The 55,227-nt window shown below is 63.2% G+C and carries 55 protein-coding genes (2 of these 55 cut by a window edge); 27 read left to right on the top strand and 28 right to left on the bottom strand.

The genetic code is table 11. The annotated features are described in order from the left end of the window. The 4 genes from SJ05684_RS11660 to SJ05684_RS11645 all read left to right on the top strand — a co-directional run. On the top strand, positions 1-391 hold the 3' portion of the coding sequence (locus SJ05684_RS11660; protein WP_034851562.1) for an AAA family ATPase. Its footprint begins 1,526 nt before the window's first position; 391 of the gene's 1,917 nt are visible here — the last part of the coding sequence; its start codon lies off the left edge, out of view; its stop codon occupies positions 389-391. 190 nt (positions 392-581) lie between these two features. Next, the gene (locus SJ05684_RS11655) at positions 582-1,871 is read left to right on the top strand and encodes a DUF6638 family protein (RefSeq protein WP_034851560.1); all 1,290 of its coding nucleotides are present in this window, start codon (positions 582-584) and stop codon (positions 1,869-1,871) included. A gap of 3 nt (positions 1,872-1,874) precedes the next feature. Next, positions 1,875-3,092, top strand: coding sequence for a DUF2333 family protein (locus tag SJ05684_RS11650; RefSeq protein WP_034851558.1), 1,218 nt, complete (start codon positions 1,875-1,877; stop codon positions 3,090-3,092). Between the two features lie 91 nt (positions 3,093-3,183). Then, positions 3,184-4,863, top strand: coding sequence for a formate--tetrahydrofolate ligase (locus SJ05684_RS11645; protein ID WP_034851557.1), 1,680 nt, complete (start codon positions 3,184-3,186; stop codon positions 4,861-4,863). 94 nt (positions 4,864-4,957) lie between these two features. Here the strand turns inward: SJ05684_RS11645 and SJ05684_RS11640 are convergent, their stop codons facing one another. Continuing rightward, the gene (locus SJ05684_RS11640; protein ID WP_034851555.1) at positions 4,958-5,467 is read right to left on the bottom strand and encodes a DUF1993 domain-containing protein; all 510 of its coding nucleotides are present in this window, start codon (positions 5,465-5,467) and stop codon (positions 4,958-4,960) included. A 113-nt stretch (positions 5,468-5,580) separates the two neighbouring features. Between SJ05684_RS11640 and SJ05684_RS29630 the strand changes: the two genes are divergently transcribed. Next, complete coding sequence (locus SJ05684_RS29630) at positions 5,581-5,727, top strand: hotdog family protein (RefSeq protein WP_157211946.1); 147 nt, start codon at positions 5,581-5,583, stop codon at positions 5,725-5,727. A gap of 28 nt (positions 5,728-5,755) precedes the next feature. Here the strand turns inward: SJ05684_RS29630 and SJ05684_RS11635 are convergent, their stop codons facing one another. Beyond that, entirely contained in the window at positions 5,756-6,568 is an 813-nt protein-coding gene (locus SJ05684_RS11635; RefSeq protein ID WP_034851552.1) for an extensin-like domain-containing protein, read from the bottom strand. Between the two features lie 469 nt (positions 6,569-7,037). Between SJ05684_RS11635 and trpLE the strand changes: the two genes are divergently transcribed. The 4 genes from trpLE (at position 7,038) to queF (ending at position 11,080) form a co-directional block, all read left to right on the top strand. After that, complete coding sequence (gene trpLE / locus SJ05684_RS30220) at positions 7,038-7,082, top strand: trpE operon leader peptide TrpLE (protein ID WP_178385069.1); 45 nt, start codon at positions 7,038-7,040, stop codon at positions 7,080-7,082. Positions 7,083-7,196: 114 nt separating this feature from the next. After that, positions 7,197-9,386 (top strand): anthranilate synthase, encoded by a 2,190-nt coding sequence (locus SJ05684_RS11625; RefSeq protein WP_034851549.1) that lies wholly within the window; start codon positions 7,197-7,199, stop codon positions 9,384-9,386. Between the two features lie 181 nt (positions 9,387-9,567). Further along, complete coding sequence (locus SJ05684_RS11620) at positions 9,568-10,485, top strand: cation diffusion facilitator family transporter (protein ID WP_034851645.1); 918 nt, start codon at positions 9,568-9,570, stop codon at positions 10,483-10,485. Between the two features lie 130 nt (positions 10,486-10,615). After that, positions 10,616-11,080, top strand: coding sequence for a preQ(1) synthase (queF, locus tag SJ05684_RS11615; RefSeq protein WP_034851644.1), 465 nt, complete (start codon positions 10,616-10,618; stop codon positions 11,078-11,080). Between the two features lie 87 nt (positions 11,081-11,167). Here the strand turns inward: queF and SJ05684_RS11610 are convergent, their stop codons facing one another. Both SJ05684_RS11610 and SJ05684_RS11605 read right to left on the bottom strand, forming a co-directional pair. Continuing rightward, positions 11,168-11,644 carry a GNAT family N-acetyltransferase gene (locus tag SJ05684_RS11610; protein WP_034851547.1) on the bottom strand — a complete coding sequence of 159 codons (477 nt, stop codon included), beginning with the start codon at positions 11,642-11,644 and terminating at the stop codon, positions 11,168-11,170. Positions 11,645-11,699: 55 nt separating this feature from the next. Further along, the gene (locus tag SJ05684_RS11605; protein WP_034851540.1) at positions 11,700-12,278 is read right to left on the bottom strand and encodes a HupE/UreJ family protein; all 579 of its coding nucleotides are present in this window, start codon (positions 12,276-12,278) and stop codon (positions 11,700-11,702) included. A gap of 335 nt (positions 12,279-12,613) precedes the next feature. On the opposite strand from SJ05684_RS11605, the gene SJ05684_RS11600 reads away from it, so the two are divergent. Then, the gene (locus SJ05684_RS11600) at positions 12,614-13,198 is read left to right on the top strand and encodes an ATP-dependent Clp protease proteolytic subunit (RefSeq protein WP_034851538.1); all 585 of its coding nucleotides are present in this window, start codon (positions 12,614-12,616) and stop codon (positions 13,196-13,198) included. A 497-nt stretch (positions 13,199-13,695) separates the two neighbouring features. Beyond that, on the top strand, positions 13,696-15,405 hold the full coding sequence (gene leuA, locus SJ05684_RS11590) for a 2-isopropylmalate synthase (RefSeq protein WP_034851536.1): 1,710 nt from the start codon (positions 13,696-13,698) through the stop codon (positions 15,403-15,405). 151 nt (positions 15,406-15,556) lie between these two features. Here the strand turns inward: leuA and SJ05684_RS11585 are convergent, their stop codons facing one another. From SJ05684_RS11585 to SJ05684_RS11570, 4 genes are all read right to left on the bottom strand, one after another. Continuing rightward, a complete protein-coding gene (locus SJ05684_RS11585) occupies positions 15,557-16,384 on the bottom strand; it encodes an anti-sigma factor family protein (protein ID WP_034851535.1) in 828 nt (275 codons plus the stop codon). A gap of 3 nt (positions 16,385-16,387) precedes the next feature. Continuing rightward, on the bottom strand, positions 16,388-16,906 hold the full coding sequence (locus tag SJ05684_RS11580; RefSeq protein WP_034851534.1) for an RNA polymerase sigma factor: 519 nt from the start codon (positions 16,904-16,906) through the stop codon (positions 16,388-16,390). Positions 16,907-17,115: 209 nt separating this feature from the next. Beyond that, entirely contained in the window at positions 17,116-17,664 is a 549-nt protein-coding gene (locus SJ05684_RS11575) for a tetratricopeptide repeat protein (RefSeq protein ID WP_050979919.1), read from the bottom strand. A 121-nt stretch (positions 17,665-17,785) separates the two neighbouring features. After that, positions 17,786-18,694, bottom strand: a complete 909-nt coding sequence (locus SJ05684_RS11570; RefSeq protein ID WP_034851533.1) for a metallophosphoesterase family protein — start codon at positions 18,692-18,694, stop codon at positions 17,786-17,788. 109 nt (positions 18,695-18,803) lie between these two features. On the opposite strand from SJ05684_RS11570, the gene SJ05684_RS11565 reads away from it, so the two are divergent. Then, complete coding sequence (locus tag SJ05684_RS11565; RefSeq protein WP_034851532.1) at positions 18,804-19,271, top strand: NUDIX domain-containing protein; 468 nt, start codon at positions 18,804-18,806, stop codon at positions 19,269-19,271. A 72-nt stretch (positions 19,272-19,343) separates the two neighbouring features. On the opposite strand, the gene SJ05684_RS11560 is transcribed toward SJ05684_RS11565, so the two are convergent. Next, positions 19,344-20,321, bottom strand: a complete 978-nt coding sequence (locus SJ05684_RS11560) for a glutathione S-transferase family protein (RefSeq protein ID WP_034851531.1) — start codon at positions 20,319-20,321, stop codon at positions 19,344-19,346. 262 nt (positions 20,322-20,583) lie between these two features. On the opposite strand from SJ05684_RS11560, the gene SJ05684_RS11555 reads away from it, so the two are divergent. After that, on the top strand, positions 20,584-21,135 hold the full coding sequence (locus tag SJ05684_RS11555; protein WP_034851530.1) for a GNAT family N-acetyltransferase: 552 nt from the start codon (positions 20,584-20,586) through the stop codon (positions 21,133-21,135). An 80-nt stretch (positions 21,136-21,215) separates the two neighbouring features. Here SJ05684_RS11555 and SJ05684_RS11550 read toward each other — a convergent pair whose 3' ends face one another. From SJ05684_RS11550 to SJ05684_RS11535, 4 genes are read right to left on the bottom strand one after another with little or no spacing between them, the layout of a single operon-like run. Continuing rightward, positions 21,216-23,285 (bottom strand): membrane protein, encoded by a 2,070-nt coding sequence (locus tag SJ05684_RS11550; RefSeq protein ID WP_034851642.1) that lies wholly within the window; start codon positions 23,283-23,285, stop codon positions 21,216-21,218. 7 nt (positions 23,286-23,292) lie between these two features. Beyond that, positions 23,293-26,106, bottom strand: coding sequence for a DUF4159 domain-containing protein (locus SJ05684_RS11545; RefSeq protein WP_095694256.1), 2,814 nt, complete (start codon positions 26,104-26,106; stop codon positions 23,293-23,295). Beyond that, positions 26,103-27,023 carry a DUF58 domain-containing protein gene (locus SJ05684_RS11540; RefSeq protein ID WP_034851497.1) on the bottom strand — a complete coding sequence of 307 codons (921 nt, stop codon included), beginning with the start codon at positions 27,021-27,023 and terminating at the stop codon, positions 26,103-26,105. Before SJ05684_RS11540 ends, SJ05684_RS11545 begins: the two co-directional genes overlap by 4 nt. A gap of 3 nt (positions 27,024-27,026) precedes the next feature. Next, positions 27,027-28,040: an AAA family ATPase gene (locus SJ05684_RS11535; RefSeq protein ID WP_034851495.1), complete on the bottom strand. Its 1,014-nt coding sequence runs from the start codon at positions 28,038-28,040 to the stop codon at positions 27,027-27,029. 204 nt (positions 28,041-28,244) lie between these two features. Here SJ05684_RS11535 and SJ05684_RS11530 point away from each other — a divergent pair, with 204 nt between their 5' ends. The 3 genes from SJ05684_RS11530 to SJ05684_RS11520 are packed head-to-tail and all read left to right on the top strand — an operon-like array spanning position 28,245 to position 30,753. After that, the gene (locus SJ05684_RS11530) at positions 28,245-28,868 is read left to right on the top strand and encodes a DUF1285 domain-containing protein (RefSeq protein WP_034851526.1); all 624 of its coding nucleotides are present in this window, start codon (positions 28,245-28,247) and stop codon (positions 28,866-28,868) included. Continuing rightward, positions 28,865-29,497 carry a CoA pyrophosphatase gene (locus SJ05684_RS11525; protein WP_034851493.1) on the top strand — a complete coding sequence of 211 codons (633 nt, stop codon included), beginning with the start codon at positions 28,865-28,867 and terminating at the stop codon, positions 29,495-29,497. The genes SJ05684_RS11530 and SJ05684_RS11525 overlap by 4 nt, the downstream gene beginning before the upstream one ends. Beyond that, positions 29,494-30,753, top strand: coding sequence for a CCA tRNA nucleotidyltransferase (locus SJ05684_RS11520; RefSeq protein ID WP_034851491.1), 1,260 nt, complete (start codon positions 29,494-29,496; stop codon positions 30,751-30,753). The genes SJ05684_RS11525 and SJ05684_RS11520 overlap by 4 nt, the downstream gene beginning before the upstream one ends. A gap of 120 nt (positions 30,754-30,873) precedes the next feature. Here SJ05684_RS11520 and SJ05684_RS11515 read toward each other — a convergent pair whose 3' ends face one another. Then, the gene (locus tag SJ05684_RS11515) at positions 30,874-31,059 is read right to left on the bottom strand and encodes a DUF1059 domain-containing protein (RefSeq protein ID WP_034851489.1); all 186 of its coding nucleotides are present in this window, start codon (positions 31,057-31,059) and stop codon (positions 30,874-30,876) included. Positions 31,060-31,473: 414 nt separating this feature from the next. Between SJ05684_RS11515 and SJ05684_RS11510 the strand changes: the two genes are divergently transcribed. Further along, complete coding sequence (locus SJ05684_RS11510; RefSeq protein WP_034851487.1) at positions 31,474-32,016, top strand: adenine phosphoribosyltransferase; 543 nt, start codon at positions 31,474-31,476, stop codon at positions 32,014-32,016. Between the two features lie 15 nt (positions 32,017-32,031). On the opposite strand, the gene SJ05684_RS11505 is transcribed toward SJ05684_RS11510, so the two are convergent. The 3 genes from SJ05684_RS11505 to ychF are packed head-to-tail and all read right to left on the bottom strand — an operon-like array spanning position 32,032 to position 34,091. Then, positions 32,032-32,511, bottom strand: a complete 480-nt coding sequence (locus SJ05684_RS11505) for a MaoC family dehydratase (RefSeq protein ID WP_034851485.1) — start codon at positions 32,509-32,511, stop codon at positions 32,032-32,034. Continuing rightward, a complete protein-coding gene (locus SJ05684_RS11500; RefSeq protein WP_034851524.1) occupies positions 32,508-32,963 on the bottom strand; it encodes a MaoC family dehydratase in 456 nt (151 codons plus the stop codon). The genes SJ05684_RS11505 and SJ05684_RS11500 overlap by 4 nt, the downstream gene beginning before the upstream one ends. Before the next feature lie 24 nt (positions 32,964-32,987). Next, positions 32,988-34,091, bottom strand: a complete 1,104-nt coding sequence (ychF, locus tag SJ05684_RS11495; protein ID WP_034851483.1) for a redox-regulated ATPase YchF — start codon at positions 34,089-34,091, stop codon at positions 32,988-32,990. 270 nt (positions 34,092-34,361) lie between these two features. On the opposite strand from ychF, the gene clpS reads away from it, so the two are divergent. Further along, positions 34,362-34,673, top strand: a complete 312-nt coding sequence (gene clpS / locus SJ05684_RS11490) for an ATP-dependent Clp protease adapter ClpS (protein ID WP_034851481.1) — start codon at positions 34,362-34,364, stop codon at positions 34,671-34,673. 180 nt (positions 34,674-34,853) lie between these two features. Here clpS and pth read toward each other — a convergent pair whose 3' ends face one another. The 5 genes from pth to SJ05684_RS11465 all read right to left on the bottom strand — a co-directional run bounded on the left by pth (position 34,854) and on the right by SJ05684_RS11465 (position 41,243). Further along, positions 34,854-35,573: an aminoacyl-tRNA hydrolase gene (gene pth / locus SJ05684_RS11485; protein ID WP_034851479.1), complete on the bottom strand. Its 720-nt coding sequence runs from the start codon at positions 35,571-35,573 to the stop codon at positions 34,854-34,856. 216 nt (positions 35,574-35,789) lie between these two features. Next, positions 35,790-36,524 (bottom strand): substrate-binding periplasmic protein, encoded by a 735-nt coding sequence (locus SJ05684_RS11480; protein WP_034851477.1) that lies wholly within the window; start codon positions 36,522-36,524, stop codon positions 35,790-35,792. Between the two features lie 97 nt (positions 36,525-36,621). Further along, entirely contained in the window at positions 36,622-38,988 is a 2,367-nt protein-coding gene (locus tag SJ05684_RS11475; protein ID WP_034851475.1) for a bifunctional diguanylate cyclase/phosphodiesterase, read from the bottom strand. 295 nt (positions 38,989-39,283) lie between these two features. Beyond that, a complete protein-coding gene (locus SJ05684_RS11470; protein WP_034851473.1) occupies positions 39,284-39,892 on the bottom strand; it encodes a 50S ribosomal protein L25/general stress protein Ctc in 609 nt (202 codons plus the stop codon). A gap of 169 nt (positions 39,893-40,061) precedes the next feature. Next, positions 40,062-41,243 carry a benzoate/H(+) symporter BenE family transporter gene (locus tag SJ05684_RS11465; protein ID WP_034851522.1) on the bottom strand — a complete coding sequence of 394 codons (1,182 nt, stop codon included), beginning with the start codon at positions 41,241-41,243 and terminating at the stop codon, positions 40,062-40,064. Between the two features lie 224 nt (positions 41,244-41,467). Between SJ05684_RS11465 and SJ05684_RS11460 the strand changes: the two genes are divergently transcribed. The 9 genes from SJ05684_RS11460 to SJ05684_RS11415 all read left to right on the top strand — a co-directional run bounded on the left by SJ05684_RS11460 (position 41,468) and on the right by SJ05684_RS11415 (position 48,851). Continuing rightward, positions 41,468-42,424: a helix-turn-helix domain-containing protein gene (locus tag SJ05684_RS11460; RefSeq protein WP_034851471.1), complete on the top strand. Its 957-nt coding sequence runs from the start codon at positions 41,468-41,470 to the stop codon at positions 42,422-42,424. A gap of 160 nt (positions 42,425-42,584) precedes the next feature. Next, positions 42,585-44,093 (top strand): aldehyde dehydrogenase, encoded by a 1,509-nt coding sequence (gene adh, locus SJ05684_RS11455; protein ID WP_034851468.1) that lies wholly within the window; start codon positions 42,585-42,587, stop codon positions 44,091-44,093. A 194-nt stretch (positions 44,094-44,287) separates the two neighbouring features. Continuing rightward, positions 44,288-44,683: a DUF779 domain-containing protein gene (locus SJ05684_RS11450; protein WP_034851520.1), complete on the top strand. Its 396-nt coding sequence runs from the start codon at positions 44,288-44,290 to the stop codon at positions 44,681-44,683. An 88-nt stretch (positions 44,684-44,771) separates the two neighbouring features. After that, positions 44,772-45,065 carry an RNA polymerase sigma factor gene (locus SJ05684_RS30010; RefSeq protein ID WP_050979917.1) on the top strand — a complete coding sequence of 98 codons (294 nt, stop codon included), beginning with the start codon at positions 44,772-44,774 and terminating at the stop codon, positions 45,063-45,065. A 366-nt stretch (positions 45,066-45,431) separates the two neighbouring features. Beyond that, entirely contained in the window at positions 45,432-45,836 is a 405-nt protein-coding gene (locus SJ05684_RS11430) for a tetratricopeptide repeat protein (protein ID WP_157211944.1), read from the top strand. Between the two features lie 156 nt (positions 45,837-45,992). Beyond that, positions 45,993-46,379: a DUF302 domain-containing protein gene (locus tag SJ05684_RS11425; RefSeq protein ID WP_034851459.1), complete on the top strand. Its 387-nt coding sequence runs from the start codon at positions 45,993-45,995 to the stop codon at positions 46,377-46,379. A 48-nt stretch (positions 46,380-46,427) separates the two neighbouring features. Continuing rightward, positions 46,428-46,781 carry an SHOCT domain-containing protein gene (locus SJ05684_RS11420; RefSeq protein WP_050979916.1) on the top strand — a complete coding sequence of 118 codons (354 nt, stop codon included), beginning with the start codon at positions 46,428-46,430 and terminating at the stop codon, positions 46,779-46,781. A gap of 277 nt (positions 46,782-47,058) precedes the next feature. Then, positions 47,059-47,202 (top strand): hypothetical protein, encoded by a 144-nt coding sequence (locus SJ05684_RS29620; RefSeq protein ID WP_157211943.1) that lies wholly within the window; start codon positions 47,059-47,061, stop codon positions 47,200-47,202. 470 nt (positions 47,203-47,672) lie between these two features. Then, positions 47,673-48,851 carry a PQQ-dependent sugar dehydrogenase gene (locus tag SJ05684_RS11415; protein WP_034851455.1) on the top strand — a complete coding sequence of 393 codons (1,179 nt, stop codon included), beginning with the start codon at positions 47,673-47,675 and terminating at the stop codon, positions 48,849-48,851. 230 nt (positions 48,852-49,081) lie between these two features. Here SJ05684_RS11415 and SJ05684_RS11410 read toward each other — a convergent pair whose 3' ends face one another. From SJ05684_RS11410 to lgt, 6 genes are all read right to left on the bottom strand, one after another. After that, positions 49,082-50,014 carry a ribose-phosphate pyrophosphokinase gene (locus SJ05684_RS11410; protein WP_034851454.1) on the bottom strand — a complete coding sequence of 311 codons (933 nt, stop codon included), beginning with the start codon at positions 50,012-50,014 and terminating at the stop codon, positions 49,082-49,084. Positions 50,015-50,319: 305 nt separating this feature from the next. Next, the gene (locus tag SJ05684_RS11405) at positions 50,320-51,162 is read right to left on the bottom strand and encodes a hypothetical protein (protein ID WP_034851514.1); all 843 of its coding nucleotides are present in this window, start codon (positions 51,160-51,162) and stop codon (positions 50,320-50,322) included. A 103-nt stretch (positions 51,163-51,265) separates the two neighbouring features. Beyond that, entirely contained in the window at positions 51,266-52,417 is a 1,152-nt protein-coding gene (locus SJ05684_RS11400) for a M24 family metallopeptidase (RefSeq protein ID WP_034851452.1), read from the bottom strand. A gap of 1 nt (position 52,418) precedes the next feature. After that, complete coding sequence (pgeF, locus tag SJ05684_RS11395; protein WP_034851450.1) at positions 52,419-53,213, bottom strand: peptidoglycan editing factor PgeF; 795 nt, start codon at positions 53,211-53,213, stop codon at positions 52,419-52,421. 159 nt (positions 53,214-53,372) lie between these two features. Continuing rightward, the gene (locus SJ05684_RS11390; RefSeq protein ID WP_034851448.1) at positions 53,373-54,476 is read right to left on the bottom strand and encodes a class I SAM-dependent methyltransferase; all 1,104 of its coding nucleotides are present in this window, start codon (positions 54,474-54,476) and stop codon (positions 53,373-53,375) included. 12 nt (positions 54,477-54,488) lie between these two features. After that, positions 54,489-55,227 carry the 3' portion of a prolipoprotein diacylglyceryl transferase gene (lgt, locus tag SJ05684_RS11385; protein WP_034851512.1) on the bottom strand. 107 nt of this gene lie beyond the right edge of the window, so 739 of the gene's 846 nt are visible here — the last part of the coding sequence; its start codon lies off the right edge, out of view — the gene reads right to left on this strand; it ends in the stop codon at positions 54,489-54,491.

Raw genomic sequence — 55,227 nt, 5'->3', positions numbered from 1 at the left:
CAAGGTCGCCACGCTCGCCGATGTCGGGGCCTATCTGCACAGGATTAAGGAGGCGGAGCCGCGCTTCACCGGCCGCGCCATCAGGAACATCACCGATGCGATCAAGATGCGGGCGATGGACGTCGAACTGCCGGACGACTGGTTCAGGGATGCGGCCTCCTTCATGCACAAATCCTACGACGAGAAGAAGGCGATGATCGAGGAACTGCGTGGCCCGATCACCATCGACATGGTGCTGCAGGAAATCAACCGCTACGCCGATAGCGAATTCCGCTACACCGACACGTCGGACGACGCGGCAGTCGCCGACATCATCCGCCGCGAACGCCAGCGCGAAAAGGCGATCCGCGAGATCGAGGCAATGAAGCGCGGCGGCAGATGGCAGAGTTGATTGAAGTGTCCGACAGATTCGCCCCTCATCCTAGCCCTCTCCCCGCGCGCGGGGAGAGGGGACACAGGTCCCCCATGGTCCCGATTGAACGCGACGGCATCCCCTCTCCCCGCCTGCGGGGAGAGGGCCAGGGTGAGGGGCTAGGCAATAACGGGCGAGAGGGCCTCCACGTGGGGCGGAGCGTTCCCCAATGAAGCGCCTTCTCGAAGCCGAACTCATCTATGGGCGGCTGCTCGACATTTCCGAGCCGCACCTCATTGCGCGCTACAACAAGGCGCTCGAAGGTTTCGGGTTGAGGCCGACGGGGCTTCAGCGTTTCAGCATCGACATGACCGGCTTCTCGCCGGAGATCGCCTATGAATTGGGGGACCACGATTACCTCGATCCCAATCGGGTGAACCGGCGTTTCATCATCTTGACGCCGGCGCAGGCGGAGCTGCCGGTCGTGCATACGAGCTTTTCCAACACCGCAGCGCTGATGCACGAATTCTTCAATGCCAACAGCCGCGCGATCCATGCGGTGACGATCAAGGATGCACTCTACGGCGAGATCGAGGATACGGTCTCCGTCGTCAAAGACATCGACGATCTGCTGTCGATCAACGAAGTGCGGTTCCGGGTTCTCTCGGCCGAAGGCATGCTTGGCAAGGCGACGGAACTTCGCGAACTCATTGACCGCTTGAAGAAGGTTCCGAACGCCTGGGCGGACGATGCCACGCTTGATCGAATGGTGGAACTGGCGCGACTGACGGGTGACATCCGGCAGAACGCGCTGGTGCCCGACGAACTCGTCTTCCGCCACCAGGCCTTCTGGGCCAACCACTTCGGCGGCGTCTATGTCTTTCTCGACGAGAAGACCACGACGGTGATCTGCGATCCGTCGGCGCCGGGATTCCGGCGGTCGCGGCCCTGGCAGGTGAGCTATATCGCACTCACCGATCATGCGCGCATCTACGATTTCCTGGCTGCGACGAAGCGGCTGCAATTGCCGCAGGCCTCTTGGGTGGAGGAATCCGGCCTGTTCCAGCACCGGGCAGACATGGCCGTCCGCGGGCTGATCAACGAGGCCGATCCGGACGCCGACCTCGTCAATGCCGACCGGATCTGGCTGCAGACCTGGATCCACCGCAATGCCGCTCTGGTCTCACGCGACGGCATCTATCCTTTCCTGCAGGAAATGGCGCGGGCGATCGCCGCCACCGGCACGGTCAAGATGCAGGAAATCGCCCCTGAACAGCGATTCCTCCTGGTGAGGGCCGCTCCAGATCACCCGGACCAGTGGCTCGTGAACCGCCTCATTTCGCAACTCGTCCCGCGCGATTTCGTCTCGCGCTTCGTTTTCGACAAGCAGGGTTTCTACAGCGCCTATGAGGGTTTCAGTGAAACGTTTCGGGACTATGTTGTTGCGACATTGACGGGCACATATCTCAAGGACAAGGCCGCCTTCCGCCACAAGCTCTACGGCCTCAAAGGGGAATAGAAGATGTTCGATCCGATCGTTGCGTTCTTTCAGCGTGTCTTCACGGCGATCGGCCGTGGTATCGGCCTGGTGGTAGCGTGGCTCCTCTGGCCTTTCGTTGCGCTGGGCAAATGGTACCGCGCGAGAAGCTGGGTCATTAAGGGGCCGATCGCGCTCATCCTGCTCGCCCTTGTCCTCTTCTACGGCTATTTCGTCTGGCAGACGCAGGCCTGGACCAATTTCGATCCGGATTATGTCGACCGCTATAATCTCGCCGAGCGCAAGACGCCAGCCGGCTCGCCCGTCAGCGGTCCCGGGGCCACGACGACTGGGCAAACGGCTGAGCTGACCCCCGCCAACCAGGCCGCGATGGATGCAGGGACCTCGACCACCGAAGCGCTTGCCGTGGCGCAACTGCCTGCAGGAACCGCCTGCCAGCCCTCGGCGATCGTCGATGTCGCGGCCGACCTCATCGACTTCAACGTCGACCAGAACGCTTGGATATCATCGATGCTCGCCTACAAGCTCGGCTTTTTCGGGCTCGACTGGGACGACACGCCCTGGCTCGACAACAAGGCATCGTTCCAGCGCGGCATCAATCAGGCGGTGCGGCGCACGGCCGTGGAATTGGTCGACTCGCTCGGCCGCGTCCGCGGCACGTCCGGAATCAACAACGACCTGCAGAGCGCGCGCGGCAATATCCAGTTCGACGAGGAGACCTGGTATTTCGGCATCAGCCCGTTCGGTCCCAAGACCCCGACACCGAGCTTCTATCGCGCCGCCATGCGCGACCTCAGGAAATTCAATGTATCCCTTGGCAACTGCGATGCGGTTTTCGATGGGCGCTCGGACAACATGGTCGAGTTCCTGGATCGCATCGCGAGCGATCTCGGCAATACCTCGGCAATCATTCGCGAGCGCTCGGAACTGCACAATGGCGGCTGGTTCGACACGCGGGCGGACGACCGCTTCTGGTTCTCCTATGGCCAGCTCTACGGCTATTACGGCATCCTGTCGGCGGCCGGTGCCGATTTCGACAATGTCGTCACGCAGCGAGGGCTGACGCCGATCTACACGGAGACGATGAAACAGCTTCGTGCGGCACTGCGCATCCAGCCGCTGATCATCTCGAACGGCCGCGAGGACGGCTGGATCATGCCGACGCATCTCGCAACCATGGGCTTTTATATACTTCGCGTCCGGTCCAATCTCGTCGAGATGCGCGACATCCTTGCCCGCTGACTGGCGGTATGCGAGCGTAAGCACAAGCAAACGGACGCGCGTTCGGCGGAGGAGGCTGGATGCGCGGCCGCGATGAAGTGAGGGGGGAGACATGGTGGACGTCAAATCCGACATTGAGATTGCGCGCGCCGCGAGGAAGAGGCCGATCATGGAGATCGGTGCGAAGCTCGGCATTCCGCCGGAGCACCTCCTTCCCTATGGGCACGACAAGGCGAAAGTGAGCGCCGAATTCATCGCCGCCCAAAAGGAAAAGAAGAACGGCCGGCTGATCCTGGTGACGGCGATCAATCCGACGCCGGCGGGCGAGGGCAAGACGACGACCACCGTCGGGCTTGGCGACGGTCTCAACCGCATTGGTAAGAAGGCGATCGTCTGCATCCGGGAAGCATCGCTCGGCCCCTGCTTCGGCATCAAGGGCGGTGCTGCCGGCGGGGGTTATGCCCAGGTGGTGCCGATGGAGGACATCAACCTTCATTTCACGGGCGATTTCCACGCCATCACCTCGGCGCACAACCTGCTTGCCGCGCTGATCGACAATCATATCTATTGGGGCAACGAACAGGCGATCGACACCCGCCGCATCGCCTGGCGGCGGGTGATGGACATGAACGATCGGGCGCTGCGCCAGATCGTCGGCGCGCTTGGCGGTGTCGCCAACGGCTATCCGCGCGAGACGGGTTTCGACATCACCGTCGCCTCCGAGGCCATGGCCATCCTTTGCCTTGCGACCGATATCAAGGACCTCGAAAATCGACTCGGCAACATCATCATCGGCTACCGGCGCGACAAGAGCCCGGTTTTTGCGCGAGACATCAAGGCGGACGGCGCCATGGCCGTGCTGCTCAAGGACGCCATGCAGCCGAACCTCGTGCAGACGCTCGAGAACAATCCGGCCTTCGTCCATGGCGGCCCCTTTGCCAATATCGCCCATGGCTGCAACTCCGTGGTGGCGACCGCAACGGCGCTAAAGCTTGCCGATTATGTCGTGACGGAGGCCGGTTTCGGAGCCGATCTCGGAGCGGAGAAATTCTTCGACATCAAGTGCCGCAAGGCCGGCCTCAAGCCCGATGCCGCCGTGATCGTCGCCACCGTCAGGGCGATCAAGATGAATGGCGGTGTGAAGAGGGAGGATCTCGGCAAAGAGAATATCGAGGCGTTGCGGAGGGGGTGCGCCAATCTCGGGCGGCACGTGCAGAACGTCAAGAAATTCGGCGTGCCGGCCCTGGTTGCGATCAACCATTTCACCACCGACACGGAAGCCGAGATCCAGGCGATCAAGGACTATGTAAGGACGCTCGGGTCCGAGGCGGTGCTCTGCAAACACTGGGCTGAAGGCTCGGCCGGCATCGAGGATCTGGCATTGAAGGTCGTCGAGCTCGCCAATGCCGGCCATTCGCAGTTCTCGCCGCTCTATCCCGACGAAATGCCGCTCTTCCAGAAGATCGAGACGATTGCCAAGGACATCTATCATGCGAGCGAGGTCATCGCCGACAAGCTGGTGCGCGAGCAGCTCCGGACCTGGGAAGACCAGGGCTATGGCCATCTGCCGATCTGCATGGCCAAGACGCAATATTCCTTCTCCACCGACCCAAACCTGCGCGGCGCGCCGAGCGGTCATGCGGTGCCGATCCGCGAAGTCCGGCTTGCGGCCGGCGCCGGCTTCGTCGTCGTCATCACCGGCGAGATCATGACGATGCCGGGCCTGCCGAAGTTGCCGTCGTCGGAGAGGATCCGGCTCAACGAGGCGGGCTATATCGAGGGACTGTTCTAAAGCGCGCTGCATTCCGACGGCTCAGCGCGCTTTAGGTCCTTGTCCCTACCATGCCGTTTGCCCAAAACCGCTGCACACTTTTGGGCGACATGCATTAGCCGAGCCGGCCGATGAAGTCCGCCTTGCCGATCGGCACGCCCTTGTGGCGCAGGATATCGTAGGCGGTGGTGACGTGGAAATAGAAGTTCGGCAGCACGAACTGCAGGAGGTAGTCGGCGCCGTTGAACGTCACCTTGAGATTGGGGAAGCTGAGCGTTACGTCGCGGGTCTCGCTGCCGTCGAGGTCATCGGGTTTCACCGTCTCGATAAAGGCCACTGTCCTGGCGATCCGCTCGTGCAAAGCTGCGAAGTCCTGCTCGTCATCGGGAAGGCGCGGCGCTTCAAGCGACGTCAACCGACCGATCGCGTTCTTCGCCGTATCGCTTGCCCGCTGGATCTGACCGGAGAGTGGCAGCATGTCCGGCGCGAGCCGCGCGTCGAAAAGCTCCGCGAGGGACGTGCCCCTATCGGCGGCGAACGCCTCGGCCTTGTCCAGAAGTCCGTTCAGGGCGGTAAAGCCACGAGTGAAGGCGGGGACGGTGAGCGCATACATGGTGAGTTGCATGGGTGTTCCTCGATTGAGTTGTACTTGCAGGCAAATGCCTCGCCGTCCATAGATTGTAGCGGTCCGAAGAGGTTTCAATCGGCGCGGCGACCTTCGTGCGGTGAGAGACAGCATTGCCATGGCTCGGTTTGATGGGCCTGCTGGGGCGGCACGGCCGGGCGCGACTCGCGGTCACGGCCGAGCTCAGGGGCGAGGGTGAGTTGGCCGGTTTCTTCTCGGGCGAATTCGTTGCGCTCGGGTACGAGAGCCAGGGCGGCTGAGGAGGGACCTGTCGCTGATACGGTATCGTCAACGGCAATACCGGTAGCCGTTCTTCCGATCGATGACGTCGAAATGCAGATGCGTCTCGTGCGCCGCGTCGCTGCCAGGGTCGAGCACGGTGGTGAAATAGAGGCAGGCGGTGGCGGTGATCGCGCGCTGGAAGGCGCCGTTCAGCGTGCCGTCCTCGTCGCGCGGCTGAATGTCGATCGTCTTGCCGTCCTTGAGCCCGAAGGAGGCGATATCGATGGCGTTGCCGCGGGCGTGTTCGGATATCTTGCCGGTCGTGCCGTTGTTCCTCAGGCGGCAGACATAGGAGGAGGCCTGATTGAGGGTCGCGATGGCCGTGTCGGGCCCGAAGGCGGCCTTCGCGGCCGGAGCCGCGGTCTCCCTGATCCAGCGGGCGAGCGCCAGCGCCGTTTCGCAACGCATCGTCCCCTGCGGTTTCAGCGACACGCCCGGCAGGATTTCGGTCACTTCGATCGGCTTGTCGATGCCGCAACCCTGGCCGTCATCGATGCGCGCGGCCTCTGTGAATGAGGCGCCGAGGGTCCGAAGCGCGTCGAGGCAGGACGCGTAGGCCGTCGGGTCTTCCTTCTCGATTTCGACAATCGCCGGCGGCATGGCGTCAAGCGCATCGTCCTTCCAGCCGGGAGGCAAGTCGCGGCCGGACTCCATCTTCCCCGTTGCGGAACTGCCATTGTCGGTCGGCCCGTCGGGTTTCGGAGCCGGTATCGGTTCGCTGCTGTTTTCGGGTTTCTCGACCGGTACAGGTCCATGACGCGGCAGAGTCGCGCCGGAAGCGAGCAAGGAGCAGAGCAGGATAATGCCGGCTTGGCGCATGCGGATCCCTCCCGTTCGCGTCGCGGCCGAATCCGCGAGCGCACGGGGAGCAATCCTCTGCCAAAATGTGCTGAAACTGAGGTGAGGGGCGTGCGTCAAATTCCCTGATTTATATTGGCAATTGCACTCATGTTTTTGTCTTGCAGAAACAAGGCGGTACATTCGTCATGCCTCGATTCCGACCCGCGCAGCCAGCCCTTGAGTTGCTCAAGGGTGTGCTTGGCCTTGGCTCTGCCGCAGAGACTTGGGGAGCCGACGTCATCCTGACCGCATCGAAGGCCCGTCTCCGACAAGTCGACGAACAGCTTCAAGGCGCCTGGCTACGGCATTACCTTCAGGGTCTCGCTGGTCCAGCACTTCCGAGGTCCGGAAAGGTAGACGATTGGAAGACGGTCATCCGTGGTCGCTTTTTTCAACTGATGCTTTTCCCGCTTGCACGCCATCTAAAGGCAGGCTAACACTTTCGCCCATGGCAAATGCACGCAACATTTCGATCTGGTGGTGGGCTCGCTAAGGCGGCCTTGACCAGTCACGCGTGATTGAGACATGAAGCCGCCCGGAGATTTCGAGGCGGCTTTTTTCGTATTCGGGCCGCGTGGAAAGACCGGGCTTTGACGGAGCGAGACGAATGGCAACGGTAATTCTGGATAACGGCGCGGAAAGCTACACCACCAAAGGCGGGATCGTGGTCACCCGCAGGCGGCGCGAAGCCTCCTACACGGACGCGATAGCCGGCTATGTCGCAAGGCTTGACGAGCGCCGCGGCGCGGTCTTCTCCTCCAACTACGAATATCCCGGCCGCTACACCCGCTGGGACACCGCCGTCGTCGATCCGCCACTTGCCATCTCTTCCTTCGGCCGCTCGCTCTGGATCGAAGCCTATAACGAACGCGGCGAGGTGCTGCTGGCACTGATCGCCGAGCACCTCAACACCGTTGCCGACATCACGCTCGGAGCGCTGACCGCTCGCCGACTCGACGTCACCATCAACGAGCCCGACCGCGTCTTCACAGAGGAAGAACGCTCGAAGATGCCGACCGTCTTCACGGTGCTCCGCGCAGTGACGGACCTCTTCCATTCGGAAGAGGATTCGAGCCTCGGTCTCTATGGTGCCTTCGGCTACGACCTTGCCTTCCAGTTCGACGCGATCGAGCTCAAGCTCGAGCGCCCGGACGACCAGCGAGACATGGTGCTCTTCCTGCCCGACGAGATCCTCGTCGTCGACCACTATGCGGCAAAAGCCTGGATCGACCGGTACGACTTTGCCAGGGACGGGCTTTCAACCGAGAGCAAGGCGGCGGAGATTGCGCCGGAACCGTTCCAGATGGTCGACAGCATCCCGCCGCACGGGGACCATCGCCCCGGCGAATATGCCGAGCTTGTCGTTAAGGCGAAGGAGAGCTTCCGCCGCGGCGACCTTTTCGAAGTGGTGCCGGGGCAGAAGTTCTACGAACGCTGCGAAAGCCGGCCGTCGGAGATTTCCAATCGGCTGAAGGCGATCAACCCGTCGCCCTATTCCTTTTTCATCAACCTCGGAAACCAGGAATATCTCGTCGGCGCCTCGCCGGAGATGTTCGTGCGCGTATCGGGCCGGCGCATCGAAACCTGCCCGATTTCCGGGACGATCAAGCGCGGCGACGATCCGATCGCCGATAGCGAGCAGATCCTAAAGCTCCTGAACTCGAAGAAGGACGAGTCCGAGCTCACGATGTGCTCGGATGTGGACCGCAATGACAAGAGCCGCGTCTGCGTGCCGGGATCGGTGAAAGTGATCGGCCGTCGCCAGATCGAGATGTATTCGCGGCTGATCCATACAGTCGATCACATCGAGGGGCGCTTGCGCGACGATATGGACGCTTTCGACGGCTTTCTGAGCCATGCCTGGGCGGTGACCGTCACCGGCGCGCCGAAGCTCTGGGCGATGCGCTTCATCGAGAACCACGAAAAGAGCCCGCGCGCCTGGTATGGCGGTGCGATCGGCATGGTCGGGTTCAATGGCGATATGAACACCGGCCTGACGCTGCGCACGATCCGCATCAAGGACGGGATTGCCGAGGTGCGGGCGGGCGCGACGCTGCTCTATGATTCGAACCCCGACGACGAAGAAGCCGAAACAGAACTGAAGGCCTCTGCCATGCTTGCAGCCATTCGCGATGCGAAATCCGCCAACAGCGCCAAGGCGGCGCGCGACGTAGCCCCGGTGGGCGCCGGCGTCAAGATCCTGCTCGTCGACCACGAAGACAGCTTCGTCCACACGCTCGCGAATTATTTTCGCCAGACGGGGGCGACGGTGACGACGGTTCGCACACCGGTCGCCGAGGAAATCTTCGATCGGATAAAGCCGGACCTTGTCGTGCTTTCGCCCGGACCCGGCAGCCCGAAGGATTTCGACTGCAAGGCGACGATCAAGAAGGCGCGGGCGCGGGAGTTGCCGATCTTCGGCGTATGCCTCGGCCTGCAGGCCCTCGCCGAGGCCTATGGCGGAGATCTCCGGCAACTGGCAATCCCGATGCATGGCAAGCCGTCGCGCATCCGGGTGTTGGAACCGGGCATCGTCTTTTCCGGTCTCGGCCGCGAGGTGACGGTCGGGCGCTATCATTCGATCTTCGCCGATCCATCGAGCCTGCCGCGTGAGTTCATGATCACGGCGGAGAGCGAGGACGGGACGATCATGGGCATCGAGCACACGAAGGAGCCCGTGGCTGCGGTGCAGTTCCATCCCGAGTCGATCATGACTCTCGGCGGTGACGCCGGCATGCGGATGATCGAGAATGTGGTGGCGCATCTGGCCAAGAGGGCAAAGGTCAAGGCGGCCTGACGACAGCAGCCGCTTCCGCCTACCTGCGGCGGAGACGCGCGGGCGGTGACCGCCCTTTGACAAGCTGTCCGATGTCGCCCATATGGTGACGACAATCCGCCTGCGCGAAAACCCGCGCGGGCGGTTTTGCGTTTGAACTGGCATGCATTTGCAACTCGTTTGCATCTGCAGAAGGATGAGCATGACCGCGCCCGACAACCGAACAGTCCTGAAGCTCGCCCTCTGGGGCATGCCGCTTTCCATCGGCGTCATGGGCTTGAAGATGCTCGCCTGGTGGGTGACGGGCTCGGTGGCTCTTCTCTCGGATGGGTTGGAATCCATCGTCAATGTGATTGCTGCGGTGATCGCCTATGTGATGATCGGCTACGCGGCGAAGCCGGCGGATGCGACGCACCCATTCGGACATCACAAGGCGGAGTATTTTTCCGCGGTCATGGAAGGCGTGCTGATCGTCGTCGCGGCGCTTCTGATCATTTGGGAGGCTGTGCCGGAAATGATGGCGCCCTCCATGCTGGATGCGCCCGCGCTCGGCCTCGCGATTAATTTCGGCGCCGGCGTCATCAACGCCGCCTGGGCCTATCTGTTGATCCGGGCGGGCAGGCGCCACCGTTCCCCGGCGCTCAGCGCCGATGGACACCATATCCTGTCGGATGTCGTGACCTCGGCGGGCGTCCTCGTCGGCCTTCTCCTGGTGCTTGCCACCGGCTACGCGATCCTCGATCCGCTGCTTGCGGTGGTCGTCGCCGGCAATATCCTCTGGCAGGGTTGGAAGGTCATCTCGCGCTCGATCGACGGGCTGATGGACAGGGCCGTGCCGGCGGAGGAAGAGGAGGCGATCAAGCAGGCGATCGCGGACAACGCCGGCGGCTCGCTCGGCGTTCACGACCTGAAGACGCGGCAGGCTGGCCCGGCAACCTTCGTGGACTTTCACATGGTCGTGCCGGAGGCGATGCCGGTTGGCGAAGCGCATGATATATGCGACCGCATCGAGGATGCCATCCGCGCCGTCCAGCCGGGGGCGCGGATCGCCATTCATGTCGAGCCGGAGGGCGAGAAGGCGCACGGCGTGCGCGTCAAGACCACAGCCTCGCGCGCCTGACCGGACGGGCAACGCTGTCGCACTTAGAATTGCTGCCTGATGCGTTAAGACATCATGCGGCGGCGGGATAAGGAAAAAGGTGGGCGGTGCGCCCATCCGACGTCTCAATGCAGATTGGAGCATGACGGAAATGACGAAGACCGATGTATCAGGACTTTCGCAACTCGGAGCAAAGGTGGATCTGCCGCAAAGCCCGGAGGATGCCGTGCTGGAAAGGGTGCCTAGCGGCCACGCCGGCACGGACTTCGTCGTCCGCTTCACCGCGCCGGAGTTCACCTCGCTCTGCCCAATGACGGGACAGCCGGACTTCGCACATATTGTCATCGACTACGTGCCGGATGGCTGGCTGGTCGAGTCGAAATCCCTGAAACTGTTCCTGCATTCCTTCCGCAATCACGGCGCCTTCCATGAGGATTGCACCATGGAGATCGCCAAGCGGCTGGTGTCGCTGCTCTCGCCGAAGTGGCTGCGGATCGGCGCCTACTGGTACCCGCGCGGCGGCATCCCGATCGACGTCTTCTGGCAGACCGGCAATCCCCCAGAGGGCGTCTGGCTGCCGGACCAGGGCGTGCCGACCTACCGCGGACGCGGGTGACCGACGGGGTTCAGGTGCGGGACAAGACCTCCGCAACCCCTCCTCCTTGTGGGGAGGGTTGAGGAGGTATTCGCGCGCCGAAAGAGCTCAAAGAGGCTTTGAGAGACCAATCTTCTCCAGATCGGTCTCGAGGATCGGGTCGAACAGGACCTTTCGCCAGATCTCCCGATAGCCGAGGTGCCGATAGAGCTGGAGCGCCCGCTCGTTCAGGGCGGCCACCTGAATATGCGCTTTCGCATAGCCTCGACCGGCGATCTGTGCCTCGAGCGCTCGTATCAGCGCCGATCCGGCGCCGCGCCCTTCGAAGGCCGGAGCGATCCAGATATCGCTGATCGTATCGTCGCCGCGCTCGCAGGCGCCAATACCCGCTGCTCTGCCATCAATCTCGGCCACCAGCGCGAGCGACCTCAATTCCCGCAGGAATGGCACGAAGGGATTACTTGCGGTGATCCTGGCCGCCACCGACGCGGACACCAGTGGTCCTATCCCCTTGCGCCAAGCTGAAAGCCCGACCGCGGCAAGGACGTCAATCTCCTCGGGGAGCGCAGGGCGAATCACCAGCATTCAGCAATTTCCCGAAAGGCCGGGCATGAACCCGGCCCTTTCGCTCTTCACACCATCATCCCAGCATCAGCGCCGCACCGGCAAGCGCCGTGATGCCGCCGAGGAGGCGGGCGAGCTTGCCGCCGCCCGAGAGCCTAGCGAGAGCCATGCCAAGGCCGATACCGGCGACATGGAGGAGGGCGGTCGCAATCATGAAGCCCGCGGCAAAGGACCAGGCCCCGGCCGCACCGAGCTCGCCCCCATGCGCATCACCGTGGAACAGCGCGAAAACGGCGACAATGGCGGCGGCCTTCGCGGCACCGAGCCGGACGGCGATCGCCACTATCAGGCCGAGAGCAACGACGGATGCGAGGATCGCCGGTTCGACGAAGGGCAGGCCGACGCCGATCACGGCGAGCGCAAAGCCGACGGCCATGGTGGCGACGAAGGCCGCGGGTACCATCCAGCGTGCCCGGCCGCCGATCTCACCGGCCCAGAGGCCGACGGCGAGCATCGCAAGGATATGGTCGGCGCCGAAAAGCGGGTGCGACAGACCGGCCATGAGGGAGCCGTGCGACGCAGGGTCGAAATGTGCGAAGGCAGGTGCGGCGGAGGCAGCAAGCGCGGCGGCGGCGATAAGGATCTGTTTCTTCATTCGGGTCCCCACTGGTCGGCAGGCCTGGAGGGCAGCCCGCCTGGCTCAAATCGCGATGACCTGGACTGCATCCCGTCGTCCATTGCCATCAATTCATGTCAGCCGGGCGCGGGCCTAACATTAGGCGCTCTGGCACCGACCGCACCGCTGCTGACGCGCTGATCTTATTGGGCTTTTGCGCGCTGTCCATACGGCATTTGCCGCCCCTCACGCATTTACCATCGCCGCAGCACCGGCTGGACGGAGCCGGCTTCGCCCATTTCATTGCATTGTTTTCGCTGTCGAGTCGCATTATCTGACTTTGAGGCATTTCATGAGGAGTCCGGAGAATGCGGATGAACGACGACGAACAGGAAGAGAAAAAGACCGAATTGCCGCTCGGCAAGGAAACGGAGGCGAACCTTTTCAAGTCGCGTTCGATTTTCATCTACGGAACGGTCACGCAGGAACTGTCGCTGAAGGTCTGCTCACAGCTCGTGGCATTGGCCTCGGCCAGCGATGACGACATTCGCATCTTCGTCAATTCGCCGGGCGGCCACGTGGAATCGGGCGACAGCATTCACGACATGATCAAATTTGTGAAGCCCAAGGTCTGGACGATCGGCACTGGCTGGGTTGCTTCCGCCGGCGCGCTGATCTATGTCGGCGCGCCCAAGGAACGCCGCCTGTGCCTGCCTAACACCCGCTTCCTGCTGCACCAACCGTCCGGCGGTACGCGCGGCATGGCGTCCGACATCGAGATTCAGGCGCGGGAGATCATAAAGATGAACGAGCGTCTCAACCGGATCTTCTCGGAAGCAACCGGCCAACCTGTCGAGAAGATCGCTAAGGACACCGATCGCGACTACTGGCTCGGCGCGGACGAAGCGAAGGCTTACGGGCTCGTGTCGCGGATCATCACCTCCGTCACCGAAATCTGATGTCGAGCTCCCGGCCGGGATGAGCACGCGGCCACCCCTCATCCGGCCTGCCGGCCACCTTCTCCCCGCAAGCGGGGCGAAGGAGACCCGCAGCGCCGGCTCAGTCCCCTCGCACCGCCTGCGGGGAGAGGGCTAGGGTGAGGGGGCGGCAGCAATTCGCTTCACCGCTTGCCCCAGAGCGTCTAGCCGTGTATAGGCACTTGCATGACCCAGGTGAAAGCACACAAGATCGCAAAGATCTTCTCCGGACGCGATAAGAATCGCGCTTCCGCCCGCGCCTTCGCCTCGCTTCTCCTTCTCGGCCTTACGCGCGGTTGCCGGGTCCGGTGAGGAGCGCCCGGCGGCCGAAAAGCCCTGCCGGCAGATCGCTCCTCGAACCAAGCTGCAATTAACAGTTAAAACAGAGCGCGCTCCGGCGAGCATCAGCCTCGCAATGATTCCGACGATCGGCTATTGCATGCGGCAAGCGACGCTCCAGTGACGAAGAGAAGCTGCACATGATTTTGAAATCGCACCCCGTCAAGCAAGGCATGCCTGTGGCCGCGTTGAAATACGAGCCTTATCCGCAGGTGGCGCTGCCGGATCGCACCTGGCCTTCCAAGACGATCACCAAGGCGCCGATCTGGTGCTCGGTCGACCTGCGCGACGGAAACCAGGCGCTCGTCGATCCCATGGGGCACGACCGCAAGGCGCGCATGTTCCACCTGCTCCTGGACATGGGCTTCAAGGAGATCGAGATCGGCTTCCCCTCCGCCTCGCAGACGGATTTCGATTTCGCCCGCTGGTGCGTCGAGGAAGGCAATGTGCCGGAGGACGTGTCCCTGCAGGTGCTGGTGCAATGCCGTCCGGAACTGATCACGCGCACCTTCGAGGCGCTCGAGGGCGCCCGCAATCCGATCGTCCACTTCTATAATTCGACGAGCGAACTACAGCGCCGCGTCGTCTTCGCCAAGGACGTCTCCGGCATCAAGCAGATCGCCACCGATGCCGCCAAGATGATCACCGACATGGCGGCGAAGGCGGGAGGCGGCTACCGCTTCCAGTACTCGCCGGAAAGCTTCACCGGTACGGAACTCGAAGTGGCGCTGGAGATCTGCAACGCCGTCACCGAGATCATCAGGCCGTCGGCGGACAATAAGCTCATCATCAACCTGCCGTCGACGGTCGAGATGGCGACGCCGAACGTCTATGCCGATCAGATCGAATGGATGTGCCGCAATCTCGACAACCGCGATAACCTGATCATCTCGCTGCATCCGCACAACGACCGCGGCACCGGTATCGCCGCAACCGAGCTCGGCCTGATGGCGGGCGCAGACCGCGTGGAGGGCACCCTCTTCGGCAATGGCGAGCGCACCGGCAATGTCGATGTGGTGACGCTGGCGTTGAACATGTTCACGCAGGGCGTCGATCCGAACCTCGACTGCTCGGACATCGAGCGCATCAAGGAAGTCTACGAATATTCCAATCAGATGGTCATTCCGGAGCGTCACCCTTACGTCGGCGAGCTGGTCTACACCGCCTTTTCCGGATCGCACCAGGACGCGATCAACAAGGGCATGAAGGCGCTGAAGCAGGCGAACAAGGCGCTCTGGGAAGTGCCCTACCTGCCGATCGACCCGCGCGACGTCGGACGCAGCTACGAGGCGATCATCCGCATCAACTCGCAATCGGGCAAGGGCGGTATCGCCTATATCCTGCAGGAGGACTACGGCATCAACCTGCCGCGGAAACTGCAGATCGAGTTCCGTGAGGACATCCAGCGCATCACCGACGAGGGGGGCAAGGAACTGCCGTCGAAGCGGATCCATCAGCGCTTCATCGAACGCTATGTGGAGCAGCCCGGCGCGCGCCTCAAATTCGTCGATCACCACACCTATCCGGTCAGCGAGCACAAGGGACTGCGCGTCGTCGCCGCGGAGATTACAGACAGGGGCGAGGCCAGGCGGATCGAGGGCCAGGGCACGGGCCCGATCGACGGTTTCATCAACGCGCTGTCGATCTATCTCGGCATCGAGCTCTCGGTCGCGGACTATTCCGAACACTCGCTGCAGCACGGCTCGAACGCTGCCGCGATCGCCTATGTGGAAGTCGAATATCCGGGCGGCACGCTGTTCGGCGTCGGCATCAACACGAATATCGTCGCCGCCTCGCTCGAAGCGATCGTCTCGGCCGCCAACCGCGTACTGGAGACGTTGGGCAAGTAAGGGCGGCGAACCCGCGATTGCCCTCGCTCTACAACGCCGCGCGTCTTATCAGACGCGCGAAGGTTGTAATCGAGGCAAGGCATGCAGTGGCCTTCTCCCCGCTGGCGGGGAGAAGGTGCCGACAGGAGGATAGGGGCTTGTTGTTTCGGCGTTAGATCGCTGCCGCCACCGTCCGGGCGAGATCCTGCAGCCCGGCATCTGAAGACGGGCCTATGACGACGAAGGAAGCGTCGCCTTTCTGCCAGGAGACAAGGCTCAAATCGCCGCGGATCGTCTCGCTGAATTGATCCGGTTTCCCGCCGCTGCCGTTCTTCAGGAAGCAGATGGCGAAGATCTCGCTTTCGCGACCGCGGTAGACGAGTTGGGCGACCGGCTTGCCATTGGCGACAAGCAAACGGGCGCCCTCGAAGGTCAGCCCCTCGCGGGTGAGATCGGGGATATTGAAGGCAACGCCGACGCTCGAGGAGAGCCAGCTTTCGATCTCATTTGCCTGGGCGGCCGGTACCTCGACGAGATGCTTCTTCTGGCGCGAATAGATGCCGTGGTACTCCGCGACCTCGTCGATCCACGGGCGCTCGGTCGTCTCGGGAGCGGGATCGGCGGTGTTGACGGAACTGCCAAGGATGAAGCCGGCCATGCCGCCGAGGAAGAGTAGCGCAACGGCAGCGGCGGCCAAGCGCGGCCAAATGCGCAGGTGTCGTTTGGGAAGATTTGCGGTGGCGACGCGTTCAAACCGCGGCGTGATGCCCGGCCCCTGCTTGATCTGGCGAACCAGGGCCAGAGGAACGGGATCGTGCAGGAAATCTTCGAAGGCCCTATTGCCGAATGTGCTGCCTGCTTTCAGCCTCTCAAGCAGAGCCCTCGCGTCGTCGTCCCGGGCCAACAAGGTATCGAGTTCCGACTTTTCCGCTTCGCCGATCTCGCCGTCGATATAGGCGGACAGCCGCACTTCGAGCGCAAGTCCTTTCGTCTGCTGCAACGGTCATGCCCTCCTTTCCGCATCCTCGGACAGCATTGCCGCAAGCCTGAGGCGTGCCGTCGACAATCTGCTCATAACGGTACCGATCGGGATCGCGAGGATCTCTGCCGCTTCCCGGTAGCTGTAGCCTTCGACATTCACCAGCAGGAACACGCTTGCCAATCCCTCCGGCATGGAGAGGATCATCTTGTGCAGCTGATTGACATAGACCGCCTTCTCGGCGGTCGCTTCGACGTTCAGCTCGGCAGGATCGAATATATCGGCCATGCCGCCTCCGCTGCGGACCTTGCGCTTGCGGATCTCGTCCACCCAGAGATTGCGCGTCATGGCGTAGACCCAGCTCTCCAGCCGACCCTCTCCGTTCCACAGGTGGCTGCGCGTGATGGCGCGCTCGCAGACTTCCTGGAGAAGGTCGTCGGCATCGTTGACGTCGCGTGTCAGCGTCATCGCGAAGCGACGCATTTTGGGCAGCAGGCTGACCAAATCCCGTCTGAAGTCCTTCATCTCAGCCGCTTGGCGCATTTCTCTTCCAATGAGACATGCCGGATCGGGCGCCTGCTCGCCGTGCGTACGCACAGCTCATGATATGAAACAATAGACCCGAAGTCTGCAAGGGAAGAGCCGGAACGCAAAGAGGTTTTTGCGGCCCGGCCCCGCTTTTCCAATGGCAGCTTCGCGCCTCCGATGGCCTCTTCCTCCGGGCCGGGGAAGAGACCCGCGGCCGGAAGCCATCAGTAGCGGCGGAGACCTCCGAGAGATTGCAGCAGCGCCCTGTAGGCCCATGTGTTTTCGCCGCCGCGGTCGCGAATCTCGACGAGCTGCACTTTCGCTTCCTCCATCCGGCCCTGCTCGACGAGCGCCTGCCCCATATAGGAGCGCGCAAGGATGTAGTTCTCGTCCGCCTGTAACGCGCGCTTGTAGTACTGCATGCCGACTTCCGTGCGGCCGGCCTTGCGGTTGGCATAGCCTAGATAGTTGAAGACGCGGGCGCTTTGCCGCTCCTTCATGGCGTCGAGAACCCTGATGGCATTCTCGTACTGGCCGGCATAGGCGAGCTCGCGCGCTGCATCGAACAGGATATCGTCGTTGAGGCTGCTCTTCTTCGGTTCGACGCACCTGTTCTGCTCGGCATCCCAGATCTTGCCGTCCGTGCATTGGGTGGTCGTCTTGGTCTTTTTGGGCGGTTCGCTGGTGTCATCGCCGACGGCCATGGCTGCCTGGCTCGCCATCGAGGCCGTCAAGACTGCGGCGGCGAAGAGAATGATCTTGCGGTTCGTCATGCCTGTCTCCTGTGAAGATCGGTGGCCGGTAACCGGCCGCCGCGGACGTCTCCCGGCGGCTGGCTGGCTCCCGAACGCGAGTAAGACGCGCGAGGCCTGCCGATTATTCGACAGATCGAAACTAGCCGTAAAAATGTGTCGTCTCGGCAAGGGTGGTGGTGGTCGCGTCGGCATTGAGCGCGAAGCGCTCGCGCGTCAACTGCCATTTGCCCGGCTCGCCTGCAATCGAGAAGAGATTGTAGGCGGCGACCGGCTTGCTGCCGCCCGGCGCCTGGGAGGCCGAGGAAATTCCGACCACCGGCACGGGTGCCGCATGTCCCTTCAGCCAATGGACCGTGTTGAGATGCGTATGGCCATGCAGGACGAGTTCGGCGCCGCCGGACGAAATGGTCGCGGCGAAACGGCGGATGCCGATCATGCGCTTGTGCATCGAGGTTGCGCCGCGGATCGGCGGATGGTGGATCATGACGACCCGGAAGAGCCCGGCCTCGCCGGCAGCGCGCAGCAGGTTGACCGCCGTGCGCGCCTGGTGCGGCCCGAAATAGCCGCTTGCCGCGAAGGGGGGCGTGGCGACGGCCGTCGAACAGCCGATGAGCGCGACCGGACCGCGCACCCGCATATAGGGGAAGCAGGAATGTTCCTTCGTCCATCCAGACGGACCGACGTCGCCGCGCATATAGGGATACCAGGCGCGGGACATCCGCTCATAGGCGCCCGGCACATAGGCGTCGTGGTTGCCCGGCACGACGGAGACGTCGTGCGGGTCTCCGGCTTCCGCAAGCCATTCCGTCACTGCCTTGATCTCAAGTGAAGAGGCGAGATTCACGAGATCGCCGGTGATCGCCAGATGGTCCGGTTGACGCTTCTCTATGTCCTCCATCAGGCACTCGAGCGTGCCGGGGAAGAGATGGCGCGCGCGGTTCCTGTGCCAGTTGACGAAACCGGTGATTCTTTTCGAAGCGAGTTCGCGCAGGGTAAGCTCCGGCAGCGGCCCAAGGTGAACGTCGGAAATATGCGCGAGTTTGAACATCACCCTCCGTCTAGCGCATATTCGGTGAAAGGGGAATCATTTGAAAGGATTATCCCGAATCGCGACAGCGCGGCTGTCGCCTGTGTTCGATCGTAAAAGGAGTAGCGAGATGCAGAGCTGGCGGCTCCGCCTGCTGACCCGGTTCGCCCATGGCTATTTCGCCTTCTCGCGCGGCATGACGCTTGGGGTGCGGGCCGCCTGTTTCGACGATGAGGGGCGGCTCTTCCTGGTCAGGCACTCCTATCTGCCTGGCTGGCACTTTCCCGGTGGCGGCCTCGATCGCGACGAAACCGCGGTCGAGGGGCTTGTCCGCGAATTGAGGGAAGAGGGCAATCTCCAACTTACGAGTCCGCCGGCGCTCGTGCAGGTCTATTACAACCGCGGCACCAGCAGGCGCGATCACGTGATTTTCTTCCGCTGCAACCATGTGCGGCAGGACCGGCCGAAACGCGCTGACCTGGAAATCTCTGCCGCGGAGTTTTTCGCCCTCGACGCCTTGCCGGAGGATACGACGCCCGCGACCCGCCGCCGGCTTGCCGAACTGGCCGGAACGGCAGAGCCGGATTCGTTCTGGTAGCGGCTTGGCGCATCAAAAATTGTGCGGGGCCGCCTTTGCGGCGGACTGCGCGCAGAGTTTCCTCATCCCGATCTAAAGGCGATCCCGCCCGTGCGGAGCCGCAAGGTCGATCTCCGGACCGACCGGCACGATGCCGGTGGGATTGATCATTCTATGGCTGCGATAATAGTGCTGCTTGATGTGGGTCAGGTCGACGGTCGCCGCGATCCCCGGAACCTGATAGAGGTCGCGCAGATAGCCGGAGAGATTGCGATAATCGGCGATGCGGCGGATGTTGCATTTGAAATGGCCGACATAGACCGGATCGAAGCGGACCAATGTCGTGAACAGGCGCCAGTCGGCCTCGGTTGTACTATCGCCGAAAAGGTAGCGCCGTGACCGGAGGCGATCTTCCAGCTCGTCGAGCATGGCGAAGAGGGCGGTGACGCTCTCCTCATAGGCTTCCTGCGTGGTGGCAAAGCCGGATTTGTAGACACCGTTGTTGACCGCATCATAGACGCGCGCATTCAGGGCATCGATCTCGGTCCGGAGCGCTTCGGGATAAAAGTCCAGCGTCGAGCCGGTGAGACCGTCGAAGGCCGAGTTGAACATCCGGATGATTTCGGCCGACTCGTTGGAGACGATCGTGTCCCGCTGCTTGTCCCAGAGGACAGGTACGGTGACACGGCCGGAATAACTGCTGTCCGCGCGAGCATAGATCTGCCACAGGAAGCGCGAGTCGAAGAGGTGGTCGACCGTGCCGCCGTTCTCCCGCTTGAACTCCCAGCCATTGCTGAGCATCAGCGGGTCCACGATCGAGAGCGAGATCATCTCCTCCAGCTTCTTCAGCTTGCGGAAGATCAGCGTGCGGTGCGCCCAGGGACAGGCGAGCGAGACGTAGAGATGGTAGCGACCTGCCTCGGCCTTGAAGCCGCTTTCGCCGGACGGGCCTGGCGAGCCGTCGGCGGTGATCCAGTTGCGGAACTGCGAAACGCTGCGCTTGAAACGGCCATTCGTCTCGACGGTATCGTACCAGACGTCCTGCCAGACGCCGTCCACCAGCCTGCCCATCACAGATCTCCCTTCCTGATCCTGCTTTCGTTCATAGATAACGCTTGAGGATGCCGCAGATAGGGGTCAAATTTCGAACAGTGCGTTTTAGGCTTTGACAGGAGGCAATTTTCTGCTATCGGCGGCGGAACGCTTTTTCACTTACGGAAATGATCGATACCCATGATCCAGTCGGGAAACCTGCGACGACGCTGATGCAGCCAACGCCCTTTCGGGGTGAGCCATTGCATTTTGTCTGTTCGCATGCTGGTTTTCGACATCCATGAAAAAGCACAATCTCGTCTATCTGACCGAAGACGCGTCCCACGACGCAGCCATCGAAATCATCAATGAAGAAGCGTTTGGTCCGGGCCGGTTTGCCCGCGCCGCCGCGCGAATCCGCGAGCAGGGACCGCACGACCGTGCATTGTCCTTCATATGCGCCGACGATGGCGAAACGATCGCGTCGGTCAGGATGACCCCGGTGATCGCCGGATCCGTGCGGGGGCATCTGCTCGGACCCCTTGCGGTTCGGCCGTCGCACAAGAACAAGGGTATCGGCCGGGAGCTCGTGCGCATCGCCGTCGAAGCGGCGCGGCGGAAGGGCTCCGAGGCGGTCATCCTCGTCGGCGACCCGCCCTACTACCAGCCGCTCGGTTTCGAGAAGGTGCGGTACGGCGCGCTTGAGTTCCCCGGGCCTGTCGACCCGGCGCGGGTGCTGGTTGTGCCGATCGCTGCGGATGTTCACGCGCGGCTGCAAGGCGTGATCGCCTGGCGGGACGACAGCATTGCTTCCGAGGTCGCCATCCGCGCCTCGGGGGAGGCCGCCGCCTGATCGCCTGACTGGGCTGCACTTCCCTTCTCCATCCTCGGTCTCGTGCAGCACCGCGCGCAAGCCCGAATTCGCGATGCCCCTTACCGCCCCTCTCGGTACCACGTGGCCGAGATGATGAAGAGCAGTGCCGCGAGGCCCAGGAGGCCGGAGAACAGTGACAGGGAATTGACGCCCTTGAGCACCGTCTCGTCGGTGATCTTCAGCGACAGGCGCTGGTCGTCGGCGACGCGCACGGCGCCTCGGACGGGCAGGATCGAGGGGAGGTCGACCGGACCGTCGGCACTCGCCAGGCGGCGGAGGGTCCCCTTGGTCTTCTCGGCCCAGGGTTCCAACTTTTCCTCCGTCGAAATCGCCGCCTTGAATTCCGGTGCATTGACATTGCCGACGTGCACGAGCGTCGTCAGTTCGTCATTGGCGATCTCGAACAATCCGATCTCGTCAGTCCTGACCTCCGCCTTGTAAAGACCCGGCTCCCGTTCCGTCAGCGTGATTTCCTCGGAGCGGCCGGAGGGATGAGTGAGCGTTGCCTGGCCCGGATCGCCCTCGATCGTCTGGCGGGTGATTTCCAGCGTCCGACCCGAAGCACGTGCGGTCAGCGCCTCCTCCTCGAGGGCCGGCTCCTGCATCAGCCAGTGCGCGGTGCGGCGGTAGAGCGAAATATGCGGGCCGCCGCCTTCGAAATTGCGGGCCCAGAGCCAGCCCTGGTCGGAGAGCAACATGGCGACGCGCCCCTTGCCGACCCGGTTGAGCACCAGCAACGGCCGGCCGTCCGCAGCCTCCATCACCGTCTGGCCGAGCGGCCTGTCGACATCGACCGTGCGGAACCAGCGCCCCCAGGCCGGAGGCTCGCTCTCTGCGCCTTCGAGCCCCCTGGTCACCGGATGTTTCCTGCCGTCCTCCGAGAGGCGCGGAAAGAAGGCCGTTTCGTTCACGACCCCGGTCGGGTTTGCGGGGAGGACGGCCGACAGCGGCGTTGCCGCGATCGAATCGTCGCCGGCATGTTCCGGGCCGGCCGCGATCAGCAGAGCGCCGCCGTTCTGCACATATTGCGCGATGTTGTCATAGTAGAGGATCGGCAGCACGCCGCGGTGCTGATAGCGGTCGAAGATGATGAGGTCGAATTCGCTGATCTTGTCGACGAAAAGCTCGCGGGTCGGGAAGGCAATCAGCGACAGCTCGTTGATAGGCGTGCCGTCCTGCTTTTCCGGCGGCCTGAGAATGGTGAAGTGGACGAGATCGACGGCGGCATCGGATTTTAACAGATTGCGCCAGGCGCGCTCGCCGGCATGCGGCTCTCCGGAAACGAGAAGCACGCGCAGGTTTTCGCGAATGCCGTCGATCACGTGGACGGCGCGGTTGTTCGCCTCCGTAACTTCCCCGGCGACCGGATTGACCGCGAATTCGAGAATATTGTTGCCGCCGCGCGGGACGGTAAAGCTGAACGGCACCTCGGTGCCAGGCTCGGCGCGCTCGATCGCGATCTCATTGCCGTTGAGGCGGATCGTCACTTCCGCGCTGCCGCCCGGGGCCGTGCCGTCGTCGACTACGCGGAAGGTGAGGTTCTGCTGCTCGCCGACAATGCCGAAACGGGGTGCGCTGACGATCTCGATACGCCGATCGAACTCATCGGGTCTTCCGGTGATCAGCCCGTGCAGCGGTGCGTTGAATCCGAGGGTCTGGTTCACATCCGGCACATCGTGCACCTGGCCGTCTGTGATGAAGATGGCGCCGCCGACGCGCGAGGGCGGCACGTCGGCGAGCGCCGTTGCGAGCGCATCGAAAAGCCTAGTCGAGGGCGCGTCGTTTTCCCCGGAATCCGCCGCCTCGACGATGCGCGTCTCCATTTGCGGGAAGCGGGCGAGGCGCTCCTGGAGGCCGGCCAGCGCCTGGTCGGTCTGCTCGCGCCTGTCGGCATTCTCCTGGCTCTGGCTGCGGTCGACGACGACGGCGACGATCGTAGAGAGCGGTTCGCGTTCCTCTTGGAACAGCACGGGGTTTGCAAGCGCAAGGCAGAAGGCCGCGAGCGCGGCGGTGCGCAAAGAGGCGCCGCGTACGCGCTGCCAGAGACCGAAGGCGGCCAGGACAATTGCCGCCAGTATCAGTGCCGCCAGATATGGCCAGGGGAGGAGAGGCGAGAAGTCGATCGTCATCGCGGCCTCACTGCCCGAGCCGCTCGAGCAGAGCGGGAACATGCACCTGGTCGGCCTTGTAGTTGCCGGTCAGCATGTACATCATGATGTTGACGCCGGAGCGGAAGGAATATTCCCGCTGCATCTCGTCCGGCGGCACCGTCGGCAACAGCGCGATGCCGCTCGAATCGACCGCCCAGGCGCCGGCAAAATCGTTGCCGGTAATCATGATCGGCGTCACGCCGTCGCCGGGCCGGGCGGGACGGTTGCTTTCCTCTTCGCGGTTGTCCAACTGCGCCTCGATCCAGAGCGGGCTGCCGTTGTAGCGGCCGGGAAAATTCGTCAGCAGGTAAAAGGCCTTGGTCAGAACGTGATCCGTGGGTACGGGCTCCAGCGGCGGTATGTCGAGATTGGCGAGGATCGCCTGCAGGCGATCGGTGTTCGGGCTCGTGCCGCTCGACGAGGCGCCGAGCGAGGAGAACTGGTCGCGCGTGTCGAAGAGCACGGTGCCGCCGGCGCGCATATAGGCATCGATGCGGCTCACCGCCTGCGGGCTGGGCATCGGGGCTGTCGCCGAAATCGGCCAATAGATGATCGGGTAGATGCTGAGCTCGTCCCTCATGATGTCGAGGCCGACGGGGGCGCCGGGCTCAAGCGTCGTGCGATAAGTCAGGTAGTTTGTGAGCCCCCTGAGGCCGCTCTCCGAGAGCCGGTCGACCTCGTCCTCGCCGGTGACGACATAGGCGAGATGGGTCGTGTCCAGCCGCTCGAGAATGCGATCGTCGCCGGGACGCGAGTCATCCGCGAAGGCCTGCGGCGGAAGGAGAAGCGCGGCCCCGGCAAGCAGGCAGATGAGCGCCGCCGCCGGGCGCGCCGTGCGGATGCGCGAGAAGGCGCCGCCCATGAACAGGACGATAATGGCGTCGGCAAGCAGCAGCAGCAGTGCGAGCGTCAGAAGCGCCGGCTTCAGCGACCAGCTTTCCGCCTGGACCAGCCGCTCCGGGGTGTAGGGGCCGGCCGTCGTCATGTCGATGCGTTTCAGTTCCGCATCGCGCGGCAGCAAGTTCAGTGCCGTGAAGCCGTCCTCCGAGCCGTAAAGGCCGGGCGGATTGTCCGGTGTCGCGACCGGCTCCTGGCCGGGCTGCACTTCGAGCGGGCGGGCAGTGCCGGTTTCGGCGACCAGCACGCCTTCGGCATTCAGAAGGCGGTAAGGTGCGAGTGCCTGCGCCTTGACCGCCTGGGTCTCGCCGGTGACGCCGCCGCTGCGTGACAGCTGGACGCTGCGGCGAAGCATTTCCACGAAATCGCCGGAGATCGGCAGGTTCGACCAGGTCGCTTCCGCGCTGACATGGAAGAGGATGATGCGGCCGGTACCCCGGGCCGCGGTCGTGACCAGCGGCGTGCCGTCGGCGAGGCTCGCCCAGGTACGCTCCACCAGATCGGCCGTCGGTTCTGCCAGGACCTGCCGCTTCACAAGGATGTCGGTCGGCCGTGCCATTCCGGCGAACGGGCCGTTGGCCGGATAGTCGGCGAGCGGCTGCGGCTCCGCCCAGGAAAGGGCGCCGCCGAGCGCCCGCTCGCCCTGGCGCAACGTTACCGGAACCAGCGGATCGTCAGCAGGAGCTGCGGCAAGCCGGGGACCGGCGAAGCGGATCAGCGTGCCACCATTTTCGATCCATTTTGTCATCAGAGGATAGGTCTCCTCCGGCAGGCGGCCGATATCGGCCATGATCAGGACCGATGGGCGCTGCTCGAGGAGTTCGGGAATGGCGATGGCGAGATCGGTCTCGCGCGGCTCGACGAGATCGGCATAGGGGGCAAGCGCGCGATTGATGTAGTAGAGCGGCGAAAGGAGCGGTTGTGACCGGTCGCGGGCCTCTCCGCTCAAAAGCGCCACTCGGCGCCGGCGGAAGCCGTCGTCAAGAAGGTGTGTCGCGCCGGCCGTGGCCGCGCCTTCGATGCCGACGCGGGCGAAGTCGTTCCGCAGTTCGAAAGGAGCCTCGATCGTCCCCTTCGCAACTCCCTCGCCGGGTGCAAAATCGACCGAGCCTTCCGCGATCGCGCGGCCGCGGCTGTCATAGGCGACAAGCGGGAGGGACCGGCTCGCGTCCGTCTTCAGGCGGGTTGCCGTCACCGACATGCCGCTCGACTCATTGCTCGTATCGGTAATCGCCACTGCCTGCGAGCCGTCCGCCTCGATCACCCGGACATCCGCCGCGCCGAGTTCGGTAAGTGCCTGCATGGTCTGGGCATCGCCCGTTTCGATGCCGTCGGTGATGAAGGCTGCGCTCCCCGGCGCGGTATCGGCGAATGCTGTTTCAAGCGCGGCAAGGGCCGATCGCCGGTCCGCCGGAAGCGGCGTGGGCGCGGCGGCCGCCAATCGGGTGCGCGCAGCGGGCGCCGATCCCGGAGTGGCATCATGCTGCCGGTCGCCGGTGAGCACGATGGACACGGCCACGTCCCTTGCCTCCGCATCATCGATCAATGCCGAGGCTGCCTCGACCCGTCGTTCCCAGTCCGGCGCGGTCGCCCAGCTGTTGTCGATCAGCAATAGAAGCGGACCGGAGGAGGCGAGCGTGTTGCTGCGCGGGTTGAAGACCGGATTGGCGATTGCGAGAATGACGGCGGCGGCCATCAGCATCCTGATGAGCGTGAGCCACCAGGGGCTCTTCGACGGCGTCTCCTCGCGCTTGATCACCGAGGCGAGAATGCGCAGCGGCGGAAACACCTCGGCCGCCGGGCGCGGCGGCGTCATGCGCAACAGCCACCAGATGACGGGCAGGGCCAGAAGCGCGGTCAGGATCACCGGATTGGCGAAGGCGAAGGGGAGGCCGCCGATCATAGGAGCCCTCCGTGGGTCGCGCGGGAAGGCATGCCGGAAAGATACATATGCACGGCGACCAGCGCCTCGGAGGCCGGTCGGTCTGTCCTATGCGGAATGAAGGTCCAGCCGAGATGCCGCAGGCCGTCGCCGAGGCTGTCGCGGCGCGCGCGATAGGCGCGCTGGTAGTCTTCCCGCAGAATTTCGGCGCGACCGGCCGTCAGCTTCGCGCCGGTTTCGGGATCGGTAAACTCGGTGCGCCCGGCATAGGGGAAGACCTCTTCGGCCGGGTCGGCGATCTCGACCACATGACCGCGCAGGCCGCGGCGCGCGACGGGGCCGAGCCGCTCCATCACCATGTCCGCCGGATCGAGAAAGTCGCCGATCAGGACCAGATCGCTCGAGCTTCGGATCATGCCCGTATCGGGGAGGCCCTCGGCGAGCGGGCTCAACATGATTGCGGTTGCCAGACGTTCGGCGGCATTGCGCGCGGAGACGGGCTCCATGACACCCGGACAGCCGATCCGCTCGCCGGAGCGCGCGAGAATCTCCGCGAGCGCCAGCATCAGCACCAGCGCGCGGCTTTCCTTCGAGACCAGGCCGAGGGTCGACTTGTACATCATCGAGGGCGAGAGATCGGCCCAGAGCCAGATCGTGTGCGCCGCTTCCCATTCGCGGTCGCGCACATAGGTGTGGTCGTCGCGGGCGGAGCGGCGCCAGTCGATGCGCGACATGCTTTCGCCCTGGCTATAGGGGCGGAACTGCCAGAAATTCTCGCCGATGCCGCGCTTGCGCCGGCCGTGCCAGCCGGAAATCACCGTATTGGCGATCCGGCGCGCCTCGACGAGGCAGTCGGGGACGAGCATCGCGCGTTGCTGGGCGCGCGACAGAACCTCGCCGGAAGGCGTACGCGCAACTATCTCCCCGATCGCGGCCATGCTTTATCCCTTGGCTCGCTTTAGCAAATCGCCGATGACGTCGCGTACAGTCTTGCCCTCGGCGCGCGCGGCGAAGGTCAGCGCCATGCGATGCTGCAGCACGGGTTCGGCAAGGGCGAGTATATCGTCGATGGACGGAGCCAGCCGGCCATCATAAAGGGCGCGTGCGCGGGCGCAAAGCATCAGCGCCTGTCCGGCGCGAGGTCCCGGTCCCCAGGCGACATTCTTGTCCGTCGTCGCATTGCCGTTGCCCGGCCGGGCGGAGCGGATGAGCGAGAGGATCGCGTCGACCACCTTCTCGCCAACCGGCATCTGGCGGATCAGGGACTGGAGCTGCTGGAGACGTGCGGCGTTGATGACGGGGCGAGCTTCCGCCTCCGACACGCCGGTGGTCTCCAGAAGGATCTGCCTTTCGGCGGCTAGCTCCGGATATCCGACATCGACCTGCATCAGGAAACGATCGAGCTGCGCTTCGGGAAGGGGATAGGTGCCTTCCTGTTCGAGCGGGTTCTGCGTCGCCAGTACATGGAAAGGCTGTGGCAGGTCCTTGCGGGCGCCGGCAATGGTGATGTGATATTCCTGCATGGCCTGCAGCAGTGCCGACTGGGTGCGCGGCGAAGCGCGGTTGATCTCGTCGGCCATCAGAAGCTGCGTGAAGATCGGGCCGGCGATGAAGCGGAAGGAGCGGTGGCCGGCCTGGTCCTGGTCCATCACTTCCGAGCCCAGGATGTCCGAAGGCATCAGGTCGGGCGTGAATTGGATGCGGCTGTTGTCGAGGCCAAGGACCGTGCCGAGGGTCGCGACAAGCTTGGTCTTGGCGAGGCCCGGCACGCCCACGAGCAGCGCATGGCCGCCCGACAGCACCGCGAGCAGCGTCTGCTCGACGACGTTTTCCTGGCCGAAGATCACCTTGCCGACCTCAGCGCGGATGCGCGCGATCTCACCGAGCGCGGCTTCCGCAGCGGCGACGATTGCCTTCTCGTCGGCGACTTCCGTCGCGCCTTTCATAACACTCATCGCCTGTCTCCCCACGCATACGCTCCGGATCGAATCGCGGTCGTTCGAACCTTCGGTTCCTGTTTTTCAATTTAGACTCTGGCAGACGGCTGACAAGCCGCTGCTAACGCACTATCTCGTGAGCCACCAAGCGGTCAGGCATCCCGAAGCCTTGTCGGACGCGCTATGCTCCAGGGAAAGATCGAGACCAAACGGGACAGAACGATGGCAGAGGCGAAGATTCAGGAGACGGGTGACGCGGCGGGCCTCGCTGCGTTGATTACCCGCGCGGCCGGCCAGACGGGCGGGGAGGCGAAGGGACTGCCGCCGGTGGAACGCTGGAACCCGCCTTTCTGCGGCGACATCGACATGGAAATCCGCGGCGATGGAACCTGGTTCTACATGGGCACGCCGATCGGCCGCCAGCCGCTCGTCAGGCTGTTCTCGACGGTGCTGCGCAAGGACGAGGACGGCAAAACCTATCTCGTCACGCCGGTGGAAAAGGTCGGCATCCGTGTCGTCGACGCTCCTTTCATTGCGGTGGAGATGAGCGTGACCGCGCGGGATGGTGCAAATGTCCTGACCTTCCGCACCAATGTCGGCGATGTGGTCGAGGCAGGCCCAGGCCATCCGCTGCGCTTCGTCATCCACGGCGAAACTAGTGAGCTGAAACCTTATCTGCATGTGCGCGGCCGTCTGGAGGCGCTCGTTTCCCGGCCTGTCATGTACGATCTTGTCGAACTCGGCGAGAAGGTCCAGATCGACGGGACCGAGATGTTCTGCGTCCGCTCGGCCGGGGCCGTTTTCCCGATCATGCCGGCGGCGGAACTGGAAGCGCTGTGCCGATGAGTCATCCGTTCTTTTCCGCCGACGAGTTCCGGCGCCGCGCGCGGGCGCAGACCGGCGGGCCAATCGAGACCTCCTGGCGCGACCATGGCGATTTTCTGCTCAATCCCGGCATCGTGCCTTACCTCGAGACCTTGCATCTGAAGGACGCGGCGGTCCTCGTCGCGGTCGTCGACGACGGCGACGATGGGAGCGTGATTTTCACCCAGCGCACCTCGACACTACGCAAGCATTCCGGCCAGATCGCCTTCCCGGGCGGGGCCGTCGATCCCGAAGACCCCTCCGTCGAGATGGCGGCGGTTCGAGAGGCCGAGGAGGAGATCGGGCTCGATCCTCGCTTCGTCGAGCCCATCGGCCGCCTGCCGCATTACATGGCCCTTTCCGGCTTCCGCATCACGCCGGTGCTTGCGGTGGTGCAACCGGGTTTCGAGCTGACGCCCAATCCGGTCGAAGTCGAAAGCGTGTTCCAGGTGCCGCTCTCCTTCCTGATGGATCCGAAGAACCACGGGCGCGGAAGCCGCCATTTCGAGGGTGCCGAGCGGCATTTCTACCGCATGCCCTATGGCGAGCGAAACATCTGGGGCATCACTGCGGGCATCGTCCGCATGCTCTATGAAAGGCTTTATGCATGACCTCCATTGCCGCCGAGCCCTGGTTCCAGGCACCCGCGCTGCGCCGCGTCTTCGAACTCCTGAACGTTGACGGCGGGGAGGCGCGGGTCGTTGGGGGCGCCGTGCGGAATGCCCTTCTCGGCCTGCCCGGGGGCGATGTCGATCTCGCGACCACATGGCACCCCGAGGACGTCGCGGAACGGGCGAGGACCGCCGGAATCAAGGTGGTTCCGACGGGAATCGACCACGGCACCGTTACGCTCGTCATCGATGGCACGCCCTATGAGGTGACGACTTTGCGCGAGGACGTTGCGACCGACGGCCGGCGCGCCGAAGTCGCTTTCGGATCCGGATGGAAAGAGGATGCGGCGCGCCGCGACTTCACGATCAATGCGCTCTACGCGAACAGCCAAGGCGAGATCTTCGACTATGTCGGCGGCCTGGCCGATATCGAAAGCCGCACGCTGCGCTTCATCGGCAATGCCGCCGAACGGATCGCCGAGGATTATCTGCGTATCCTGCGCTTCTTCCGGTTCTTCGCCCATTACGGCAGCGGCCGGCCGGACGCGGAGGGCCTCAGGGCCTGCGCCCAGGCGCGCGCCAAGCTTGCGACGCTTTCCGCCGAGCGCGTCTGGACCGAGATGAAGAAGCTGCTGTCAGCCGAGGATCCCGGCCGCGCACTCCTCTGGATGCGCCAGGCGGGCGTGCTCGGCGAAGTGCTGCCGGAGACCGAAAAATGGGGTATCGACGCCATCCCGGGCCTGATTGCCGCGGAGAAGGCTTTCTCCTGGGCGCCGGATCCGCTGTTGAGGCTAACGGCGATCGTCCCTCCCGACGCGGAAAGGCTCGAGGCGTTGGCGGAGCGCCTGCGTCTCTCAAAGGCTGAAGCGGCCTGTCTCGTCCGGTTCGCCGAGGCGCCGGCAATTGCCGCCGCCCTGCCGGATGCTGCCCTCGATCGCGAGCTCTACCGACACGGCGCCGAGGGGATCGTCGCCCGGCTCAGGCTTTCACTTGCCTCCGCCCGCCGCAAGGCGGAGACCGATCCGGCCTACCTTGCCGAGACGGCCGCCTTTCAGCGGCTGCTGGTGCGTGCGGAAAAATGGCAGAGACCGGCCTTTCCGCTGAATGGAGCCGACGTCTTGAAGGCGGGCGTGGCGCCGGGGCCAGAGGTCGGCGCTCTGCTTTCGCAACTCGAGAATTTCTGGATCGAGCGCAATTTCAGCGTCGACCGGGCAACGCTCGTCGCCCGGCTCGAATCCCTGGTGCAGGCGCGCTGAGCATGCATGTCTCTTATAATCGACCTCGATTTAAGGACAAAGACACGCAGCAATTCAAAGTGCTACAGCGACCTTAGCGCGTCTGATAAGACGCGCGGCGCTGTAAGTGGCGTCCTGCCGTCACGCAGCCTGTGGCTCGTCGACGATGCGCGCCTTGATGTTGTCGACCATATTTTCGCGGATGATCGTTTCGCCGTGGGTTTCGCGCATATGCTCGACGACCCGGCGTACGATTTCCGCATCATTGTCGGCGCGGGTGTGCCAATCGCAACCCGGGACGAGCGTACCGCATTCGAATAAGCGCATGGTGTTCCTCCTTCTTTGGGCCGTGGCGACGGATGCGCCGAGCGCCGGCCCCCTTCCAAGAAGTCGAAGCGGGATGCGAGCGGAAGGTCCGCCGACACCCTCATCCCGCTCTGGTTCGCTTTGCAAATGGGCAGCGCCGCAATCGGCTGCAACCCGGCGACAAGCCTAACATCAACTCCGGGGTTCGGCCAAATTCTCGAGGCACATTCGAGCCAATGCGCGGTTGCGGGAGGGGCGCGCTTCTGGCCTATATCGACCCTCGTGGCGGAGATGCCCGGCAGGAGAGATCGACAGCTGCGGTCCGGCCTGCGAAACCTTAGTCTGGCTGGGAGCCGAAGAAATTCCTGTAATTCTGCGCTTTGTTGATGCTATGGCTTCGGCATTCTCAAAATTCGCAAGGGCATCCTCCAGGTCATGACTGTTGTTCAATCGGAACTGATTTCCGCCATCCGGAGCATTCCGGACTACCCGAAGCCGGGCATCATGTTCCGCGATATCACCACATTGCTCGGCAATCCGAAGACGTTCCGTCGCGCGATCGACGAACTCGTTCACCCCTATGCCGGCACCAAGGTCGACAAGGTCGCCGGCATCGAGGCGCGCGGCTTCATCCTGGGGGGCGCGATCGCGCATCAGCTGTCCGCCGGCTTCGTACCGATCCGCAAGAAGGGCAAGCTGCCGCATGAGACGGTCCGGATCGCCTATAGTCTCGAATACGGCGTCGATGAGATGGAGATGCACAGGGATGCGATCGTGCCCGGCGAAAAGGTGATCCTGGTCGATGACCTGATTGCCACCGGCGGAACCGCCGAAGCCGCCGCCAGGCTTCTGCTTCAGATGGGCGCTGAGATCGTCGCCGCCTGTTTCGTTATCGATCTGCCGGAACTCGGCGGGCGCAAGAAGCTCGAGGCGCTGGGCGTCGACGTCCGCACGCTGATCTCCTTCGAGGGGCATTAGTGCAACCGGGAGCGCTTATGCGCCTGACGTGAATTCGATGACCTTGCTTTCGAAGCGGATCACGGCTTCGCCATGCTGGTTCTCGCCCTCGCAGAGGAGCGTGTTGATCCTCCAGCCGGGGCGCGAAGCAAGCGCACGGGCTTCGAGCAGGGCGACGGCGTAGGTCACGGTATCGCCGGCATAGACCGGCTTCAGCCATTTGAGATTGCGGAAGCCGGGGGAGGGGCCGAGCCTCGGCGCCCGGAGCCCCTCGGCCGCAAGACGCCCGGCCTCGTCATTCCAGAACTGCACGAAGCACTTCATCCATCCGGCGCTGGTGTGCCAGCCGGAGGCGCAAAGACCGCCGAAAAGCGAATGCCTGGCCTCCTCCTCGTCGAGATGGAACGGCTGCGGATCGAAGTCGCGGGCAAAGCGGATGATGTCTTCTGCCGCAAAGGTCAGACTGCCGATCGCGACCTTGCGGCCGGCGGCGTAAAGTTGCTCCAGAGTCGTCATGGCCGCATGCCCCCATCACGGCGGCGAATGATGATCGAGGCTTCCGAGACCGCAACCGCTTCGCGACGCTGGTTGGTAAGCTCGCTGCGGAATTTCACAAAGCCGATGCCGGCTCTCGACGTCGACGGGCGCGATTCCATGACCAGACTGAAGCCTGAGAGCACGTCTCCGGCCAGAACCGGTTTCTTCCAGTCCATGAAGTCGATCCCGGGCGACCCCTGCGAGGCGGACCGCCCAAGAAAGGCATCGATCATCATCCGCATGCCGATCGCGCTCGTGTGCCAGCCGGAAGCGGATAGGCCGCCGAGAATGCTGCGCCGACCGGCCTCCTCGTCGAGATGCATCGGCTGAGGATCGAATTCACTGGCGAAGGCGATGATGTCGGCAGCCCGGATTGCGATCGGCCGGTAGTCGAAGCGCCGCCCCGGCGTGAAATCCTCGAAATAGAGCATCGCGGGCTCGGTGCTCATCGGATGTCAGGTGTTGAAGCGGAAGTGGATGACGTCGCCGTCCTGGACGACGTATTCCTTGCCTTCGTCGCGCGCCTTGCCGACCTCCTTGGCGCCGGTTTCGCCGCCGAACGCAATGAAATCGTCATAGGCTATCGTGTTGGCGCGGATGAAGCCGCGCTCGAAATCCGAGTGGATGACACCGGCCGCCTGCGGCGCCTTGGTGCCGCGCGGAATCGTCCAGGCGCGGGCTTCCTTGGGGCCGACGGTGAAATAGGTGATGAGATCGAGCAGCTTGTAGCCCGCACGGATCAGCCGGTCGAGGCCAGCCTCTTCGAGACCGAGGGCGGAGAGGAACTCCCTGGCTTCCTCCTCCGGCAATTGCGCCACCTCGGATTCGATCGCGGCCGAGATGACGACCGTTTCGGCTCCCTGGGCCTTGGCCATTTCCTCGACCGCGCGGGTATGTTCGTTGCCCGTGGCGGCGTCGCTTTCGGCGACGTTGCAGACATAGAGGACCGGATGGGAGGTGAGGAGGTTCAGGCTCTGCAGGATCCGTACTTCATCGGCAGCAAGCTTCTCCAACAAGGTCCGCACCGGCTTGCCTTCCTGCAGAAGCTTCAGAGAGGCTTCCATGATTGGAAGCTGAGCCATGGACTCCTTGTCCTTGCCCGTCGCCCGCTTGCGCGTCTGCTCAGTGCGCCGCTCGAGGCTTTCGAGATCGGCGAGCATCAGTTCGGTCTCGATGGTCTCGGCGTCCTCTACCGGATGGATGCGGCCCTCGACATGGGTGATGTCGTCATCCTCGAAGCAGCGCAGCACATGCACGATGGCATCGACTTCGCGTATATTGGCGAGGAACTGATTGCCGAGACCTTCGCCCTTGGAGGCGCCGCGCACGAGGCCGGCGATGTCGACGAAGGAGATGCGCGTCGGGATGATCTCCTTCGACTTGGCGATCGCGGCAAGCTTGCGCATGCGCGGGTCGGGCACGGCCACTTCGCCGGTGTTCGGCTCGATCGTGCAGAACGGGTAATTCGCCGCCTGTGCCGCCGCCGTCTTGGTGAGCGCATTGAAGAGTGTCGATTTGCCGACATTCGGCAGCCCGACGATACCGCATTTGAAGCCCATGGCTGAAACCTGTCGTTTTCGAATTTCTTGGGCGTGGCTATGGGATAAAGGAGCGGAGCGGTCAAGCCTTCGTGCATGCGGAGGTTTCGCTTACAGCGCCGCGCGTCTTGTCGGACGCGCAAATGTCGCTGTGGTACTTTGAACTGCTGCATGCCTTCACCCAGAACTGGGTTCAAGCTGACATGCAGGAGGCTTGAATACCGTTGCCTGGCGCGCAATAGTGGACCCGCGATCGCCGCTGCCTTTTCCATGTCATCAAAGGGTGTTCCGATGAGTGACAAGGACGTTGTCGTAAGACGCAGAACCCGAACGAAGCCAAAGCTCGAGCGACCGAGGCTCTACAAGGTCATTCTTGTCAATGACGACTACACGCCGCGCGAAATCGTCGTCATGGTGCTGAAGGCGGTGTTCCGCATGAGCGAGGAGACCGGCTACCGCGTGATGATGACGGCGCACAAGCTTGGTACTTCCGTCGTCGTGGTCTGTGCCCGGGACATCGCCGAAACCAAGGCGAAGGAGGCGACCGACCTTGGCAAGGAGGCGGGCTTCCCACTCTTGTTCACCAGCGAACCGGAGGAGTGAGATTCGGCGGGGTGACAGCGCCGCGCGTCTTTTCAGACGCGCAAAGGTCGCTGTATCTTCTTGAACCTGCACATCGCGCTTTCCGAAAATCGGGTATGATTTCGGGCCGATGCGCCAGGGGAAGGTGCGACCCTCATTCATTCCTTTATTCGTCACAGGGAATAAGTCAGACGATATCCGTCAATCGTCCTTCGAGCCGAACATCTTCTTCAGCATCTCGGCCATCGGGCCGGTTTTCGGGAGCTTCTTCGGCTGGGCCGCATTCCGGGCCTGGTGGATGTGGGATCGAGCCGCCTGCTTCTTTGTTACCTCCGGCTTTTCCGCCTCCGGATTTCCGCCGAGCGCGAGCGCGACCTTGTTCAGAAGCTGCGAATCCTCGCCCCTCACCAGCATGTCGGCGTTGTCAGCGATTGTGTCGAGGAGGGGCGAAAGCCAGGCTTGATCGGCCTTGGCAAAATCGCCGAGCACATGGGCATGCACGAGATCCTTCACGCCCGGATGGCCGATGCCGAGGCGCAGGCGGCGATATTCCTTGCCGCAATGCGCGTCGATCGACTTGATGCCGTTATGCCCGCCATGCCCGCCACCGACCTTGATCCGCGCCTTGCCGGCAGGGAGATCGAGCTCGTCATAGATGACGATGATGTCCTTCGGCGAGAGCTTATAGAAGCGCATGGCTTCGCCCAGGGCCTCGCCGGAGACATTCATGAAGGTCTGAGGTTTCATCAACAGCACGCGTTCGCCGGCGATCTCGCCTTCGGCGATCTCGGCCCTGAACTTCTTCGACCAGGAAGAAAAACCCTGCCGCCGTTGGATGGCATCGACTGCCATGAAGCCGATGTTGTGACGGTTGCCCGCATATTTCGGGCCCGGATTGCCAAGTCCCGCAATGATCAGCATGCGGTCAAACTCCTAGTGTTTCAAGCGGTTCAGAGGGCATGCACTGCCCCTCCTCCGGCTTAGCGGCCACCTTCGCCCCGCGGGCGTGAGAGGGCTAGTCCTCGGGTTAAACCCGAGGAGAGGGGCAACCGCTCACCGTTAGCCCAGCGGCTAACGGACAATCTCAGCATTCCCGCTCACTCCACGCAAAACCACCGCTGTCCGGGCAAGTCAACCCTATTTCGCCGTCTGCCGGACGCTGTTTGCGCGCAGGCCATAACGTTCGAAGATCCGGTCCTGTGTGCCATCGGCGATCAGACGGTTGAGCTCCACCTGCATGCGCGTGACGATCTCTTTCGGCATGTCCTGGTGGCAGGCAATGCCGTATTGCTTCCCGTCAAGCGTGAGCGCCGCTTCGACCGGCGCGCCGCCCGTTTGCATGGCCTCAAAGGTCTTCTCCGAGGTCATCATCAGGTCGACGCGGCCGGCGACGAGCTTCTTGAGGGTGGAATCAAGCGTGGCGGCATAGTCGATCCGCTGAAATCCATGCTCCTTTAGGTAGCTGGCGGAAAAATCCTCGCGCTGCGTCCCGACGACGAATTGCTTCGCCTCTTCCAGCGATTTTGGCGCGGCGGCGCCATCCTCGCGGCGCACCATGACCATCCGGTCGATCAGAAGCGGCTCGATCCACTGGAATTTTCTGTCCCGCTCGGCGTCGTGCCCGGTGGTGAAGACGCAGTGAAAAGGCTGGCGTTCGGCAAGCGCAAAGGCCCGAGGCCAAGGCAGGACCTCGATGTCGTAAGGTAGATCGACGGCCTTCATAATCAGGGCGACCTGGTCGACCGAGGCACCGCTCGGACCCTCGTCGCTCAGGTAATTATAGGGTCTGTATTCTTCGGTGAGGAAATGGATCGTTTCGGCGTGCGCCGTGGCGGGCAGGTTGAGCAGGATTGCAAGGATCAGTTTCTTCACGCCGTGTTTCCTTTCGTCTGGCCTACAGAGCGGTGCGTCCTTTCGGACGCCAGGCTCCGGACACCATGCGCGCGGTAACTGCGTACTTAGCCTGAGCTTAGATCGCTGCGCTCGTCTTCGCCTCCGATTCGTTCTCCAGCATCGTCAGCATGTCGCTGATCGGCATGGGCCGGCTGAAGAGATAGCCCTGGCCATAATCCACACCGAGCTTGCGCAGGAGTTGCCATTGCTCCTTTACTTCGATGCCCTCGGCCACGACCGTGCATCCCATCTGATGCGAGATGGTGCGAATGCCTTTGACAAGCATACGGCTCTTGCGCCTGACGTCCCCGGTACTGGAGCTGAGCGATCGCGTGAAAGACTGGTCGACCTTCACGATATCGACCGGGAAGCGGTTGAGATAGCTGAGCGACGAATAGCCGGTGCCGAAATCGTCGAGCGCGATGCGGCAACCGAATTCCTGGAGCTGTTTCAGGACCGCATGGACTTCGGGATTGTCGAGCATCAGCACCGCTTCTGTGATTTCGACGACGATGCGGTGCGGCGAAATGTGATGCTTCAGCAGGAGTGCCGCCATCTTGTGGGGCAAAGTGAATTCGAACTGCAGCGGCGAGAAATTGACGGCAAGGTAGGTGTCCTGGGTTCCATCGAGCTTGGAGATCGTCGCGAGGTGGCGGATCGCCTTTTCCAGCACGCGGTCGCCGATGCGGCCGATGGTGCCCGTTTCTTCCGCAATGTTTATGATCTTGCCCGGCGGCAGGAGGCCCTTTTGCGGGTGGTCGAGCCGCATCAGCGCCTCGAAGCCGACGATCTGGCCGTCGCGGAGGCTGACGATGGGCTGCAGCCATGCCTCGAACCAGTCTTCCTTGAGGCCGGCCTCGATGAATTGCTCGATCTCGTGGCGCTCGCGTGCCGCGTCGAGCATGCCGGCATCGAACATCCTGAGCCCGTTCTTGCCGTCGCGCTTGCGTGCATACATTGCCATGTCGGCCTTCAGCAGCAGGTCGGCGGCGCTTGCGGCATGGATGGGATAGGCCGAAATGCCGACGCTGGCGCTGACGGACAGCTCGTTGCCCGCGATCGGCATGGGTTCACGCAGCGCAGCGCAGATCCGCTCGCCGATCTCCCCGGCAAGCGCGATAACGTCCGTCGACTGCACCAGAATGGCGAATTCGTCGCCGCCGAGCCTCGCAAGCACGTCCTCCGGGCCGAGAGCACCGGCGATCCGCTCCACCGTCTGGCGCAGTACGGCATCGCCGGCGGCATGGCCGAAATTGTCGTTGATCCATTTGAAGCGATCGAGGTCGATGAAGAGGCAGGCGAGTTGCATGCCGCATTGATCGGCGCTCAGAATCGCCTCGTCCAGCGCGCTCTCGAAGCCCTGCCGGTTGAGGAGGGCGGTCAAGTGATCGGTGATCGCCTGTAAGTGGTTGCGGCTTTCGGCCTGCTTCAGCGCCGTCACGTCGGTCATTACCGAAAGCGAAGTCTCGCCGCCGTTCGTTTCGGCTTCCAAGATCAGAACGGTCATGAGTTCGCCGTCCGCCTTGCGGAAGGGCAGCGTGACCTCGCTGATGGTGTGGCTTTCCTGCGTGCCTGGCCGTAAACGAAGGCGGTAGGCCTCCCGCCAGTGCGGATCGATGAAATCGGTGAAAGTCCGGCCGATCACGGCATCGCGGCTATAGCCCGTTGCCAGAAGCCAGTAGTCGCTGACCGCCGTCAAGCGTCCTTCAGTGTCGAGCGAGAAGAGCATCGCCGGTGTCTGGTTGTAGGTCTCCGTCGCCCGGGCATGCGCGGTCTTCAGCTCCGTTTCCTCGCGCTCGAGCCGGTCCTGCATCGCGTTGAAATTGACGGCGAGCGCGCCCATTTCGTCGTGCGAATTCCAGTCGACCCTATGACGCGAGCCGAGGCGCCGCGTCGCTTCGATCGCCGCCGTCAGCCGCATCAGCGGCCGGACCACGGTGAGACGGTTGCCGATCAAAGCTGCCGTGAAGACAATGGCTACGGCGACGAGCAGGATGCCGAGAACGGCCCATTCGTCCCTGCTGAAACGCGAAAGCATGCCGGATGCGGGAACGAGGGTTTCCAGCGTGCCGACGATTTGGGTGCCGTTCACGGCCTCGTAGCTAATGGAAGTTCTCAGAGCATGGGTGGTGGGCGCATCGGGGTGCGCCGCGGGCAGCCGCGTCAGGACCTTGCCCGCGGTGTCGCGAATAACGACTGCGCGGATGTCGCGCGCGTTCATCAGCGATCGCGCAATCCGCTCGATGCCGTCCTGATCGAAGTCCCATATCGGCTTGCCAAGTGCCTCGCTGCTGGCTTCCATCAGCAATTCGATGTTGTGCAGGCGCTCCCGTGCGATCCGGTCGCCGGACATGGTCAGGAAGAGCATCAACAGGGGCGCAACGAACAGGAGCATTGCGCCGCAGACGATTGCGATAAACCGGTTTTCCACCGAGGGCATCATGAGATGTTCCCGCCGGTGAATACTCTTACTCTCTGCATTCGGATTCTCTTGGACTGCCACGCTATGCTCCCCCGCGTGCAGCACACCATCAAATCCTTAAATGTTGCTGACCTTTCAGGCGACGTGCAGCCCTTGAGGACAGAAAAACCCGCCCCATGAGGAATGGGGCGGGTCTGGAAGTATTGCATGTCGAAGGGGTGCAGCGTTTTGGGCAGCGACATGCATAAAACAAGGGCCTGAAGCGCGTCGCACGAGTACGTCCGATCGCGACGCGCTTTAGTTCAGAAGCCTGAAATCAAGCCTCTGCTTCGCCTTCGACTTCCGTCTCTTCGGCTTCCTGTACACGGCCGGTGATCGTCGCGATCGTGAAGTCGCGATCGGTGATGACCGGAGTCGCGCCAGCCGGGAGCTTGACGTTCGAGATGTGGACGGTGTCGCCGATGTTGAGGCCGGTGAGATCGACGGTCAGGAATTCCGGGATGGCCTCAGCGGAAACGTTAAGTTCGACTTCGTGGCGAACGATGTTGAGAGCACCGCCCCTTTTGAGGCCCGGGGACTTCTCTTCATTTTCGAAGTGAACCGGGACCTGGACGGACACCTGGCTGCCCTTCGAGACGCGCAGGAAGTCGACGTGCATGGTGAAGTCGCGGACCGGATCCAGCTGGTAGTCCTTCGGCAGGACGCGGATCTTCTCGCCATTGACGTCGATCGTCGCAACGGTGGTCATGAAACCGCCGGCGTGGATCTTCATCGTCACGTCCTTGGTGGACAGCGCGATCGAAAGCGGGGGCTGCTTGTCACCGTAGATGACAGCCGGGATAAGACCGTTGCGGCGAAGTTCGCGGGAGGACCCCTTACCAACCCGTTCGCGCGTCTCGGCCTTGAGCTCGTAACTCTGGCTCATGGATAGACCTTTCTGGTTATTTGGAGAGTTCATCCGTCAAAGGGCCAAAGCCCGGGGCGGAAAAACCTGGAGCCGCATGGCGGCGCCATCCGCGTTGCCTCCAAGGGTGTCTGCGCGGACGCGCGGTGCATAGCGGAGAACGGGCTGAAATGCAAGGCGGGCACGGTTCTTATGCATTCCGCCGGGCGAAACGGGCAAGCGCCAGCATAACGCCGCCGGCAATCAGGCCCCAGAAGGCACCGGAGACGCCGGCGAAACTAACGCCGGATGCCGTAACCAGGAAGGTGATGGCGGCGGCCTCGCGGGTATCGGCTTGCGCAAAGGCGGCCATGGCGGAACTCGAAAAGGCGCCGATCAGTGCAAGTCCGGCAACGGCCTCGATCAGCACCGGCGGCGCGAGGCCGACAAAGGTGGTGACGATACCGGCGAACAGGCCGAAGATGATATAGGTGATCCCGGCATTGACCGCCGACCAGTAGCGCCGGTCGCGATCGGGATGCGAATCGGCCCCGGCGCACATGGCCGCGGTGATTGCCGCCAGATTGACTGCATGACCGCCGAAGGGCGCGCTCAACAGCGAAAAGAGCCCGGTCGTTGCAAAGAGGGGTCCGGGGTTCGGGTGGAAGTCGTTGACCTTGAGCACGGCAATGCCGGGAATGTTTTGCGATGCCATCGTCACGATGAAAAGCGGCAGCGCGATGCTGACCACGGCCGCAGCGTTGAAGACGGGCGGGACGAGCTCCAATCTCGGAATCAGGGCCGACGAGAGTTCGGCGAGTGTGCCCTCCGGCACATCGATGCCGAAGGCGATGACGAGAACGAAGGCAAGCAGCGCCGCCGGCACGGCATAGAGCCTGTTGACGCTTCCGACGACCGCCCAGGCAAGGACGATCGGCAGTCCGAAGAGTGGGTTGAAGGCGATCGCCTTCACCGGTGCGAAGCAGAGGCCGATCAGCACGCCGGCAAGCATCGCGTTGGCGAGCGCAGCCGGGATGGAGGACACCAGCCGGGCGAGCGGCTTCCAGAGACCGGCCAGGACGATGAGCAGGCCGCAGAGAAGGAAGGCGCCGACGGCGGCACTGAAACCGCCTTCGACGGCTCCCGAGCTTGCCAGCAGGGCCGCGCCGGGTGTCGACCAGGCGATGCTGACGGGAAGCCGTGTGGCGAGGCTGATGACGATCGCGCAGGCGCCCATTGAAATCGAAAGCGCCATGAGGCCGGAAGCCGCCTGGACCTCGCTTGCGCCGACGCCGGTGAGGCCGTGCAGCACAACGGCGAAGGAGCTGGCGAATCCGACAAAGGCGGTCAGCATGCCCATGAAGAGGCTTTGCGCGGAAAAATCACGAAGCATGGCGGAGAACCGGATCCTGCGGGCGAGTCGCGAAAAATCGTGCTGACCGAGTAGCATATCGGCCGGTGCGGCGATACCGGCTGCCGTCGTCCTTCGCTGCGCGACTTTCGTTCGGCTGGACCTTGCCGGCGATCGCCGGCTATAGTGCCGGCAAATGCAGCAGCGCCGAGCAGGGGAGGTCGGGGCAATCTGCCAAGTCGCGGCCGCTTTCAGGGAGGGAGCGAATGCCTGCAGCCACGGATCATTCGGAACATGTCTACCGGATCGCGCACCAGCCATCGGCTGCCGCGAGCTCGCCGGTTGCCGCCTCCTGGCGGCGCTGTATGACCCTTCACGGGCTGGCACCCGAGGAGGTACGGCAGCCGTGGCGCCTGTCGGAGAGCGAGTTTCTCGAGGCGCGCGAACGCGCCGGCGTTCTGATCGCGGAAGCGGCCGGTGAGCTCGATCGATTATTCACGTTCATCGGCAAGGCGGGGTGCTGCCTGCTGCTTACGGACAGAAACGGGGTCGCGCTCGAGCGGCGTGGTGCGGTCGGGGACGACGCCGATTTTCGCGGGGTCGGCCTTTGGTCCGGCACGGTGTGGAGCGAGGCGAGCGTGGGCACGAACGGCATCGGTACGGCGATCGTGGACGAACGCTCCGTCATCATTCATCGCGATCAGCATTTCTTGAGCAGCAATATCGGGCTCAGTTGCGCGACGGCGCCGATCCGTGACGAGGCGGGGCGTCTGGCCGCAGCGATCGATATTTCCACTTGCCGTGACGACGCCTCCGAGGCGACGCTTTCAATTCTTTCCCAGGCCGTGCGTGACGCCGCCGCGCGCATCGAAGCGAACCTCTTCCGACGCGCCTTCGCCGGTGCACGCATCGTGCTCGTACCGGTCGATCGCGCCGGTCCCGCACTGCTTGCGGTCGACCGCCACGATCTGGTGCTCGGCGCAACGCGGGCGGCGCGGCAATGGCTGGGGCTCGACGACAGGCGCATCGCCGCCGGCGTCCCTGCTTCCGACCTCCTGGATGAGGAGGCGCCGCGCGGCGGTGGTGAACTGCCGGATGCCGAACGCGCCGCCCTTCGCCGGGTCCTGTCGCGCACCAACGGCAACGTCTCGATGGCCGCCGATCTCCTCGGCATCAGCCGCGCCACGCTTTACCGTAAGATGAAACGACTTTCGCTGAACTGAGCATTTGCTGCGCTGCAGCACGGGTTTTAGCTTCTAGCTGTCTCACTTCTGAGACACACGGCCTTGCGGGCAGTCGCGGCGGCCTATCGCACCTTCCCTTTCGGCTTCACCCTTCCTCTCACAGCAATCGGAGTGCTGTTCGTTTCCAAGGGAGGAAGTCATGCTGCATCAGAAGATCGTCGAGAGCCCGTTCAAGGCGAAATACGGAAACTTCATCGGGGGCGAGTGGCGCGAGCCGGTCTCCGGGCGCTATTTCGAAAACACGACGCCGATCACCGGCGGCACGATTTGCCAAGTCGCCCGTTCGGATGCGGCCGATATCGAACTGGCGCTCGATGCGGCCCACGCCACCAAGGAGAAGTGGGGCCGGACCTCGACCACCGAACGCTCCAACATCCTGATGAAGATCGCGGCGCGCATGGAGGACAATCTGGAGCTCCTGGCGCGGGCCGAGAGCTTCGACAACGGCAAGCCGATCCGCGAGACGATGGCGGCGGACATTCCGCTGGCGATCGACCATTTCCGCTATTTTGCCGCCTGCATTCGCGCGCAGGAAGGCTCGATCGGCGAGATCGATCACGACACGATCGCCTATCATTTCCACGAGCCGCTCGGCGTTGTCGGCCAGATCATTCCCTGGAACTTCCCGATCCTGATGGCCGCCTGGAAGGTGGCGCCGGCGCTTGCCGCCGGCAACTGTGTCGTGCTGAAACCCGCCGAGCAGACGCCGGCCTCCATTCTCGTGCTTGCCGAACTCATCGCCGACCTCCTGCCGCCGGGCGTGCTCAACATCGTCAACGGCTTCGGTCTCGAAGCCGGAAAGCCGCTCGCCACCAGCCCTCGCATCGCCAAGATCGCCTTCACCGGCGAGACGACCACCGGCCGGTTGATCATGCAATATGCCAGCCAGAACCTCATCCCGGTGACGCTGGAGCTTGGCGGCAAGTCGCCGAACATCTTCTTTGCCGACGTGCTCAACGAGGAAGACGATTATTTCGACAAGGCGCTCGAGGGCTTCGCCATGTTTGCGCTCAACCAGGGCGAGGTCTGCACCTGCCCGAGCCGTGCGCTGGTTCAGGAAAGCATCTACGACCGCTTCATGGAGCGGGCGGTCAAGCGGGTCGAGGCGATCCGCCAGGGCAATCCGCTCGATCCCGCGACGATGATCGGCGCGCAGGCCTCGAGCGAACAGCTCGAAAAGATCCTCGCCTATATCGATATCGGCAAGCAGGAAGGGGCCGAAGTGCTGACGGGCGGAGCGCGCAACGAGCTCGAGGGCGAGCTTGCGGGAGGCTACTACGTCCAGCCGACCGTGTTCAGCGGCCACAACAAGATGCGTATCTTCCAGGAGGAAATCTTCGGGCCGGTCGTATCGGTGACGACCTTCAAGACCGAGGAGGAGGCGCTGGCGATCGCCAACGACACGCTCTACGGCTTGGGTGCCGGCGTCTGGAGCCGAGACGCCAACCGTTGCTACCGCTTCGGCCGCGACATCCAAGCCGGCCGCGTCTGGACCAATTGCTATCATGCCTATCCGGCCCACGCGGCATTCGGCGGTTACAAGCAATCGGGCATCGGCCGCGAGACGCACAAGATGATGCTGGAGCATTACCAGCAGACGAAGAACATGCTGGTGAGCTACAGCCCGAAGGCGCTCGGCTTTTTCTGATCCTCGATCATGCGATCCCGGCGTGGCGATCGCCGATGATCCTCCCGGCGGGCTCCCGGTACCAATCGGGGGCCTGTCGGGCGTCTACGGCGCCGCGCGTCTTATCAGGCGCGCAAGATCGCTGTGAATTTTTGAATCTGCGCATCGGGCTTTCCGGGTCCGAATTTCGGGCCGAGGCACCAGGGGGGATAAAGTTGACGGAAACAGATCACCAGCCGTGCGTGCTTGCGACCGAGGCGGCCATCGACTTGATCCGCGAAATCCGCCGCGATCACCCGGAGATACTCTTCCATCAGTCGGGAGGCTGCTGCGACGGCTCCTCGCCCATGTGCTACCCGGCCGACGACTACATCGTCGGCGACAATGACGTGAAGCTCGGCGAGATCGATGGCGTTCCGATCTATATCAGCGCCAGCCAATACCAGGTGTGGAAGCACACCCAGCTCATAATCGACGTGGTGCCGGGCAGGGGCGGCATGTTCTCGCTCGACAATGGCCGCGAGAAACGATTCCTCACCCGTTCGCGGCTCTTTGGCGGCGGCGAGGCATGCGCAGTGCCGCCATGTGGATTGCCTCGCCGCGGGGGGTAGTCTGCAGCGGGTGGAGTCTGAAGCCTTTGCCGCCGCTCTCGACTGTTGGCCGATTAGGGGCATTCCCGCCAAGCCCGAGGGGTGGCTTATGACGGCCGCCCGGCGGCGGCTGATCGACGCTGCGCGCCGGGCGGAGACACGCGCGCAATCCGTGGCTCATCTCCAGCTGCTCACGGAGGAACTTCACGACATTGAAGACGGGAGCGGCATCCCCGACGAACGCTTGAGACTGATGTTCACCTGCGCTCATCCGGCCATCGACCGGCCTATGCGCAGCCCCTTCATTCTCCAGACCATCCTTGGCTTCGATGCCGCAACCATCGCTGCCGCTTTCCTGGTGCCGCCAACGACAATGGGGCAGCGGCTTGTCGCGCCATCGTGATCGCCGCTGGACAGAGCGCCGAAAAGGGTTTGGCCGCTCTCGAGCGCATCAGCGACGATCAGCGCCTATTCCAATATCAGCCCATTTTGGCCGCGAAGGCAGAATTGTTGAGCCGGTGCGGCCATCTGGCGGCAGCCAAAGAGGCCTATGGGCGCTCGATCGAAACTGAATCTGATCCGACTGTCCGTCGCTTCCTGGTCAAGCGGAGCCGCGATTTAGGACCGGTCCATTCGCCAGATGTATGATAGGGCCTGCTCTTCATAGGTTGCCGAGTCGCTGTATATCCCTCCCACCCTGGAATATGCCGAGGCGCACCGTTGGCTGGCACTCAACCTCTGGCTGGGCTGGGAGTTCTGGCACGAACCGGTGAATCCCAACCGCGCAAGAGCGCTTGCCGAAGCACAGCAGGCTGTCGAACTCGATCCCAACGATGCCGGGAAACGATGGGTATTGGGCGTCATATTGGGGCATGAGGGTCGCTTGATGGAATCGGATGCCGAATTCGATGCCGCCCACAAACTGGACCCCAACCACGCTGACGCATGGGCGATGCAGGCTGAACTGACGACGGAAAAAGGCCGGCCTGCCGAAGCCATAGAGCAGGTGTGGAAGGCACTCCGGCTCAACCCGCACCCGCAAGGTCGGTACCACTGGATGTTGGGCCAAGCCCAATATGCGTTCCGCGACTACGAATGCGCGGTCCAAACACTGCGCAGGCCCGAAACTATCGCACGACGTCACGACGTGCTCGCGCTCTCGTGGCAGGTCTAAGCTGCGACAATGGAGGCGCATCATTGAGCGTTCTGAAGCGCGGCTTTGGAGCTAAGTTTGACTTGGCTCAATGCACTGCCACCTCCCAGCTGGTAATCTGCTTTGCTGTAAGTGGTGCCGCACCGCTTTGTCCTCGCGTACAGGAGAATTGCCAGCATGAGCTATCACTTCAGCAAGATCGTGGACCAGAGCTTTGACGCAGCGGTAAAGCGCGTTGGCGATGCCCTGAAGAAGGAGGGCTTCGGAATCCTGACCGATATTGATGTTAAGGCGACGTTGAAGAAGAAGCTGGATCTCGAATTTAGGAATTACCGCATTCTAGGTGCGTGCAATCCCTCCTTGGCACACCAGGCGCTTCAAGCGGAAGACAAGATCGGCACGATGCTGCCATGCAACGTCATCGTGCAGGAACTCGACGATGGCAGGATTGAGGTCTCTGCTGTGGATCCAGTTGCGTCGATGCAGACCGTCGGAAACCCCAACCTGCTGGATATCGCCCGCACCGTGCAGACGAAGCTCAAGGCGGTCATTGCCGCCCTTTAAGCATCACATCTCGGTCAGGCTCGCTCGACCCGCAAGGAACAAACAAAAATGAGCATCAGAAATCACATCACGCCTTTCGTCGCAGCGAGTGCAGCTCTAACGCTCGTGCCCAGCGGGATGCTGGCGCAGACACCGGCAGACGCCGACAGGTATGCTTATGGTCCCCACATGATGGGATGGTACGGAATGATTTTCGGTCCGCTGTTCATGGTCCTGCTGCTTGCGGTCGTGATCGCGGCGGTAGTGCTCCTCGTCCGCTGGGGCGTCGGATCATGGCCGGCTCCGCCGCCAACGCTCACGCCGCAAGGCCGTACGCCGCTCGATATTCTCAAGGAGCGCTTCGCACGCGGGGAGATCGACAAGAACGAGTTCGAGGAACGACGCCGCGTCCTCGGCGAATGAGTTGTGCCGCGTTTCTGGCTGTATGGGGACATCTCCTCGTCGGCCACGACGAAGAATCCTTCGTGATTCCTCCTGACTGACTGCCGTCTGGCTGGCGTGGGTGCATGCGCTGATGCCGCGGCGAGGGACGTGGCATGCCCCTGCGCCTGTTTAATGCGATATTTATCACGCCTCTTCTCTCTTCAACTTTGATCCCAGCCGCCGCTCAAATGAGCGGCAAAGCCTCTTCACGGGGCAGTTCGACGCAGCCGAGATCGGAATTGATGATTTCCAGGCGATGCGATCTCCGGACGAGCGCTATCGCACCGCGCCGTTGCGGGCGCTGTGGAACATGGAAAAGATCCACAAGGGAGGGTTCTACCATGACGGCCGGTTCGCGACGCTCGAGGACGTCATCAGGCATTACGATCGTCACCTCTAACTCGATCTCACCGATGAGGAGACGAGCGACCTGATCGAATACCTGATGTCGATCTGACCGCTGTTCGACGGCGTTGGCACGTCTCGAATTTAACGGGGAGGCAAGACCATGAAAAAGGATCGCAGTCAGATGGGTAAGACCCCGGCGGAAGGACGCTCAAGCCAAGCGGTATCCCGGCGGAAACTCTTGAAAGTGACGATGGCCGGAGCTGCGGTTGCCGGCGCAGGTGCGCTTGCTTCATGCATGACGCGCCAGCCCGTCGCACGCGGCGCTGGAAGTACGCCGAAATCTGTGGCGCGCTATCGGGATAGGCCAAATAGGGGTCGGCGGTGCGGCGGGTGCGCTCACTTCCTGGAACCGAATGCATGCGAAATCGTTGCGCGTGAAATCAGCCCCAATGGCTGGTGCCGCTTTTATGAGCCACGGCCGGCCTGAGAAAAAAGACGAGCCCGCTGAGCAGGAGGGTAGATATGATTACGCGCGCCGCATTGCTGACGAGCATCTTCCTGTTCTCCGCGACGGCATGGGCGCAACAGGAAGGCGTTCTCCACAGCGTGCAAGCAAATGTCTTCAGGCCGAAACATCAGCCCTTCAGCGAGGATATCCTGAAGCGGCTCAAGGTGCCCGATGGCTTCCAGGTCAGCGTTTTTGCCCGTGACCTCGGCAATGCCCGCATGATGGCGGTGGCGGAAGACGGCACCGTTTACGTGACGCGACCTGAGGAAAAGGACGTGATCGCCCTTAAGGACGGCGATTCAAAGCCGCGCGTGGTGGCATCCGATCTCGACGGCGTCCACGGCGTCGCCATCCGAGATGGTCGCATCTACCTGGCCACCGTCCATGCGGTGATGGCGGCCGACCTGAATGCAGATGGCACGATCGGCAAAATAGAAACGGTGGTCGACGACCTGCCCGACGGCGGCCAGCACGGGCGGCGAACGCTCGCCTTCGCCCCGGACGGAGCGCTGCACATCAACATTGGCAGTTCCTGCGACGCCTGCTTCGAAAGCAGCGATGAGAAGGCTGCCAACCTCCGCCTGGACCTCAACAGCAAGAGGCGGACGGTGTTCGCGAAGGGCTTGCGGAACATGCGAGGCTTCGATTGGCATCCAGAAACGGGTGTGATGTGGGGCCTCGACCATGGTGTCGACCATCTTGGCGATGACCTGCCCGGCGAGGAGTTGAACAAGATTGAAGAGGGCGTGCATTACGGCTGGCCCTTCTGCTATGGCGATCGGCAGCCCGACTGGGTGAGCTTCACCATGCCGGAGGGCGCGCCCAAGGACGAGTTCTGCAGCACCAAGACCGTCGGGCCGGCACTGACGTTCGACGCCCATGCCTCCGTGATCAACATCCGCTTCTACGATGCGGAGCAGTTTCCGGAGGAATACCGCAACGATGCCTTTGTCACGCTGCGCGGCTCGGCAAACCGGGCGGATCCAGCCGGCTATAAAGTGGTGCGCGTCAACTTCGACAAAGGCGAGCCAACCGGAACCGAAGATTTCTTGACCGGCTTCTTGAGCGATGACCGCAAGATGGAGTTCGGCCGCCTCGCCGGGCTGGCGATAGCGCCGGACGGTTCATTGCTGGTGTCCGAAGACACCAACGGGGTGATTTTTAGAATCACCTATAGGGCCGGTGCAAACTGAACCGAGTCCAATTCGATCCGTGCTCGGCAACCTGCTCTCCGCCAGGACATTTCGCGCCTGCAGCGGTACTAAAGTCACAAGAATTTATTTTTACGCCGACCCATTCCCGCAATAGGCTCAGGTGCGTAGGCAGCATGTAGAGCGCAGCGTCAAGCCATACGGCAGCATTGCGTATCCCCAAGGACGCAAGTCTGTCTGAGGCGATCGGCTCAAAATTTCAAGATGCGGCCTCAGTCGAACAGGCTCGACACCGACTCTTCCTGGCTGGTGCGGCTGATCGCTTCCCCGATCAGGGCGGCGGTGGAGATGACGCGGACATTGTGGGCCGATTGCACCGCCGTCGTCGGCTGGATGGAATCGGTGATCACCAGTTCCTTCAGCATGGAGGAGGTGACGCGCGCGACGGCGCCGCCGGAGAGGACGCCGTGGGTGATGTAGGCGGTGACGCTGGTGGCGCCGTTCTTCAAGAGCGCTTCGGCGGCGTTGCACAGCGTGCCGCCGGAATCGACGATGTCGTCGATCAAGATGCAATCCTTGCCGCCGACGTCGCCGATGACGTTCATGACTTCCGATTCACCGGGTCGATCGCGACGCTTGTCGACGATCGCGAGCAGACAGTCGAGCCGTTTGGCAAGGGCGCGGGCACGCACGACGCCGCCGACGTCCGGCGAGACGACCATGACATTGTTGAGATTGTAGTTTTCCTTGACGTCGCGCGCGAGGATCGGGACCGCATAGAGATTGTCGGTCGGGATATCGAAGAAGCCCTGGATCTGGCCGGCGTGGAGATCGAGGGTAAGGACGCGGTCGGCGCCGGCTTCGGTGATCAGGTTGGCGACGAGCTTGGCGGAAATCGGGGTGCGCGGCCCGGGCTTGCGATCCTGCCGGGCGTAGCCGAAATAGGGAAGTACGGCGGTAATACGGCGGGCGGAGGAGCGGCGAACCGCGTCGATCATGATGAGCAGTTCCATCAGGTGATCGTTGGTCGGGAACGATGTGGACTGGATGATGAAAACATCCTCGCCGCGCACGTTTTCGCCGATTTCGACGAAGATCTCCTGGTCGGCGAAACGCCGGACCGTGGCTTTGCCGAGTGGCAGGTTGAGATAGTTGCAGATCGCTTCGGCCAGCAGCCGGTTCGAATTGCCTGCGAAAACCTTCATTGACGGTCCGCCTTGCGCTGGCGCGGTCGCCATCCGGGGCCAGTCCGGGACGGCTTGTTCCGCGCAGATTCCGAGAGCCATTCCGATCGCGGGCAATCGCTGCGGACGGCCGCTGTCAGACTGATCGGCCGCTTTTTAGCGTCCTTGAGGTCGAATGCAAGGGGGATTGCTACGCCGCAGGGGCCGTTATCCTAAAATCTTTGAAATCTGCCCGCCAGGATCACCGTGATTATGGGCCGGTCGGCCCGAAATCATAGAACATGATCAATTTAGCGATTTAGAGCGGGAAGCCGCGCAACTCTTCCTTAACCCGCTCTGGAGCGACGCCATTCGAGATAGGCGCCGATCGTCTTGTCGGCGATGGCCTGCATCGTCTCGGGCGGCACTGCACTCCAGGGTTCGGCTGCGCTTGCCGCGACCGTGTCCTGTCCCTGGATGCGATGCAGGCGGTTGCCGCTGCCGTCGAGAATGTCCCAGACATAGACGACGGTGGTCTTGCCGCCATCGTTGAGTGCCGAGAAATAGCCCTTGAGGATGTGGTCGCTCGTTGTGTCGCTGGAGCTCTTGATAGCAAGCCCCTCCGCACGGGCCGTGGCTCCGAGCTGCCTGGAGAGCGGCGTCACTGCCTGAACCGGCGCACCGATGATCGGCAGGAAACGGATGCCGCCGGAGCCGGAAGCAGCGGCTCCAGGCGAGGCGGCGGCGTGCTGGGTCTCTGCCGTCGCAGCCGCTGCCGTTTCCGTGGGAGCCGGGCGAGCAGGCTCCTGCGGCTTAGGCTCGCCCTGCGCATGCCGTATCGACGGCTGCGTGGTCTGGATCGGAGCTGCGCCTTTTGCAAGTCGGTCTGCCTGTCCCCCGAGCGTGCCCGCGGGATCCGTGTAATCGGCATAATCGGTCGCGTATTGCGTCGGCGGGCCTGAGACATGCGGCTGCGCGGAGAAGGCCGCAGTACGGCTCGGCGGCACGCTTTCCACCGGCATCACCGCCGTTTGCGCCGACATGGTATCGAGGTCGGACTGCGTCACCGGCGGCGAGCGGAAGTTTCCTTCGCCGACATCCACCTGCGGAATAAGGGCATCCGTCGTGTTGCAGCCCGCAAGGGCCGCGGCAAGACCAAGGCTTGCGATCGGCATCATCTGCTTTCGCATCATTCCTAGCGTCCCGGCTTGAATTCTCGCGCAGGACGCAGCCGGAAGACCGCGCTGCCTACGCTTCGTTTCATTTCTCGCCGAGGATCATAGGGCCAATTTCTTACGCAGAAATGAAGTCCAGGCCGAAGCGCGAAAGCGCGCGTGGCTCGCTTGCTGTCGTCAGATAGGTCTGGCCGAGCGTCATGGCCGTTCCGCTGTCGGAATCCATGATGATCATGTGCACGAAGAGCGACATGTCGGGCTCGATCTCCTGGGGATTGCCGGCGTGGAACATCTGGTGCTCCATCCAGGACGGCGAGAAGCGCGCGCCAAGTGAGTAACCGCAGGCGTTCAGGCGGTGCCTGGCGAGACCGCGCTCGTCCATGATCCTCGAGTGAACGTCGAAGACGGTCCCGAAGGTGTTGCCCGGCCGGAGTACCATTTCGATCGCCTGGATCGTTTCGCGGCAGGCGCTGTAGAGTTCGCGGTGGCGATTGGTCGGCTCGCCGATCACGACCGTGCGCATCATCGCCGCGTGGTAATGGGCGCTGACGCCGGCCCATTCGAGCGTCAGCTGATCATTGGCGTCGAGCGTGCGGCGGCCTGCCTTGTAGCGGCAGAGCAGAGCATCGGCGCCGGAACCGATGATGAATTCATTGGCCGGGTAATCGCCGCCGCCGGCAAAAACCGCACCCTGCATGGCGGCAAGGATGTCGGCCTCCCTGCCGCCGGGCCGGATCAACGGCAGCGCCGCGTCGAGCGCGTCGTCGGCGAGGCTCGCCGCCTTCTCCACATAGGCGATCTCGGCCGGGCTCTTAATCAGGCGCAGTCGGCTGACGAGCAGCGACGCGTCGACGAGTTCGCCGAAGGTGGAGAGCTGGTTGTCGACGAGCCGCGCCGTCTTGCCGGTCATGCCGTGGGTGTCATATTCGACGCCGATGCGGGAGCCGAGCAGGTCGAGTTCGCTCAGCAGGTTCTTCAGGTCCACGGCGGGATCGGCATTGACGCGGTCGACCCAGATCTCGATCCGCTCGATATTCGACGTGTGGCGCGCCTGCCGCAGATCCGCCGAGCGGGTGAGCAACACCATCTCCCCATCGCGCTTCACGACCAGCGTCTGGAAAAAGCAATAGCCGAAGGTGTCGTAGCCCGTCAGCCAGTACATGCTCTCTTGCGCGAAAAGGAGCAAGGCGTCGAGCTTTTCTTCCTGCATCCGGGCCGTAAGCCGGGCCAGGCGGCTGGCATATTCCTCCTCGGCGAAGTGAAGCGCCATATCAAACCTCCCGTAGACAAATCGCGGATATCTGGCGTCCGTAGTCCGGCTCCTGCCGGTGCGTCGTGCGGCGATAGGAGAAGAAGCGGTCCTCGTCGGCATAGGTGCAGATATTGAGGTCTTCCGCCGTCACCCCCGCCTCCGTCAGCTTCTCTATCGTGAGCCCCGGCAGGTCGAACATGGCGTGTCCGTTGCGGCCCGACGGGCTGAAGAACGGCGCGTGGCGCGCGTCGGTCGCAAGAAAACGCTCGACGAATTCGGGGCCGACCTCATAGTGCTGGCGGCTGATCGACGGACCGAGGCAGGCGACGATGCGCTCCCGGCGCGCACCGAGCGAGACCATCGCCGCAATCGTGCTTTCAAGCACGCCGCCAAGCGTTCCTTTCCAGCCGGCATGTGCCGCGCCGATGACGCGCGCTTCTGGGTCGGTAAAAAGCACGGGGCCGCAATCCGCCGAAAGAACGCCGAGCACGATGCCGGGCGTCGCCGTCACCAGCGCGTCGGCATCGGGCCGGGTGCCGTCGAAGCTCTCGTCTACGACGATCACATCGGGGGAGTGGATCTGATGAACGGTGGCAAGCCGCCGCGGCTCGGCATCGAACCAGCGCGCCACGCGGGCGCGATTCTCGCCGACGCGCGCCTGGTCATCATTGGAGCCGAGGCCCACATTGAGGCCGCGATAGATGCCTTCGGAGACGCCGCCCTGGCGGGTAAAAAAGCCATGCGCGATCCCCGGGCCCGCCGCGGCGTCAAGCAGCGGGCTTTGCATTGGGGAAAGCGAGGCGTCGTCCTGCATTCGGTGTTTTCGCCCTTTGAAATCAATAGTGTAAGTTGAAATGTAGGGCGCGATGAGGCCCGGTGATTTGCGGCTGATTTGCCTGGATGTTGGCCCGGCCTGCCAAGACTGTCAATCGCCAGCGGGCGGCGGCGGGTGTGGCACTTTTCCGGAACCTGCTTAGGCCGCCTTCTTCTTGAAGGGCGCCAAGCTCACTTCCGGGCTGCTGACGACCAGGACTTTGAACAACTCGCCCATCTTGCCGGCGCCTGCGCCGGCAAGGCGCTCGACGTCGTCGCGAATGCCTTCGCGCGTGGCCTCGTCCTTGTCTCGCCCGAGGGCTGCGGCGCGCTCCAGAAGGCCGAGGCCGACAAGGAAGTCGCCCTGGTGGGCAAGTCCGTTGATCTGCACGCCTTCCGCCCTGGCGCGGTCCGCCAACTGTTCGAAGTCGACATGGCTGGTGAGATCCGCCTGGCCGGGATGGGCGAGCGGCGGGTCATAGCGGTGCTTGCGCACGGCCTGCAGCGTGTCGCCATAGCCTGTAGCCAGATGCCCGTAGTCGATGATGACCGCCGTGCCGCCTCCCGTGCGCAGACGCTCGCAAAGGGCGGCCATCACCGCATCGCGCGCCGGGGCGATCTCGAAGATCGTGCCTTCGGCCACCGACTGCGCCGGCGTCGGCAAGAGTGACGGATCGATGCCGGCAATGCCTGCGGCGAAGGCGAGTCCGTCTTCGCCGTCTAGTCCGACCATGCGCTCGCGGAACCCTTGCGCGGTGCGCACGAATTGGCGGATCGGGATGGCGTCGAAAAGCTCGTTGGCCGAAAGGAGCAGGAAGCCCGGCGGCAGGTTATCGAAACTCTGATGCCAACGGATCTTGCTGTCATGGGCGGAGAGTGTGGTCGCCTGCACCTCCCGCAAACGCTGGCTCGTTTCGACGAGGTGGACGCCCGCCGTCTCGTAAAGGTCCGGAGCGAGGCGGCGGACGACGCGCAGGATATCCGCCATCATCGTGCCGCGGCCCGGGCCGATTTCGGCGATCATTGCGGGCTTTGGGCAACCATGCTGCTGCCAGGCATGGACCAGGAAAATGCCGATCATCTCGCCGAAGAGCTGGCTCACTTCCGGCGCGGTGGTGAAGTCACCGGCGGCGCCGAAGGGCTCGCGCACACGGTAGTAGCCGTGCTCGGGATCGGCGAGGCAGAGGGAGAAATAATCGGTGACGCTGATCGGGCCGTTGGCCTTGATCAAAGACTTGATCTTGTCCGCGAGAGGATTGGTCATGGCTCGGTCCGATCAACTGGCCGCGACAGCCGCCCGGCGCGCGCGCAGGATTGCCCATATTCCGGCGAGCGCCAAGGGCGCGGAAAGAAGCATGCCCATGGTCAACCAGCCGCCGAATAGATAGCCGAGCTGCGGGTCGGGCTCGCGGAAGAATTCGACGAAGATCCGGCTTGCCGCATAGCCGAAGGTGAAGATGCCGGTTACGAGCCCCGGGCTTTTCAGCGCTTTCCGGCGATAGACGAAATAGGCGAGCACCGCCAGAAGCAGAATGCCCTCGAGCGCGGCTTCGTATAGCTGGCTCGGGTGGCGCGCGAAGGGTCCCCCCGTCGGGAAGACGACCGCCCAGGGCATCGAGGATAGGCGCCCCCAGAGCTCGCCATTGATGAAATTGGCTATACGGCCGAAGAAGAGGCCGATCGGGACCACGGTGGCCACGAGATCGAACAGGCTCCACGCGGCAATCGCGTGTCTGCGCGCAAAGACGATCATCGCCAGAGTGGTGCCGAGCAGACCGCCATGGAAGGACATACCGCCGTTCCAGATCTCGAGCGCCCGGATCGGGTTCTCGAGTACGGCTTCGAAGTCGTAGAACAAGATATAGCCGAGTCGCCCTCCCAGCACGATGCCGCCGGCCGCCCAGAGGAGGAAATCGTCGAGCTGCGCCAAGGTGAGGGCGGGCGTGCCGTTGCGCCACAACGTCGGCTTCTGGAGGATGCGCCGGGCATAGAACCAGCCGAGCAGAATGCCCGCC

Source organism: Sinorhizobium sojae CCBAU 05684 (assembly GCF_002288525.1).
GTDB lineage: Bacteria > Pseudomonadota > Alphaproteobacteria > Rhizobiales > Rhizobiaceae > Sinorhizobium > Sinorhizobium sojae.
Note: the sequence above shows the minus strand (reverse complement) of the source record. Positions and strands in the feature narration are given on the sequence as shown.

What these genes read in the sequence shown, in the direction of transcription:
- SJ05684_RS11655 (WP_034851560.1), top strand. Translation starts at nt 582, where the DNA reads ATGAAGCGCCTTCTCGAAGCCGAACTCATCTATGGGCGGCTGCTCGAC.
- SJ05684_RS11650 (WP_034851558.1), top strand. Translation starts at nt 1,875, where the DNA reads ATGTTCGATCCGATCGTTGCGTTCTTTCAGCGTGTCTTCACGGCGATC.
- SJ05684_RS11645 (WP_034851557.1), top strand. Translation starts at nt 3,184, where the DNA reads ATGGTGGACGTCAAATCCGACATTGAGATTGCGCGCGCCGCGAGGAAG.
- SJ05684_RS11640 (WP_034851555.1), bottom strand. Translation starts at nt 5,467, where the DNA reads ATGCAACTCACCATGTATGCGCTCACCGTCCCCGCCTTCACTCGTGGC.
- SJ05684_RS11635 (WP_034851552.1), bottom strand. Translation starts at nt 6,568, where the DNA reads ATGCGCCAAGCCGGCATTATCCTGCTCTGCTCCTTGCTCGCTTCCGGC.
- SJ05684_RS11625 (WP_034851549.1), top strand. Translation starts at nt 7,197, where the DNA reads ATGGCAACGGTAATTCTGGATAACGGCGCGGAAAGCTACACCACCAAA.
- SJ05684_RS11620 (WP_034851645.1), top strand. Translation starts at nt 9,568, where the DNA reads ATGACCGCGCCCGACAACCGAACAGTCCTGAAGCTCGCCCTCTGGGGC.
- queF (WP_034851644.1), top strand. Translation starts at nt 10,616, where the DNA reads ATGACGAAGACCGATGTATCAGGACTTTCGCAACTCGGAGCAAAGGTG.
- SJ05684_RS11610 (WP_034851547.1), bottom strand. Translation starts at nt 11,644, where the DNA reads ATGCTGGTGATTCGCCCTGCGCTCCCCGAGGAGATTGACGTCCTTGCC.
- SJ05684_RS11605 (WP_034851540.1), bottom strand. Translation starts at nt 12,278, where the DNA reads ATGAAGAAACAGATCCTTATCGCCGCCGCCGCGCTTGCTGCCTCCGCC.
- SJ05684_RS11600 (WP_034851538.1), top strand. Translation starts at nt 12,614, where the DNA reads ATGAACGACGACGAACAGGAAGAGAAAAAGACCGAATTGCCGCTCGGC.
- leuA (WP_034851536.1), top strand. Translation starts at nt 13,696, where the DNA reads ATGATTTTGAAATCGCACCCCGTCAAGCAAGGCATGCCTGTGGCCGCG.
- SJ05684_RS11580 (WP_034851534.1), bottom strand. Translation starts at nt 16,906, where the DNA reads ATGCGCCAAGCGGCTGAGATGAAGGACTTCAGACGGGATTTGGTCAGC.
- SJ05684_RS11575 (WP_050979919.1), bottom strand. Translation starts at nt 17,664, where the DNA reads ATGACGAACCGCAAGATCATTCTCTTCGCCGCCGCAGTCTTGACGGCC.
- SJ05684_RS11570 (WP_034851533.1), bottom strand. Translation starts at nt 18,694, where the DNA reads ATGTTCAAACTCGCGCATATTTCCGACGTTCACCTTGGGCCGCTGCCG.
- SJ05684_RS11565 (WP_034851532.1), top strand. Translation starts at nt 18,804, where the DNA reads ATGCAGAGCTGGCGGCTCCGCCTGCTGACCCGGTTCGCCCATGGCTAT.
- SJ05684_RS11560 (WP_034851531.1), bottom strand. Translation starts at nt 20,321, where the DNA reads ATGGGCAGGCTGGTGGACGGCGTCTGGCAGGACGTCTGGTACGATACC.
- SJ05684_RS11555 (WP_034851530.1), top strand. Translation starts at nt 20,584, where the DNA reads ATGAAAAAGCACAATCTCGTCTATCTGACCGAAGACGCGTCCCACGAC.
- SJ05684_RS11550 (WP_034851642.1), bottom strand. Translation starts at nt 23,285, where the DNA reads ATGACGATCGACTTCTCGCCTCTCCTCCCCTGGCCATATCTGGCGGCA.
- SJ05684_RS11545 (WP_095694256.1), bottom strand. Translation starts at nt 26,106, where the DNA reads ATGATCGGCGGCCTCCCCTTCGCCTTCGCCAATCCGGTGATCCTGACC.
- SJ05684_RS11540 (WP_034851497.1), bottom strand. Translation starts at nt 27,023, where the DNA reads ATGGCCGCGATCGGGGAGATAGTTGCGCGTACGCCTTCCGGCGAGGTT.
- SJ05684_RS11535 (WP_034851495.1), bottom strand. Translation starts at nt 28,040, where the DNA reads ATGAGTGTTATGAAAGGCGCGACGGAAGTCGCCGACGAGAAGGCAATC.
- SJ05684_RS11530 (WP_034851526.1), top strand. Translation starts at nt 28,245, where the DNA reads ATGGCAGAGGCGAAGATTCAGGAGACGGGTGACGCGGCGGGCCTCGCT.
- SJ05684_RS11525 (WP_034851493.1), top strand. Translation starts at nt 28,865, where the DNA reads ATGAGTCATCCGTTCTTTTCCGCCGACGAGTTCCGGCGCCGCGCGCGG.
- SJ05684_RS11520 (WP_034851491.1), top strand. Translation starts at nt 29,494, where the DNA reads ATGACCTCCATTGCCGCCGAGCCCTGGTTCCAGGCACCCGCGCTGCGC.
- SJ05684_RS11515 (WP_034851489.1), bottom strand. Translation starts at nt 31,059, where the DNA reads ATGCGCTTATTCGAATGCGGTACGCTCGTCCCGGGTTGCGATTGGCAC.
- SJ05684_RS11510 (WP_034851487.1), top strand. Translation starts at nt 31,474, where the DNA reads ATGACTGTTGTTCAATCGGAACTGATTTCCGCCATCCGGAGCATTCCG.
- SJ05684_RS11505 (WP_034851485.1), bottom strand. Translation starts at nt 32,511, where the DNA reads ATGACGACTCTGGAGCAACTTTACGCCGCCGGCCGCAAGGTCGCGATC.
- SJ05684_RS11500 (WP_034851524.1), bottom strand. Translation starts at nt 32,963, where the DNA reads ATGCTCTATTTCGAGGATTTCACGCCGGGGCGGCGCTTCGACTACCGG.
- ychF (WP_034851483.1), bottom strand. Translation starts at nt 34,091, where the DNA reads ATGGGCTTCAAATGCGGTATCGTCGGGCTGCCGAATGTCGGCAAATCG.
- clpS (WP_034851481.1), top strand. Translation starts at nt 34,362, where the DNA reads ATGAGTGACAAGGACGTTGTCGTAAGACGCAGAACCCGAACGAAGCCA.
- pth (WP_034851479.1), bottom strand. Translation starts at nt 35,573, where the DNA reads ATGCTGATCATTGCGGGACTTGGCAATCCGGGCCCGAAATATGCGGGC.
- SJ05684_RS11475 (WP_034851475.1), bottom strand. Translation starts at nt 38,988, where the DNA reads ATGATGCCCTCGGTGGAAAACCGGTTTATCGCAATCGTCTGCGGCGCA.
- SJ05684_RS11470 (WP_034851473.1), bottom strand. Translation starts at nt 39,892, where the DNA reads ATGAGCCAGAGTTACGAGCTCAAGGCCGAGACGCGCGAACGGGTTGGT.
- SJ05684_RS11465 (WP_034851522.1), bottom strand. Translation starts at nt 41,243, where the DNA reads ATGCTTCGTGATTTTTCCGCGCAAAGCCTCTTCATGGGCATGCTGACC.
- SJ05684_RS11460 (WP_034851471.1), top strand. Translation starts at nt 41,468, where the DNA reads ATGCCTGCAGCCACGGATCATTCGGAACATGTCTACCGGATCGCGCAC.
- adh (WP_034851468.1), top strand. Translation starts at nt 42,585, where the DNA reads ATGCTGCATCAGAAGATCGTCGAGAGCCCGTTCAAGGCGAAATACGGA.
- SJ05684_RS30010 (WP_050979917.1), top strand. Translation starts at nt 44,772, where the DNA reads ATGACGGCCGCCCGGCGGCGGCTGATCGACGCTGCGCGCCGGGCGGAG.
- SJ05684_RS11425 (WP_034851459.1), top strand. Translation starts at nt 45,993, where the DNA reads ATGAGCTATCACTTCAGCAAGATCGTGGACCAGAGCTTTGACGCAGCG.
- SJ05684_RS11420 (WP_050979916.1), top strand. Translation starts at nt 46,428, where the DNA reads ATGAGCATCAGAAATCACATCACGCCTTTCGTCGCAGCGAGTGCAGCT.
- SJ05684_RS29620 (WP_157211943.1), top strand. Translation starts at nt 47,059, where the DNA reads ATGCGATCTCCGGACGAGCGCTATCGCACCGCGCCGTTGCGGGCGCTG.
- SJ05684_RS11415 (WP_034851455.1), top strand. Translation starts at nt 47,673, where the DNA reads ATGATTACGCGCGCCGCATTGCTGACGAGCATCTTCCTGTTCTCCGCG.
- SJ05684_RS11410 (WP_034851454.1), bottom strand. Translation starts at nt 50,014, where the DNA reads ATGAAGGTTTTCGCAGGCAATTCGAACCGGCTGCTGGCCGAAGCGATC.
- SJ05684_RS11405 (WP_034851514.1), bottom strand. Translation starts at nt 51,162, where the DNA reads ATGCGAAAGCAGATGATGCCGATCGCAAGCCTTGGTCTTGCCGCGGCC.
- SJ05684_RS11400 (WP_034851452.1), bottom strand. Translation starts at nt 52,417, where the DNA reads ATGGCGCTTCACTTCGCCGAGGAGGAATATGCCAGCCGCCTGGCCCGG.
- pgeF (WP_034851450.1), bottom strand. Translation starts at nt 53,213, where the DNA reads ATGCAGGACGACGCCTCGCTTTCCCCAATGCAAAGCCCGCTGCTTGAC.
- SJ05684_RS11390 (WP_034851448.1), bottom strand. Translation starts at nt 54,476, where the DNA reads ATGACCAATCCTCTCGCGGACAAGATCAAGTCTTTGATCAAGGCCAAC.